This window comes from Desulfomicrobium macestii (assembly GCF_014873765.1).
GTDB classification, from domain to species: Bacteria; Desulfobacterota; Desulfovibrionia; order Desulfovibrionales; family Desulfomicrobiaceae; genus Desulfomicrobium; species Desulfomicrobium macestii.
Window position 1 is genome coordinate 1 of the sequence record NZ_JADBGG010000029.1, and the last position, 57,671, is coordinate 57,671.

Genomic DNA, 57,671 nt, shown 5'->3' on the forward strand with positions numbered 1-57,671 from the left:
CGAACAGATGCCCCAGGTAAAAATGGCGATGTAAGAATGGCGGAGATTCCACCTAAAAATCAGGCGAATCTGTTCAAACAAACTGAGCCACTTCTCCTTGCTAGGGTAAAACATGGACTTATTTTGCTTTCATGTAATGATCGCAGTGGAGCTTGTAAACGAAAAAAGGGAGATTTGCACTCCCTTTTAATAAAAACTATCGTCCTACTTACACGTAAGACAAATTACGATTCATACGATGTCTTGATCACGTGTTCAAGAACATCAACCGAAAACCCCACAACGTCCAAGCTCAAATCCAAGTCCACGCCAACATGGGCTCCAGCATCAAGCCCGGAAAGCTCCGACACGGAACCAAGCCCATCCACGGACAAGCCGACAACATCATCCAAAGCCAGGATATCATCCAGCGACCAGCCCTGAAAATCCGGCATGGTCTCTTCCGGGGTCTGTTCGCCCAGGGCAAAGGAGCCCAGGGTTGTCGTGCCATCCACGGCTTCGGCAATATAACTGTAATGCGTCGCGACCATGGATTGTCCGCCATCCCCGGAAACGGGGCAGACAAACGAATACTGCCCATCAGGCCAGACGGTAAGCTCTCCCCCGAAAGGCGGAGCCAGAACCAACCCGTCCTCGGGAACCTGGAAGCCCGCGAATTCCACGACACGCAGAAAATCCGAAGATTTCGGCTCAGGCCAGAAGTGGCCGGTTTGTGCGTTTTGGAGGGCGCTATCGCTATTTATAAAGCTTGTCACAAATATTCCCATAAAGCTGTTGTTGCACAATCACCGTCATCATGAAGAAAAGTGGGAAAGGGAGTTTACCCCCTTTCCCTTCACCTAATCATTAGATTTCCGTCGTGATATGTTGTGTGAGCATTGTGTTGACCGCATCGTCCAAGTCACCGGTGACGGTCACCGAGATATGAACGGAATTGTCGGTCGTTATCGGATCGCCATCAAGATCAAGGTGCACATCAAGAACGCCTGATGTGTTTTCAACCACAGACAAGAAACCGCCATCCTTCAGACTCTGAGCGCTCTGTCCTGCAAAAATGCCACTCAGATCTAGTTCATCACCCTCGGCGCCCAGCTTGAAGTCAATAATCTGGTCATGACCACCGTCTAGGTCTGCCGATCCGTACTTGAAGGCATTCTGTCCCGTACCGCCAGAAATGATGTCGTCGCCGGCACCGCCAGAAATGGTGTCGTTCCCTTCCTGGCCGTATATGGTGTCGTTTCCAGAGCCACCTTCGATAGAGTCATTACCACCTACTCGACCGCTTTCCGTCGACAACGCAGTGTGGTTGTTCTTGATGTATTCAAGCGTGTCATTTCGAGTCCAAGTTTCAAAACCGAGAACGTTTCCGGTTTCCAATTCCGCGAAAGCCAGCCAACCCGATCCGTCCGGCAACGTCACCCCGGGCACATTGTCCGTATTCATGGCGTCGCCGAATATCAGATCATTCCCGGCACCGCCTTGCAACACGTCATCTCCTGCTTCTTCGTTCACGACGACCGCGCCAGTAAGCTCGTCGATGACGGCGGTCATATCCGCTGCACTTGTGACGTTTTGCGCAGAACCTCCGCTGCCTTCAAGTTGTGAAAGCAGACTCAAGGTACCACCACCGACATTAATTCCAACGGCTTCAATCACAAACGCCTGTTCCGACCCTGAACCATCCCCGTCAAATTCAATGATCCCGACTTCACTCGTCGAATCCGAACTCGACCACCCCCCAAACCACCCACCATGCCATCCACCGCCATACGTCCCAAGCACATGGCCCATCGCTGCATCAGCAGATATTGTACCACTATAATTATCTTGCGCTTCGTTAGGCTGACCATCCGACACAAATATTACTTTATTGACATCGGCATTCTGCAATGGCCCACTGGATTCAATCCACTTATTAGCCTCAACCAATGCGATTTCATAGTTAGTATTGCCAAGATTAGCACTTAAACCATTAACGGCAGCAATTGCGCTGGCCAGTTGTCCGCCATCTCCATCCTGATCTACGCCACCTTGCGTAATATGATATGTTCCAACCACTTCTGCTGTGGATCCAAATCTGACAATATGCACCTTCACATCTTGAGCCTGTGAATTTTTCAAATCATTTAATGCACTTACAACCGCAAGCTTCAAGCCATCCAAACTGGCATCCATGCTCCCCGAATTATCCAGCACCAACACAATATTTGCAACTTTCCCATTAATTTCAGACGTGCTTCCAGGATCGCCAACCAGTATATCGTTGTCGGAATCACCGGCTATCACGCCAGACCCTGTCCCAACAGTATATGCTGCGGAGGAATTGGCATTCTCGTCCTCAGCAGAACCGACAATGAACATTGGATCCACAAGATCCGGCAAGGCGAAGGTCACTTGGGCTTCGTTGCTGATGTAGTCATTTCCATGAACGTCCTTCAGCGTATACGTAAAACTGTCGATTTCTCCATTAGGTCCTGCGTTGTGCTCATAGGTGAAGTTGCCCTCGGGATTAATGGTCAGTTTGCCATACTGCATGTCCACCGTCGTTTGACCATTTAGTACCAGCACATGGCTCTGACCATTCGCAATCCACTTGATCGAATGTACCGAAAGGTTGTCCACAGGTGTATCCGCATCCCAGTCACGGCCACTGGCCGCGCCTGCGTCATTGTCATCGTCAGTGATAATGTTGCCCGTGAAGGATGTGCCCACTACAGTATAAGAATTATCAACAGCAACGGGGTCTTCGTTAACAAAAACGCCCTGAGGATTGGGTTCATTGCCGGTTATTGTCAGAGTCGCCGAAGAATAGTCACCATCGGCATCCTTTATCCAATATTTGAAAACGTCTGAGTACGAAATTCCATCAGCGGGCAGGGCTTCGTAGGAAACGACCTTGGCGTAGAAGTCAGAATCGTCGTTCGCGGCGGATCCATTCTTGCTGTAGGGCAACCCCTCAATAACCACGGTGCTGAAAGAACCAATGTCCGATACCGTGAAGGTTCCAACATTATTGGAATTGCCGTTGGCCCACGCCACGTTCGTTGTATTAGCATAAACTTGCCCGTCAGAGTTGTTACTAATGATGCCTGTTGCAATGCGAACACCATCTGCGTCGAATGCGTGCCAGCGAGCAGCTTCTCCCCCCCGCTCATTCCTGAAGAGGTTTGAAACGGTAATGATTGCTGAACTGACTGGACCACCAAACTCAAAGGCGAGAGCTTCACTCAGGGACCCTGCATAATTGATCTGATCCGCAGCAGAAAGCGTGTCGTCAGCCGTACCACTGTCCACACCCTTTGCAGGAGAGTTGCCCCCATTCGTTATTATACCGCTAGCGCCGGTATCGGATGAAACATACTTTCCTTCTGCGTCGAAAAAGGATTCCCCCAACTTAAAGGCTTTGAGCCCGACATCCCCACCATCATGATGAGTAGTTGCTCCAGGCAGTTTGGTCGGATCAGTCGTATACTGATAGCGGCCATCAGCCTCAATGGTCAGTGTACCATACTTGCCGGAAATTGATGTACCTGTATCGCCTACGGACATTTTCTCCGAAGACCCAAAGTATCCGTTTTCATTCGCGTCAAAGCCGACCTGAACCACAGTAGCAGGCTGATCAGCGCCCGGGGTATCCGCGCCCGCGCCATCAAGACCCGATTCGGTAGACGCGCCGGTCAGGACGTTGCCAGTCGCCATGCGCGTCACGCCGGCCTCAGATTCCAGGACATCAACCTGATCCGTATCATTACGGGCAATAGGGGTGTCGTCGTTGATGATGATGCGGATGAAATCCTGAGCGGAAGTCAGATCCCCGTCGAAAGTCGTCAAAGTGAACTTGTCGATCTCCCATTTGGAATTGCCAAGAACATCCGTAGTGGCGCCTGTCAGTTCATACACATACGAAGCCACTCCAGTGTCAACTTCGTAGCTGGTTACGGTCAATTCTCCGCTGTCACCAGACACCTTAGATCCCACCAAATCTGCGAGTTCTATAGAAGTCCCATTAATGGTAACGCTCTTAATGTCCTCCAGCCCGTCGGGATCGGCGATCTTGAACGTGCCATAAGCGAACTCATCATCGGAGTCCGGATTCGAACCGATGGACGACAACGCAGCCTCGTCAACATCCGCCCAATCTCCGGTCTTCACAGTCAAGGTCGGGCGGTCGTTACGGCCCTCGATGACTATTGTCAGAGTCGCAGTGGAGATGTCGCCGTCCGTATCCTTAATACTATACTTAAAGGTTTCTGTAAGGGGCTCATCGTCGTCGTCCAAATACTGCACCTTAGCATTATCTAAATTGTACGAATACCTCCCGTCAGGCCAGCCAATGAACCAACCATGCTGCGCCTGCGTACTCTCCCATCCATCAAAAGACATAGATTCATCGGCACCGTTGATGTCGTTGTCGGTCACATTACCGTCTATCCAACCAAAAAATCCCTTAGTGTCTTCATTGATGACATGCTCGTCATCCACCGCGATCGGCTTGTCATCAACAATCTTGATATAGAAGGAATCTTCAAGGGCTATCGCATCCCCATCAGCGTCAACGGCCTCGATCATTGAACCAAAATCGATCTTGATATTGTTACTCTGCTTTCCAGTGTGAGCCAGCTCGTCATAAAGACGGAACTCATAATGGCCAGTATTGGAGTCAAGGCGCAATTCGAAAACAATATTTCCGGTGTCGTGATCCGGACCCGGACGTTTGTCGAGGTCTGGCTCGGTCGCGGTCAGCACGTAGTAACCATCCTCGCCCAGCGGATCGATGGTATAATCCAAGGGCACGGCTTGGAGACCCTTGTAGGATTGCATGGACGTCAATCCGAGTTCTAAAAGTTGTGCTTTCGCATCATCCGTAAATCTGAATTTTCCATCATCATCGGCGCCAAAGTTGACAATCCTTCCCAATTCACCCTCGATAAACGCTGGACCAGAGGCACCCGTGCCGGGGTCGCCGGTAAAGGAGCCATCAAGCCGATGACCATCGTTGGGGCTCGTGCCAACCGACCAGTCGGTGTCAATATCGTTTTCGCTAACCTTTCCAATTTCACGCCCAATCAATTCCGGCACGTCATCGGTTACCTTGATGACAAAGCCGCTCTCCAAAGTGATGGAGTCGCCGTCGCCATCGGTAGCCTTGATGACGGAAGAAAGGTCAAGACTCAGCTTATCTTCACCATTTTCGGCCGGCTCAAGATTCTCGCCTTCTCCATTGTGATCAAGCTGATCGATCAGGCTGAACTTGTAGGATCCGTCGCTGTGCAGTTCCAGAACAAATACAGGCCGCCCTTCGGGTCCGGCAGGCTGATCAGCGGAGTCTTCGACCATCGCAATGCGGGCCTGATTCTGATTATCATCAGGCACGAAAGCAATCAGCCTCGAACCATCGATTCGATAATCAAGGCTCTCGCCCTTCGAAGTAAGACCCTGATCCCGCAACGCGCCAAGGCCATCGAGATCAAGGCTGAAGCCGTTTTCGCCCCTACCGTCAGCACCAAAGGACACCAGCGACTTCACTGAACCCCAAATATTTGCCGGGCCACCATGGTCATATCTCGGATCGCCGGTATAGGAACCGTCGTAATGCTTGCCTTGCCACACACCATCATCGGGGCTCGTGCCTTCGGACCAACGTGTCGCGATATCATCCTCATCGACCGTCCGGGTAATGAATGCGTCACCCCGTGCCACAGGAGAATCATCATCAATGATCAGGTTCAATCCGCCGCTGGCCGGATCGCCGGAACCATCTCTCACCGTGAAGGTGAAATTGTAAACGATGTCGTCTTCGGTGTTGAACTCGGAGTGATCCAGCGGCCTGTAGAGCGTGAACAGATATTCCCCAGTCTGAAGATCGGTCAGTTCCAGGCTGAAAACCATCACTTTCTGTACGGCGATTTCAAATTGAGGCTCAGGCGGAGCAACCTTGGCCGCCATATCGAAACCAGCGGAGGGCCGGTCATCGACAGGCTTCTTGTATTCAAACTCCCAATAGCCATTCAATGTCTGGCCATCAGAAGACACTTCGTAGAGCACCTGGTGCCCCTGAGAGGTTACGGAAGGAAGACCGGCCAGATTCCATGTGAAAGGCAGAGTTTCAGCCGGGCCATCGCCGCCGAAGTTGTAATTCAGAAAACCTTTGGCGGAGGCTGCGGTTGCGGCATTATCCCCATCAGCATCACTGTCATCATTGCCATTAAACGGGGTGACAAACCGTTCACGTACGAGTCCGTCCTCGTCCGCCGCAGCGCTCACAAACCCTGCAGTGGGCAAGGGATTGTCGTCGTTCGCTTCAATATTCGCAAAGGTCAATGTCGTCAGTGGCTCATCTTCCAGCCCGTCAAGCTTTGTGATTCCATCAAGCCTCTCGCCCGGATCTTCCTCATACGCCCCCACGCCACCACTGCCCTCCGCGCCGCCGTCAGGCCCAGCCGCAGGCTCCACGTCCTTTTCACCCAAAGCTGCCAGAAATTCCTGCATGTCCAGAACCGTACCATCAGGCATGACCACATTGGGTGCCTGGGCTTCGCCCAGATCCGTGAAGTCGAGGACTACCTGGCCGCCGTTCGCGAATTCAAAAACCACATTTCCGCCGTCCATCTTCACTTCGGCCTGATCAAAAGCAGCCTCAAGCACAATATCCTGACCGGGGATCGCGTTGACGATGACGGTCTGTCCGGTTTCTGGGGCCTGTACGTTCTGTTTGGAATTCTGCGATTCAGCCATGGTGTCCTCCACCTTCGGGTTATGTAAAATTTGGGGTTAATGCCCGTTTACAACCATTTTAAATTCTTTGACGTTTTTTATGCGGGCAGGAAGGGCTAGGGTCAAGCATGAAAGATTTTATTCGAGGTATGAATCTCAAATAAGTATCCTTTTACTGGTTTATCTAATCATTTCTGCTTATTAAAAAAACAAAACGCATACACAGAAATACTGAGGCCACCCACGCTCTCGCCCACCATCTCATACTTACGTATGAACACAGACAGTTGAGTCATCCGTTCGCGGACAACGAGCGGACACGAGATGGACTCTCATGGATTGAATGGGCCGAACGGTATCGGCAGGTAAGGAGGGCTGCGTTTCAGGAAGTGATACCCGGCCGCAAAGCCCGGACCCGAAAAGACGGGTCAGGAGCTTTGCGAATCGAGAATAAGGCGGGTCAGATCGTCGATCCCCGGGTCGGGACCGGTCAACGTATCTACATGGTACCCATCCGGCACATCATGCGCAAAATAGTCCTGCGTATCAAAATACCCACCGTGCAAGAGGGCTTCGACGGCGCCGTCGACATCCATGAGCTCGGGCAGGGACCAGGCCTGGAAATCATGCATCAGACCGGTGCTGTCGTCCTCTCCCGGGAGCACAAAAGATCCGGCGACGATCTCGCCGTAAAGAGCTTCCGCCACATAGCCGTAAAAGGTCGATACCGGCTCCTGCATTTCCGCCGCTTCCCCCACCAACTGCGCCGCGAATTCGTACCTGCCGTCCTGCCAGACCGTCAGCATCCCTCCGAACGGCGGGCTGACCACCAGGCCGTTTTCGGGCACAGGCATCCCCGCGAATTCGAGAACCCGAAGCAAGGCATCTCCCTCGCCTTGAGTCCAGAGCTGCCCTTTTTCAGCAGGGCGGCTCGCATATTCGTTTTGAGGGGAGTTCATAATCACACCTTTTTCCATTTCATCATTCAGTTACGCCTCACGGTCCGGGCAAGGGTCGCCCCTGCCCGGAGCCGTCAGCTTCAGGCAATTTCAACGTTCGAGGTCAGCATGGTTTCCAGGGCGATCTCGATGGTCAGTATGGCCGAGCTTTGGTCTCCATCGCCGTCCCGAACCTGGTAGGAGAAGACATCCTCTGCGCCCTGCGGCGCGGAATCATTCAACGTGTAGCCGTATTCTCCGTTGGAATACAGGATCAAAGTGCCGTAAGCGCCTTCAATCGTGACCACTCCACCCTCGGAGATTTCCTGCCAGGTCTCGCCGCCGTCATTGCTGACGCCATTGACCCAGATGCCGTCAGCGCTTCCATCATCGTTGTCCAGCACATTCCCGGATCCGATGCCTCCGTTAAAACCGGAGTCCACCGCGTTGGGGTCATGATTTCCAATCGTTGGATGAAGGGGACCTACATTGGAGCCACCAAAGGTGTTGCCATTTCCAGCCAGATACTCACCCAGCCCCTCAAGTTCGGGGTCAATGACGTTCCCGTCGCTGTCATAGAACACCTGGCCGGCCTTGATGTAATAGGCTGTGACCGTTCCGCCGGTCTGCGCCTCGACCCAAGCCACAAAACCCTGCGGATTGTCCGGGTCCTTCATCTCATTGAAGAGGTTTTCATAATCATCGATCTTGAAGGCCTGCTCCTTGCCGTTCACATCCACCAGAAAGAGGACATTGGAGATGGCGTACCTGATTTCATGATCCTGGCTGAAGTCCACGTGGCCTCTATCGTGCACGGCAGTCACCACATCGTCGCCGAATTCTATGAGCCCGCCCAAAGAGAAGGACTCCGAGGCGCTGTCATCGTCACCGTCCGTGGCGCGAATGTTCACGACCAGCTCTTCAGCGGTCAGAATCTGCACTTCATCCAGGCCGCCCTCCACGCCATCGGGGGCTTCATGCATGATCGGGCGCAGCTGCTCAAGCGTCACCACCCCGTACTCGTTGATGGTCAACGTGAAGGTTGCGTCCTCATTGCCCAGGCTTTCCACCCGGCCGATCACGTTTCCGTTTTCGTCTGTGTAAAGCAGGATCGATTCACCGGTCAGCATGTCCTTCAGCCCGGAGTCGACACCATCCAATTCTCCGAATGAATACTCAAGGGAAGGATCGCCACCCTCGGAATACTCGCCGTTGTGCTGCACCAGCTTTGGGCCGTCAGCGCCGAATACAACCTGAAAAACCCCGCCCGCGCTTGCGGTGTCGGTATTTGTCGACTGCTCGTTGCTCCCACCCGGCAGATAGCTGTCCTCGGTGCGCAGGGAGAGGCTTGCCTCTGGCACGACTTCGATAACCGGACCGTCGTCGAGCACATTGACCGTCAGGGAACTCGTCGCAATGATGGCGCCATTGTTGACGACATGCATGACAAAAAGGTCCGGCAGGCTGTCGTCGTCAAACCTTCCGTCACCACCGCCGTTCTCTTCGGAGACAGGATGGTCGATGTTGCCGTCCAGGGTGTACTCATAGCTGTACGTTCCGTCGGGGTTCTGCGTAACCACAAGGGTCCCGTACTGGCCGTGAACAATGCCCCCTCCCGTTACATCCACATCCTCGTCCACGCCGCGAATGAAGAGCTGATCCTCCCCTCCGGGACCCGGCGTGAAGGGGATGGCGCCGCTGGTGCTGTCCGCGGTTCCGCCGTCGTTGCTTCCCGGCCACTGAACCTCGCCTTCATCAAGCGAACTCTCTTCGACCTGGGTCACAACCGGCCCGAGCACCGGCGGTGTCGGGATTGACGGGGTCGGGATTGACGGGTCTGCATCAGCCTCTTCGATCAAATCGTCGGCCTCCAGGCTCTCCACCGTGATCGATGTGAACTCGCGGGGATCAAGCCCGCCCAGCCTGTCCACTCCCGCAATGAGGTTTCCTGCGTCATCCCTGTACTCTCCGACGCCACCGCCGCCATCCGCGCCGCCCTCGGGACCGGCCGCAGGCTCGATCTCACTCTCGCCAAGCGCAGCCAGAAACTCCTGCATGTCCAGGATGGTTCCATCAGGCATGACCACATTGGGCGCCTGGGCATCGCCAAGATCGGCGAAATCTAGGACCACCTGGCCGCCATCCGCAAAATTGAAGACCACGTTGCCCCCATCCATCCTGACTTCCGCCTGATCAAAGGCGGCCTCAAGAATGAAATCCTGTCCCGGGACAGCGGTCAAAACCATAACCTGCCCGGCGGCAGGAGCCTGAACAACCAATCTGGTGTTTTGTGTTATTTCGAACACTATATCCTCCTTAACGACAATTCCTGTTTTTTTGATGTCGCCCATGTTGAAATCAACCTTCGTACGATCATCAAACTGCTTGTCTTACAAATGATCATCCGAAACCTGAAAGACAAGTATGAAAACAGGACCGAAAAGGTATGAATTTTCCCGCCCTGACAAACAAAAACTAATTATCCAATATAGATACGTACAAAATAAAGAACTGCGGAGCCACAACGCAACACAAGTCCGTCCATCCCGTTCGTTGGTACTTCTGGGTTAGCCAGTGCTCTTAGCCCCTCGCAAAAGTAGCTTCAACATACTAATTTCATTATTTTTATAACCAAAATATCAAAGACTGTCATACATTTGCGACACCGCAAGCAACCGCTGAACATCCCCTGCAAGGGCGGTGTAAACAAGCGCACCTGAGCGGATTCAAGAAACCAGGGTCACGCCATGAACCGCACGGACCAGTTTGCAGATCAAGGGTGGGGTGGAAAAAGGTACAGGCTGAAGCAGAGACCTTACATCAAAAAATCCCCCGTCCAGTGACGAGGGATTGCAGCGAATTGTGGTGTTTGGCAGAAGGGCGCGGGTTTGCGTTTTATCCCGCGAAGCGCTTCATGAATTGAAGGAATCAAGAATGAGACGGGCCAGGCCATCGTCGAAGCCGGTGTCCAGGGCCGCCGTATCCAGATGTTCGGAAGGATGGTCCAGACCGGACGCATCGTGCAGGTAGACTTCCACGGGCTCCATCCCGGAAGCGGCCAGGAGTTCTTCGGCAGCGCCGTCGACATCCATGAGTTCAGGCAGGGACCAGGCCTGGAAATCATGCATGCCCTCGGGCACGCCCGCTTCCTCACCCAGTAAAAAGGACCCTATGAAGGACAAACCGTCACCGGTCTCGACCACATAGCTGTAGTGGGTCGCGATTCCTCCCGCCTCGACGGGCAAGGAGGTGTACGCATAGCTCCCGTCGGGCCACACGGTCAGTTCGCCGCCTGCCGGCGGGCTGATGACCAAACCCTCATCGGGCACGAAAAGCCCCGCAAATTCCACGACTCGCAATGAATTCGAATCATTTCCATCTTCCAGGAGTCGACCTTCTCCGGAGAGAAGATCTTCCATGATGCTCTGGGTTGGCCGTGTCGGTTTCATGATCGCCTCCACCCTTTCTTATGATGACATTCCCGCCGTTGCCGACGGGGATGGGCGCATCGTCCTTCAAAAACAGGGGAAAGGGAAGGCCCTTTCCCCCGGTCCGGTTTAGATGTTGATATTGTTGGTGAGCATGGTGTTGATGACATCGTCGATGGAATCATCAGCGCCAACCGCCGTGACCGTGATGGTCGCCACATGGGTGTTGTAGTCTCCGCCCGCGCCATCCTGATCGATGCGCACATCGACCGTGGCCTTGCCATCCAGACCAAGTGCGCCCGTGATGTTCACGTAATCAAGAGGATCGGAACTCGTTCCCGAGAGCAGCGCGGAGAGGTCGAGAGTGTCGCCATCAGGGCCAAGCTCGAAGTCGAGGATGGTGTCACCCGTCACAGCTCCATCCGGCACGTCACCCGCCGCGTACGAGAAGGTGTCCTGGCCGGCGCCGCCGGACATGGTGTCGTTACCGGTGCCGCCGATAATAGTGTCGTTGCCGGTACCGCCATCGATGCTGTCGTTTCCGCCCTGGCCGTAGATGATATCGTTTCCGGCGCCGCCGGAGATGGTGTCGTTACCGCCCACTGAGCCTTCCTGGCCGTAGGCTTCATGATTGTAATAGAGCTCGCTGCGAAGCTGATCAGGAGTCAGCCCAGGGTTATCCGCTACGAACTTTTCCCAGCCGCCATCGTTGTCGTCGGCGTAGATGCTGTCTCCGAAGATCACGTCATTGCCGTCACCGCCAGAGATTTCGTCATTGCCCACGGGATTGGGTGAGAGCAACGGCTGGAGCGAATCCTGAAGAGCCTCAACCAATCCACCGGAAGGCACGATGGACGCATCGTCCGAATCGATAAGATCAAGCATCCCCAAGTTGGCACTGTTGTCGATGCTTATAGCCTGGATGTTGAACCCAAGGCCTTCAAGCCCGCCAACCTCATTGACTGTGTCACCATCACCGTTACCGAGGAAATGCTCGTCCGCGAAGCTATCAAGGGAACTGCCCGGTCCCGCCGTGTTGGTGCCGTCTCCTGAATAGTGATACGTTGGCACTCCGTCGGAGAGGAAGATGACTTGGTTCAGATCGGCATTGGGAAGCATATTGCCCGCAGTGCTTGCCCATTGATATGCCATCTCAAGACCAGCTTCGTAGTTGGTACCACCGTTCGCCACCAGCGAGGTCACGGCCGCTTGGGCAGCCAGAATTTCAGCGCCGACTCCCGCATCGCCGGGAATAAGGGTCCATGTCCCGACGCCTCTGGCATCAAGACTCCATCCATCTCTATTGCCGTTGTATTCGACAATATGCACTCTCACCGTGCCGGCGTCGCTGTTCCCAAGCTGATTGAGCAGTTCGTTCACCGCATTCCTCTGGGCGAGCAGCTTGCCGTTGTTTCCCATGCTACCGGACGTATCAAGAACCATTATGATGTTGGCAATCTTGCCGGCAGCCGTATAGCCGCCCATATCTCCAACCAGCACATCCTTCCCGTCTCCGCCGACGATGGGCCCGTCAGGAGCATAGGGTGATGTATCGACCCGGTGGTCGTCGTCGGTCACAAGGTCCGTACCCTCAGTGGCCGACGTGTCTGAGACATTCTCGCCAACGACCAAGTACTTGGGTGCCGGTGGGGTCACATCAATGGTCAGAGTGGAGGCCGCTACGTCACCGTCACCGTCGACGATCTGGTAGGGAAAAACCTCCTGGAGAGAACTCATTGTAGCGGGAGGCGTGTATTCCCAACTTCCGGGCGCGTTCAAACCCACGCTATCAAAGTGGAAGGTCAGGCTGCCGCCATGTTCCGTCGTGACCGTGAAGGCGTCGCCGACGAGGGTTTCGACTGCAGCGCCATTGACCGTGACCGTAATCGTGTTGTCGCCATCCCACGTGTAGACCTTTGGAGACCCTTCGACCTGTTCAATGGTCATGGAGAGGATACGACCTCCGTCAGCGCCGAAGTCGTCATTCCCGACTCCACTGATTATATTACCCGAAACCGTTACGCCGGGCGTGATCTGATCGAGAAGCGTGTCGAGAAGAGCATCAAAGTCCCCGACAAGAATCGGACTTCCCTCTCCATCAAGATCAACGTCACGAAGCGGTTGCTCTTGGATGCCGCCACCAACGCCGATAGTGACGACGTTGAGGTCATTGCTCCCTATAAACGCGCTCCATTCTGTCGCAGTGGAAGCCAGCAGTGCATTACCTGAAGCTATCTGCTGATTCGGATTCCCGTCACTGATGAAAAAGACCTGATTGCTTGCACCAGTCTGAGGAACAAAGGCAGTCATGGTCTCCTCGATAGCATCCGTGAAGTCCGTGGCACCTGTATTGACGGGCCTATCGGCCTGAATATCGTCAATCTTGGCATTGAAAGCAGCCAGATTAGTGAATGGCCCGAAGGACACGGCGTTGGCGCCAAATGCAACTATACTCATGCTGACATCGTCCGCATCTGGATTATTGAATATCTTTGCCGCCGCCGCCTTGACCGCCAGCAGCATGGTGTTCAGCTCGGTATTATTGATACTACCGCTGAAATCGAGAACCCAGGCCACATTGTAGTCCCCCCCTTCCGGGGCCTGAACCACGGCGGAATCCGCAACGGTTGCCGGGCCATCGTCCTTGAAGCTGATGAATGCGCCAATGCCCACCGCATCCATGGCCACGTCCTGGTCGCCGTCTTCCAGGGTCACCACTGCGGACAGCTTGTTCGCAAGGGTGATGGCTTCATCGTAACTTGATGTGTCGGCAGGATTGCCTTCGAGGGTCGCCGGATCAGGATGCACCATGGCCACATGTTGCGTGACGCTCAGCTTGCCGTCCTCGCCAATCTCGATGGTGAAGGCGTCATGCGTACCCGAGCCGTCCGTGTACTTGCCGTAAACCACATTGTTGTCGTCAGGATCGGCCACAAGGGTGATCAAGTGCCCGCCAACGGTGGTCTTGAACCCTGTCGCGGAATCGTCGATGCGCAGAGACACGTCCGGAGTGCCGCCGTCAGCACCCGCAGCGGGGGCTACCGTGTATGCAAAGATGGACTCCGCGCCCGTAACCTTCACGCCAAGCTGACTTGTTTCGTCGGTCACAACCGCGCCAAGAACCTGCTGCTCAAGGCCTATGTTCAGATCAATGTCCACGGCCGGGCCATCGTCCTTGAAGCTGATGAATGCGCCAATGCCTACCGCATCCATGGCCACGTCCTGGTCGCCGTCTTCCAGGGTCACCACTGCGGACAGCTTGTTCGCAAGGGTGATGGCTTCGTCGTAACTTGATGTGTCGGCAGGATTGCCTTCGAGGGTCGCCGGATCAGGATGCACCATGGCCACATGTTGCGTGACGCTCAGCTTGCCGTCCTCGCCAATCTCGATGGTGAAGGCGTTATGCGTGCCCGAGTCGTCCGTGTACTTGCCGTAAACCACATTGTTGTCGTCAGGATCGGCCACAAGGGTGATCAAATGCCCGCCAACGGTGGTCTTGAACCCTGTCGCGGAATCGTCGATGCGCAGAGACACGTCCGGAGTGCCGCCGTCAGCACCCGCAGCGGGGGCTACCGTGTATGCAAAGATGGACTCCGCACCCGTAACCTTCACGCCAAGCTGACTTGTTTCGTCGGTCACAACCGCGCCAAGAACCTGCTGCTCAAGGCCTATGTTCAGATCAATGTCCACGGCCGGGCCATCGTCCTTGAAGCTGATGAATGCGCCAATGCCCACCGCATCCATGGCCACGTCCTGGTCGCCGTCTTCCAGGGTCACCACTGCGGACAGCTTGTTCGCAAGGGTGATGGCTTCATCGTAACTTAAGGTGTCGGCAGGATCGCCTTCGAGGGTCGCCGGATCAGGATGCACCATGGCCACATGTTGCGTGACGCTCAGCTTGCCGTCCTCGCCAATCTCGATGGTGAAGGCGTCATGCGTACCCGAGCCGTCCGTGTACTTGCCGTAAACCACATTGTTGTCGTCAGGATCGGCCACAAGGGTGATCAAATGCCCGCCAACGGTGGTCTTGAACCCTGTCGCGGAATCGTCGATGCGCAAAGACACGTCCGGAGTGCCGCCGTCAGCCCCGGCAGCGGGGGCTACCGTGTATGCAAAGATGGACTCCGCACCCGTAACCTTCACGCCAAGCTGACTTGTTTCGTCGGTCACAACCGCGCCAAGAACCTGCTGCTCAAGGCCTATGTTCAGATCAATGTCCACCGTGGGCATATCGTCCACGATCTTGATGTAGAAGTCCTTATCCAGAGTGATGGAGTCGCCGTCAGCGTCTGTGGCCTTGACTATGGAGGACATGTCCAGGAGCAGGAGATTTTCCCCTCCGCCGGGAGCGTGATCCAGAGGACCTTGCAGGAGGAAACTGAAATGCCCGTCGCTCTGCAAGGTGAGTGTGAAGACCGGAACTTCGCCAGCCGTTGCGGTGAGCACGTTCCCTTCGACCAAATAGGTCACGGGGATCCCACCGGAAGTCAGCTCCGGAAGTCCCGAGGTGTCAGGCAGCATGCTGAAGGTCCCGTCTTCATCCGCGCCGAAGGAGACCTGGGATGCCAGGGATCCCGTTGCCAGCTTTGTGTCCGGCCACCCATCAACGGGCCGACCCCATATCGAAAAGTCGTTCTCCTCCTGGTTGCCATTAGGAAGCATCTCTTCCTCCACGATCTTGAGCACCGGGAAGATGCCGTCCTGCTCGGGCACGTCATCGGTCACGTTGATGGTGAAGCCTCCCGTCAGGGTGATGGCGTCGCCGTCGCCGTCCGTGGCCACGATCACCGACGCCAAATCGATGGGCAGGTTGTTCTGACCGTCACCGACGGGATGATCGAGCTGGTCGTAAAGATTAAACGTGTACTCGCCGTCACTGTCGAGCTCCAGGGTGAAGACGACCCGCTCCTGAGGCAGGGAGATCATCCTGGCGACTTGTACGTCCTCATCGCCGCCAGGCCCTTCGGGCTCACCGATTCCGACATAGGCGATGAGGGTCGACCCTTCCACTCGGTAGCTCAAAGGTTCGCCCTTGGAGTAGAGGTTTTGGGCCACAAGGCCGCTCACATCTTCGGACAGGCTGAATCCGCCTTCGCCCGGTCCGTCCGCGCCGAATACGACCAGGGATGCCAAGGACCCCTTGATGTTGGCGGGGCCACTGTCCCACCACTTGTAAGGATCACCCGTGAAGGAACCATCGTGGTTGCCGTCGTTGGGATGGTTGCCGTCGGAAAGCCAGGTCTTGATATCGTCTTCATCGACGGTCCTGTTTATGGCCGCATCTGTGGCCACCGGCGAATCATCGTCAACGATCATGTTCAGACCACCGACGACGGAATCTCCGGAGCCATCGGTCAGGGTGAAAGAAAAATTGTAGAGGATGTCGTCTTCCGTGCCGGACACGGAATGATCGAGGGGCTGATACAGTTCGAATCTGTATGTTCCGGCAGCCAGATCTGTAACTTGCAGGCTGAATACATCCACCCTGACGGGTTCCAGGGACTCTATTCTGTTGTCATACTCCCCGTTTGGATACTCAGTAATATAGAATGCGTTCAGGGTTGTTCCACCGTCCACGACTTCGTACTGAAGCTCATTCCCTCGGGATTCCACTCCCAGGGCCACAAGGCCCGCCAGACTCCATACGAACGGAGTCGTTGCGGAAGGCCCGTCTCCACCGAAGTCATAATTGAGCACCCCTTCGGCATACGCAAACTGGGCGGGATGGTCCCCGTCGGCCCCGTCGTCGTTGCCGTCAAAGGGAGTCATGGTCAGTTCGCTGATGCGGAGCCCGTCTTCATCGGCGGCTCCAAAAGCCAATCCTGCCGAAGGCAACGGATTTAAATCTTCGACATCGGCTTCCAGGGCCTCCACCGTAATGGCGGTGAAATCACGCGGGTCCAAACCGCCCAGCTTGTCCACGCCATCAATGAGATTGCCCGCGTCGTCCCTGTACTCGCCGACGCCGCCGCTTCCGGTGGCACCGCCTTCAGGGCCCGCTGCGGGCTCAACGTCTCCCTCGCTCAGGGAGGCTAGAAATTCCTGTAAATTGAGGACCGTGCCGTCCGCCAAGATGATGTTCGGGACCTGGCCATCCGGAATATCACTGAATTCGATGACCACCTGCCCGCCATCTGCGAACTCGAAAACAACGTTATTGTCTGACATTTTCGGCTCTGCCTGGTCAAAGGCGGAGTCGAGCACGATATCCTGTCCCGGGATCGCGCTGACAATTACGGACTGCCCGGCTTCGGGAGCCCTGACTGACAGCTTGGTGCCTTGTGTTGTTTCGGCCATGATAACCTCCATTGTGTTTCACACGATTTATATTCATATTTGCTTAATAGTTTATCACACTTTAAAAACATCACTCCCTCTCATTTTTTTAAATAGTTTCACAAATGATACACGCCAAAATATTCATCACTGTCAGCTCATAAAATAAAAGTACATTTTATATGCTCTTATACTTTCTGTTATATTCCTAATGGGAATCTATGTTTGCAGGGTCAAGCATGAAAGAAAATCAAGACGGGTATGATTTTTCCAGCGATTTCAGGGGAACGACAACGCCCTGAAATATGTAGGACAAAATGTCATACACGGAAAAAGTATGAGCGGTGGAAGGCGGCTGGAGCCGCGCCTCTCATACTTTCGGGTGAGAGAAGAAAAACCGAATTTCCCTTGCAAGATGGCGGGTCAGGACTTAGTTTCCGGCAACATATCAATATCATCGAGGCCAAGCACGCATGAATGATCCCAAGGTCGCCATACCCATACCGGCTCCACAGGCCGCCGCCAAACCGCGGCCGGCAATCACCGCCCAGATCAACCCTTCACAAGTTTATTTCACCCCACCGCTGGTGGGATGTTTGTCCGTGATATCCCGCCTGCAGGGCCGGCCAGTCAGCGCCACGGCCCTGGAAGCAGGCCTGCCGCGCACCCAGGAAGGCATGACTCCTTATGCGGTGATCCGCGCGGCGCGGCGTGAAGGCATAGACGCTCAGATCGCGCACAAACCGGTCATCGACAAAATCTCCCCCCTGAACCTGCCCTGCATCCTGCTCATGCAGGACGGCTCGGCCTGCGTGCTGGTAAGCGTGACGTCCGGCACGGCCCGCGTCATCATGCCCGAGACCCCCGACGCACCCTTCGACACCCCGGTCGAGAAGCTGAAAGAAACCTACTCCGGGCACGCCGTCTTCGCCCGGCCCAAGGCCAGCCTGGACGGCAGGACCGAAGGGCTCAAGATCTTCAACACCAAGAAGTGGTTCTGGGGCACCATTTTTCATTTTCTGCCCATTTACCGACACGTCATCCTGGCTACGATTTTCATCAACCTGCTGGCCATCGCCTCGCCTCTTTTCACCATGAACGTGTATGACCGGGTCGTGCCCAACAACGCCCTTGAGACCTTGTGGGTGCTGGCGGTGGGTGTCGGCATCGCCTTCTTTTTCGACTTCGCGCTCAGGAACCTGCGTGGCTATTTCGTGGACGTGGCAGGCCGCAACTCCGACATTCTGGTGGCCAGCAAGCTCATGAGCCACATTCTGTCCATCCGCCTCGATCACAAACCCGAATCCACGGGAGCGCTCGTCAACAACATGCGCGAGTTCGATTCCCTGCGTGAGTTCTTCAGTTCCACCACACTGCTTGCGCTGGTGGATCTGCCCTTTTTGATCCTGTTCATTACCATCATCTTCTACATCGGAGGCCCCGTCGCCTTTGTTCCGGCCGTAGTCGCGCCCATCGTGATTTTGGTCGGCATCATCATGCAAGGCCCGCTGAAACGCGCCATCGAAGGCGGCTACAAGGAATCGACCCAGAAAAACGCGTTGCTGGTCGAAACCGTGAGCGGCCTTGAGACCATCAAGACCAGCCGGGCCGAAGGCTCCATGCTCGGCCGCTGGGAAAACATCGTCGGCATGGGCGCAAAATCGGCCATCCGCTCCAAGTCGCTCTCCACCTTTTCTCTGAGCTTCACCCAGTTCGCCTCTCAGATCGTCTATTGCGGCGTCATCATCTGGGGCGTGTACCGCATCTCCGAAGGCGCGATGACCATGGGCGGACTCATCGCCTGTTCCATCCTGGTCGGCCGGGCCATGGCCCCCCTGGGCGCGGTGGCGGCCATGCTGACCCGCCTGCAACAGAGCCGCATGGCGCTCAAGAACCTGGACCTGCTCATGCAGATCCCAAGCGAACGCCCCGAAGAAGTCCAGCACCCCGAACATCAGGATCTGCGCGCCAGCATCACCTTCGAGGATGTGAGCTTCAAATATCCAAGCGCCCTGACCAACGCCCTGTCCCACATCGACCTGCATATCGCGCAGGGCGAGCGCGTAGCCATCATCGGCAAGATGGGCTCGGGCAAGACTACCCTTGGCAAGCTTGTCAACGGCCTCTACGAGCCGCAAAAAGGGGCGGTGAAGATCGGCGGGCTTGACATCCGGCAGATCGACCCGGCCGAATTGCGGGCCAAGATCGGCTACATGGCCCAGGACAATTTTCTTTTCCACGGCACGGTGCGCGAGAACATCACCCTCGGCGCGCCCCACGTCAGCGACCAGGCCCTGCTGCGCGCCGCGACCATCGCCGGGGTCACGGACTTCATCAAGAACAACCCCGCCGGCTTCAACCTGCAGGTCGGGGAGCGTGGCCTGTCCCTTTCCGGCGGCCAGCGCCAGGCCATCACCATCGCCCGCACCCTGCTGCTCGACCCGGACATCGTCATCCTGGATGAACCCAGCAGTTCCATGGACGTGGGTGTGGAGGCCGTGCTCAAACTTCGTCTCTCTTCGGCCCTGAAAGGCAAGACCCTCATCCTCATCACCCACAGACCGAGCCTGTTGTCCCTGGCCACGCGGGTCATCGCCCTTGAGGGCGGATCGATCATCGCCGACGGACCGCGCAACGAAGTCCTGACCGAGCTGCAAAAGCGCGGCAACGGAGCCAAAAATGTCTAATCGAGTATATTCCGAATCCGACCTTGAATACATGAGCGTAGTCGACGCGGCCATGTATCGCCGGGGGCACCGCTGGGCCTACGTGCTGTCCGCGACCATCTGCCTGCTCCTTGGCTCGCTGCTGGTCTGGACCCACTTCGCCATCCTCGACGAGGTCACGCGCGGCATGGGCCAGGTCATCCCGTCCCAGCGGGTGCAGATCATCCAGAACCTCGAAGGCGGCATCCTCGAAGAAACCCTGGTGCGGGAAAACCAGCTCGTAGAAAAGGGCGACATCCTGGTCCGCATCAGCAACGAACTGGCGCAGAGTTCCCTGAAGGATACGGCCAGCCAGGCATTGGAGCATCAGGCCGCCATCGCCCGTCTCAAGGCCGAATCGTCGGGCACGGAGCCGGTGTTTTCCGAAGAGCTCAAAACCAAGGCCCCAAAGGCGGTAAACGACCAGATGGCCATTTATCGGGCGCGCATGGACCAACTGACTCAGGAAATGAACATCCTGCGCAGCCAGTACACGCAGCGTTTGCAGGAAGCCCGCGAGATGACCATCCGGCGCAACCAGACTGCCCAGGACCTCAAGCTGGCCCAGGAACAGATGAACATCGCCAAGCCCCTCATGGAAAAGAACGTGTACCCGAGAGTCGACTACCTCTCCCTGGAGCGTGCCGTCAGTTCCCTGCGCGGAGATCTGCAGAGCCTAGGCGTGGCCATCCCGCGTACGCAGCAGGCGGCGCAGGAGATCAAGGAGCGTCAGGCCCAGCGCATGGCCGAGTTCAAGGCCACGGCCCTGCAGGAGATGAACCAGCATCAGGTTGAGCTCAATTCCAAGCTGCACGCCCTGTCCGCCGGACAGGACCGGGTCACGCGCACGGACGTGCGCAGCCCTGTGCGCGGCACCGTCAAGCAGGTCATCCTCAATACCGTCGGCGGCGTGGTCAAACCCGGAGAACCGATCCTTGAGATCATTCCCCTGGACGACACCCTGCTCATCGAAGCCAACATCAAGCCCGCCGACATCGCCTTTTTGCATCCGGGCCAAAAAGCCATGATCAAGATCACGGCCTACGACTTCTCCATCTACGGCGGGCTTGAAGGTTCCGTCGAGCAGATCAGCGGCGACACCATCGAGGACCAGAAGGGCGAAAGCTTCTACAAGGTCAAGCTGCGCACCCAGGCCTCGGCCATCGTCTATCGCGGCGAGAAACTCCCGATCATTCCCGGCATGACCGCCAGCGTGGACATCCTGACCGGCAAGAAGAGCGTGCTCGACTACCTCTTAAAACCCATTCTCAAGGCCAAGGAGAACGCCTTGAGGGAGCGTTGACCTATTGAGATGGCCCGTCACCACGTTTCTTGTGCTGCTGGCGGCGGCCCTGTGTTTTCCAAGCGATTTCGCGGCAATGGGAACCGGAGCCGCGCCGATGCAAAACCAGACGGGCCAGGTGGAGCTTGCAAGCAGGGACGCGAATGCCGCAACGGGGGGCACCAGCCAAGAGACGAGGCAGGACAACGAATCCTCTCGGATGCCCCCCCCTTTGAAGACGCAAGCGGATATCGGGCCGGACCAGGAACGGGCCAAGGATGCCACCCCGGCCGTTTCGCGGAAACAAGGAGAGGCCCTCGACTCGCAGACAAGCGTTGCTTCGGAGCAGGCTCCGGACACGCCGGCAAAGGTGCAGGGGCGGGATTCGAACGTGCCAACGGTTGCCAAGGCGGACCGGAATCAAGAATCGTCCACCCCAAAAGCGCCCCTGCCCGTATGGCGTCAAGGCGCCCAGGCTCAAGCCCCGACGCCTTCAGGGCAGGCTCCGCGCACAAAATCAGAGACCGGCGATCAGCCTATACGGCTTTTTCAGAGCGCGGCCTTTCGCGGCAATTTCAATGCCCTGCCCAAATGGAAGCGGGTCCTGTCCAAGGTCAAGGGACAGATCCAGACGCTTGGCAGCTGCACTTCGGCCAAGACCTGCCCGCCCGGCGCGACCAGCTGGCAGCGCATCATGAAGCAGGCCAGAGGCAAGGAACGCACGGAACAGCTCAAGATGATCAATTCCTTTTTCAACAAATGGCCCTACCGCCTGGACCAGGACGCCTACGGGGCCTCGGACTGGTGGGCCACTCCGCAGGAATTCCTGAAGATATCCGGAGATTGCGAGGACTACGCCATCATCAAGTACTTTGCCCTGCGGGAGCTGGGCTTCTCGAAGGACGAACTGCGCATCGTCGTGGTCAAGGATCGCATCAGAGGCATCGCGCACGCTGTTCTGGCAGTATTCACGGACGGGGATGCCTACATCCTGAACAACATCTCCGACGCAATTTTCACGCACGGCAAATACAGACACTACATTCCGCAATACTCCTTGAACGAGGAGCATCGGTGGTCACACATCCCTGTAGCGAACTAAACTTAACGGAGAGGGGAATATGACAGCATCAAGCAGCAAAGCAGCTCTGCCCGCCATGGGCAAGAACAGGTCGGAACTGGTCATGGGGGTGGCCATCATCTCCCTGATCATCGTGGCCCTTTTGACCTGGGTGGCCTGGAGCGTCCGGGCCAAGCAGGGAGAGCTGCAAGAGCAGATCCAGGGACGGCTCGAATTGCTGGCCACCAGCCGTGCCGAAGTCCTCACGGCATGGCTCTCGGGTCTGGTCGAGCAGACCGACAAACTCATCTCCTCGGACCTCTTTCGCCTTTACGCCACGGACATGGATCTCATCGACGCGGACCCGAGCTTTCTGATCACGGGCATCATCCCCGAAGGCGATTCCTATGACCAGATGGCCCAACTGACCGACCAGTTTCCCCTCATGCACCAGACCTTCTCCGATTTCACGGTCTTCGCGGGCTTTCTGTCCGGACGTATCGTGCACCGCAGCGGACAGTCCTACATCGGCTCCGACTCGAGGGTGAACCCGCTTTCTCCCAGCCAGTCGGCCTTGATTAAAAAGACCTTCGCCTATCCCATGGCCCACTTCTCCCCCTTGCGCCAGACAGACAACGGCCTGGTCATCGACATGTGCGTGCCGATCTTTTCCACTGCCGAGGAAAACGGGGAGAAGAAGGCGGTGGCCGTGGCCATGCTGACCAAGAGCGCGGGCATGACCATCACCTCCCTGCTCTCCAACACCCCGCTCTCGACCAGGGGGGAAAGGACACGGATCATGCAGATGACCGAGGCTGGATTTCAGGAGATCGTGCCCTGGAGCCCTGGCGGGGTCGCTCCCATCCAGGCACCGCCAGAACTGGATTCGGGGCAGCGGCTCGGCTTTGACAAGCGCAACAGCCTGGGTGGCCAGACTTCCGTTTTTTCACTTGGCGTGAAGCTTCCCGATCTTGACCTGTGGGTCATCCAGGAGGTGGATACCCAGAGCGCGACCGTGGGATTGCAGGAGTACACCCGGGTTTCCCTGCTCATCGCGGGCCTCATCGCCATGGTCACGAGCCTTCTCTTCGGAGCCATCTGGTGGCGCACCATGGGCCAGAGCCACAAGCGCATCGCCGGCAAGTTTCAGACCCTGGCCCAGGAGCTCGAACAACAGCGCAACTTCCTGGATTCCATCAACGACTCGATCCCGGATTTCATCGCCGTCAAAAACCTGAACGGCAACTACACCTACGCCAACCCGGCATTGGCCGAAGGGGTGGGACGGCCGGAAGACGAGGTGCTCGGTCTTGATGATATCGCCCTGTTCGGCTTCGACACCGGCAAGCGCCTGGAACAATCCGACGCCCAGACCCTGCAGACCGGGGAGCCCGTGACCGTCACCGAACGCGTCTTCCTCAAGTCGCGGGAACATCATTTCCAGATCACCAAGGTCACCTTGAAGGGCGATCAGAACACGCCGCAAGGCATCGTCTCCGTATTCCGGGACATCACCGCCATGGTTCAGGCCGAGGACCGCAAGCGCCAGGCCATTTCCCAGACCGTGGAGGCGCTGGTCAAAGCCATCGAGTTCACGGACCCATACCTGGCCGGACATTCCCTGCTGATGCGCGACGTATCCTCCCTGCTGGCGGATAGCCTCAACCTGTCCCCTGAAGACAAATCCACCGTGGAAATCGCCTCCAACCTGTCCCAGATCGGCAAGATTTTCATCGACAAGGCGATCCTGACCAAGGTCGATCAGCTTACCGAGGAAGAAAAAGAAATGGTCCAGAGGCATGTCGACCATGCGGCGGACATTCTGCGCCAGATCGACTTTGAACTGCCCGTTTACGAGGCGGTCTACCAGATGAACGAACGTCTCGACGGCAGCGGCTACCCCAAGGGCCTGTACGGCGAGGAGATCAGCATCCAGGCCAGGGTCCTGAGCGTGGCCAACAGCTTTTGCGCCATGATCCGCCCCCGGGCCTACAGACCGGCCATGAGCCCCGCGCAAGCCCTTGAGAACCTGCGCTCGGCGGCAAACAGCTACGACCTACACATCGTCGAAGCCCTGTCCGCCGCCCTTGAAACATCACGCGGCAACAGGCTGCTGGAGAAGGCGGGAGAATAGGACCGCGCCTAACACTGAAAAAAGGCCCATGCGCGTGAAGTGCATGGGCCTTTTTTGTGCATCGTGATGCGGGACAGACTGCTGAAAAATCAGGCCTGGAGCTGATTGATCGTGCGGGCCAGCTGGTTGCCAAGAGAGGTCTTGCGGGTAACTTCCTGCTCAACGGAGGCGATGCCCTTGATGACCGTGGAATGCTTGCGATTGAAACGGCGGCCGATGTCCATGAGGGACAGGTCAGTGTGCTTGCGCGCAAGGTAGAAGGCCGTGTTGCGAGCGATGACCCGGTCCCGCTTGCGGCTCTTGGAACGCAGGTCGTCAAAGCCGAACCCGTAGGCCTGGCAAACGAAGCTGATGATCTTGTCGAGATCTATGGAGGCGCTGTCGAGATTGTAGTTCTGGAGTATCTCCCAGGCCAGATCCATGGTGATGTCCATGTTCAGGAGCTTGGCCTTGAGGATGATGTTCTTCAGGCAGCTCTCAAGCTGGCGGACATCGGTCTTCATCCTGTTGGCCAGAAGCTCGGCCACGCTGCCCGGCATGCTAACCTGCGAAGCCTGCGACTTGGCCTGGATGATGCCCATGCGGGTCTGATAGTCGGGCTTGTCGATGACGGCCATGAACCCCTGTGCGAAACGGGAGAGCAGGTTGGCGTCGATGTCGGACAGTTCGCGGGGCAGAAACGTGCTGGTCATGACCACCCGGCGCCCCTGATTCTGGAGCGATTTCAAGGTGTTCAAAAGCTCATCCTGCATTTTCTCCTTGCCCTGGAAGAAATGCACGTCTTCAAGCAAAAGCAGATCCACGTTGGTTCTGAAACGGGCCTTGAACTGCTCCACGGCCTTGGCCTTGATGGCCATGACCAATTGCGAGGCAAACTCCTCGCCGCTCAGGTAGCAGACGCGCAGGTGCTGCCGGTTGGTCTGCCGGGCGATCTCGCTGCCGATGGCCTGGGCCAGATGGGTCTTGCCGAGGCCCGGCGCGGAGCACAGGAAAAGCTGATCCGACCCCTGCACGTCCTGACAGAAACTGCGCGATGCGACATAGGCGAGATTGTTGCAGGGTCCGACGATGAAGTCGTCAAAATCATGCCGCCAGTTCTGCACGGTCTGAGTAGGCAGGGCGTGAGCCATGGGCAGGCCCATTTGGCGGGTGATGATCTTTTTGGCGGGCGCGGGCTGAACATGCACGGCCGCGGGCGCATCAGCCTGGGCGGAACAGATCTCGATGGTCGGCGCAAAGCCAAGGGTCTCGGCGGCCGCATCCTTGATCTTGCCAAGCATGCGTTCCCGGACCCATGTGCACACAAAGGAATTGGGCGCACAAAGGACCAGGGTGTCGTTATCAAGACATCCCTGCAAGGGTTTGATCCAGAGCTGGTAATGGCCCGGAGTGAGGTTCTTCTCAAGAGAAAGTGAAATGTGATGCCATGCGTCAATCATGGGAACGGTTTCTAGCCAAGCGACAGCCCTGCGACAACTCCGGTATAACCAGCCAGTCGCGACTTGGCCCAACTCTTTCTATACAGGATAACGCTCTAAAATAATTAAACTTCCTTCTTATGCATTGCTTTTGTGGCTCTGACGCGAAGCTGTCATTGTCCCGCAAGACCGGGGTTCCCGAGTTGTCAACACTTAATTTTAAACATCAGAGGAAAACTTTTAAACAGCACCTAAAAAATTATCTCCTATTTTCGCCTATTTTCTTTAAATTTTGATTTTCCAATTTAAAGTCGTGAAAGTTCCGAGGCTTCCAGCATCTACTGACAAACATGAAATATATTATACTTAAATATTAGTATAAAATATTAATTACAAGGTAGGGTCGTTTTTTTCCCATCTCTGAAAGTATCCCGGTACGGGATGAAAAATAGACACAAAAACTCCGAATTTCCTGCATCAAACTGACAAAATGGGGATTAACTCTTCCTAGACCTTGTTTCCAAGCCATCCCACGATTCTGTCGGACATTTCCTCACATCCCCCCAAAAAAAAAGGGCACGTTTCTTGAACATGCCCTTAAGTACTCTCAAGCAGTATAAAAGATCAGAAAAGGCGGGCGGCGGCACCCTGGGATTCCAATTCGGCGAGGGGTTCGGCAAAACGCTCCCCTAAATCATCGAAGAGCAGGGGAATGCGCTGCTGAAAAGCGCTCATGAGCGGGAGCATGACCTGGCGCATCTGAGGATGGGCGGCCTTGTCGCAACGCAGTTTGAAAATGTGCCGCCATTCCCGGATGTTGGCCGTGGTCACGATCTCGGTCTTGAGGCTGTTGGGCAGGACGCTTCTGGCCTCCTGGGCCGTGGCCCCGGCATCCACCAGGCGCAGGTAGGCGTCCTCGCAAGCCTGCATGGCGGACAGCCACACCGCGTAGCGGGCGTCATCCTCGGCCCAGAAAAAAGGACGGATCACGGTGATTTCGCTGCCGAACTTGTCCTGGGCGTAGTTGGCGTAGCGGGTGCTTTCCTGGGAGAATGCGCACAGGCGGTGGCGGACCAGTTCGTGGGTTACCCCCCTGTCGCAGACGATGCGCACCGTGACGCTGATATGCTCCAGCACACTGTCATGACCCAGACGCACGATGCGGGAGAGAAGCTTGCGGGCCGAATCCGGACTGGCCTTGTCCTCGGACTTGTAACATGTCCGCGCGGCCAGTTCGAGGTGACTCAGGACAAACTCGCCGTCGGGCAGGTGCATGAAGGAAAAACTAGGATCAATGACTTTCATGGCTCCTCGCTGGGCTAAGGTGATGACAGGTCAAAAAAGAGATGCCGGACAGAACCCACGGCCGGGGCATTGTCCTTGCCGCCTCAAAAAAGCACCCCCCGGACTATTGGCCGCGCAGCTTGAGTCCGCCGTCGAGATGCTGGTAGGCCTTGGGCGTGACCACCCGTCCCCGGGGGGTGCGCTTCAGGAACCCGCACTGGATCAGGTAGGGCTCGTAGATATCCTCGATGGTCCTCACCTCTTCGGAGCAGGCCGCCGCAATGGTTTTAACGCCCACGGGACCGCCGCCGAAATGATCGATGATGCATTCGAGGATCTTGCGATCCATCATGTCCAGACCGCGCGAGTCAACATCCATAATATCAAGGCCCTTGGCCGCCACGTCCGCGTCGATGAGCACGTTTCCGGCCACCTGGGCGTAATCGGCCACGCGGCGCAGCAGGCGGTTGGCGATGCGCGGCGTGCCCCGGGAGCGCTTGCCGATCTCGAGAGCTCCGTCAGGGCTGATCTCAAGGCCGAGGATGCGCGCGGCGCGCGTCACGATCAGCGACAGCTCCCGAGGATTGTAGAATTCCAATCGGCAGATGACACCGAAACGGTCGCGCAGGGGCGAGGTCAAAAGTCCGATGCGGGTCGTCGCTCCGACCAGGGTGAAAGGCTCAAGCTCGATCTTGACCGTGCGCGCGCCAGGACCCTGTCCGACGATGAGGTCAAGCTTGAAATCCTCCATGCCGGGGTAAAGAATTTCCTCGACCACGGCCGGCATGCGATGGATTTCATCAATGAAGAGCAGATCGTGCCGATTCAGGCTGGTCAGGATGGCGGCCAGATCGCCGCTGCGCTCCAGGACCGGCCCGGACGTGGAGACCATGTTCACGCCCAGTTCGCTGGCCATGATCTGGGCCAGGGTGGTCTTGCCCAGCCCGGGATTGCCGTAGAGCAGGCAGTGATCCAGATGCTGACCACGCTCCTTGGCCGCCTGCAGATAAATCTTCAGGTTGCCGCGGACATCCTCCTGGCCGATAAAATCGTCCAGGGTGCGGGGCCGGATATGCTCTTCGCTGGGGTTTTGCATCATGCTACTTGGCGGCAAAAATCTTCAAGGCCTGCCGGATGGCGCTGCCCGCATCCAGATCAGGCTCGTTTTCGAACACGGTTCGTACCACCTCGTCCACTTCATGCCGCCCATAGCCAAGCGATACCAGAGCCGCCGCGCAGTCCGAAACGGCCGAGACCACTGGCGCGGTCCGTCCCGGACCGAGGGACGGCCGGGCCACAAGCTTGTCTTTCAGATCAAGGAGCAGGCGTTTGGCCGTCTTGGCGCCGATGCCGGGCACGCGGGTCAGGGCGGCCACATCCTCGCGGGCAATGCATGCCGCAAGCTCCGCGACATCGTAACAGCCAAGCATGGCCAGTGCCGTCTTGGGCCCGAGCTTGGGCGCGCCAAGCAGGGTCACGAAGGCCTGCCGCTCCTCCCAGGAGGTGAAACCATAAAGGATGAGCGCGTCCTCGCGGACCAGGGTATGGATGAAAAGCCGGGCCACTTCGGCCCCGGAGCCAAGGACGGACAGCCCTTGCGTGGTCAGGTGCACCTGATAGCCCACGCCCCCTGCCGTAAACAGGACGCAGGACTCTTCATCGCGGCGCAGGATTGTTCCTTCAAGGTAGGCTATCATGTGTGGGAGCTATAGACGAGTTGACCCGTCTTGACCAGTAGTCCGGCCCGGGGTCTGGCCGGCGCTGACGGCAGCCATGAACCGAAAATGGTTCAAATGGCAGATGGCCAGGGCCAGGGCGTCTCCCGCATCCTCGGCCCAGTCTGGCCGAACGCCCAAGAGCTGGCCGACCATGAACGAGACCTGGCTTTTCTCCGCCCGCCCCGCACCGACCAGGGACTTCTTGACCAGGGTGGGCTCGTACCCGAAGACCTCCACCCCATGCACGCCGCAGGCGGCCAGCACTGCTCCCCGCGCCTGGCCGAGCTTCAGGGCCGAGGCGGAATTGCGGGCGAAGAAGACATTCTCCACGGCCACGGCGCTGGGGGCGTGGACGCCGAGAAGCTCGGAGATGCGCGCGTACATGAGGCCAAGGCGCGTGCTCATGGCCTCTTCGGAGGGACGCACCACACCCGCTTCCACCAGGGACAAAACCCCGGACCGCTCCCGCACAAGGCCGTAGCCCATGCAGCGAGATCCGGGGTCGACGCCCAGGATGATGCGTTCGACTGCCATGCGGCCGGGCTACATCTCCGCCAGGAGTTCAGCCGGCAGCTCGAAATTGGCGTACACGTTCTGGACGTCATCGTTGTCGTCCAGCGCGTCATAGAGTTTCATGACCTTGCGGCCGGTCTCGACATCGACGGCCACCGTGGTCTGCGGGATGCGGTTCAGCCCCGCGCTCATGATCTCGATGCCCGCCGCCTCGAAAGCGCTTCTGGCGTTATGGAAATCCTCGGCCGCGCACAGAACCTGCCAGGAATCGTCGTCATCGAGCACGTCCTCGACGCCGCCCTCAAGCCCGGCTTCAAGAAGTTGGTCCTCGGTGTACTTTTCCTTGTCGAAGGCAAAGACGCCTTTCGTGTCGAACATCCAGGCCACGCAACCGGCCGCGCCCATGGAGCCGCCGTTCTTGCTCAGGATGTGGCGCACTTCGGCCACGGTACGGTTCCTGTTGTCCGTGACCGCCTCAATGAGAATGGCCACGCCGCCAGGAGCGTATCCTTCGTACATGATCTCTTCGAGGGCCTCGGAAGCCAGCTCGCCCGTACCCTTCTTGATGGCCGTCTCGATCTTGTCCTTGGGCAGGTTCACGGCCTTGGCGGCGTCAATGGCCGCACGCAGGCGGGCGTTCATGTCCGGATCGCCGCCGCCCTTGGCCGCCAGAATGATCTCCTTACTGACCTTGGTGAACATCTTGCCGCGCTTCAGATCCTGGCGTCCCTTGCGGTGCTGGATATTCTTCCATTTACTATGTCCTGCCATACAATCCTCCAAAAAAAAGTTATGCGGGCGGGGCCTCGCTGGCCGCGGGAACAAAACCCAAACCCAGGATGAATATTTCCTTGCTCTCCGCCCGGCTGCTTTTGGGCTTGAACATGCCGACCTTGGCGAAACGGACTTTAAGAGACTGCACAAAGGGCTGCACGTCCGGACCTTCGAAAACCTTGGCAATGAAGGTGCCGCCGGAAACCAGCCATTCCTCGGCCACGCCGAAGGCCGCCTCCACCAGCTGGATGGAGCGGGCCTGATCAGTGAACTTGGAACCCGTCGTCTTGGGGGCCATGTCGCTCATGACTACGTCGAAAGGGGCAAGCGCCTGCAAATGCCCGAGAAAAAGAGGAGTGCGGGCAAAGATGTCTTCCTGCAGGAAAGTCACCTGTTCCGGGAAGCGGGTATCCGGCATGTTCAGGTCGATGCCCAGCACCCGACCGCCCGCGCCGACGCGTTCGGCGGCGTAAAGGGTCCAGGAACCGGGGCAGGCTCCAAGATCAAGCACTTTCTGGCCCTGGCGCAAGAGCTTGTGCGCCTTGTCCATTTCCTGAAGCTTGTATACGGAGCGGGCAGGATAATTGTCCTGCTTGGCCTTTTTGAAATAGTAATCGCGGTATTGTTTCATGCTTTTATGACCGGGGCAGCATCCCGACCACCCAAGCGAGCGCCTTCATGCCAGCCAGACCCATACGTGTAAAGTTGAAAAACGAACTGGGGATTTCTACATCGCTCCCCGCAGGAGAGCAATATCTTCATCTCCATGGCGAAGGCGAGGACCTGCTCATCACCTGTCCCGGACCGGAACCCGGCCTCTGCGCCCGTCATACGGGCGGCAGGGGCCGCGTCATGCTGCTGCGCGTGCCGCAGATCGAAGGCCAGATGCCCGAGGCCTGGCATGCGGCCCTGCCTTCCGACTGGGAAGAAGTCACCCTCGCGCAGGCGCACAGCCTGCTGCCTGGCATGCGCGTGCTCCATTACGCCCCGGCAAGCCGCCTCTTTCCTTCCATTTTCGCGCCCCTGATGGCCAGGATCGACCCTGCCCCGCCGATCCCGCCCGCCAGCAATCTCTGGCTGCCCGGACCAAAAAACGCCCTTATCATCCCGGAACTGGCCCATGCGGCCAAGGACCTGGGTCTTGATTCCAGGCGCCTGCCGGCAAGCCTCTCGCCTCAAGACCTGCGCCGTCTGCTGGATCAGGAGCGCCCAAGCCTGTTTCTGAGCGTCAACTTCCACGGCCTGGACCCGTACGGGGAAAATCAGGCCCTGCTGCAGGCCGCGGGCGTTCCCATGGCCGTATGGTGCGTGGACAACCCGCTGCACCTGCTTACCGGCCAGAAGAATCAGCTCTGGAAAGACGTGACATTATACGTCACCGACGACTGGTTCGTCGAGCCCCTGCGCGGCATGGGCGCAGACGTGCGGCATCTGCCTCTGGGCGCGAGCCCGCGCTTCTTTGCCCCCGGGCGGCCCTGCCCTTCAGGAAACGACCTGACCTTTGTCGGCCGCTCGGCTTTCCCGGACAAGGACCGCTTCTTCGCGGCCTGCCGCATCCCGCAGGAGCTGGAAAAAAGGGCCCTGGCCATGGCCGGGCGGGAGGCCCATTTCGGATGGTGGAGCCGGCATCTGCCTGAACTTGCGTTGTGGCCCGGAAACGACGTGCGGATCATCGGCCTTGGCGCGGAAACGGCTTCGGCCGCCTGGCGGCGGGAATGTCTCGCCGCCCTTGCGAAAGAAATCGACCTGACGATTGTCGGCGACGAGCAGTGGCAAGCCCTGCTGCCCGGAACCAGCATCCAGCCCCCCGTGGACTACTACTCGGGGCTGGCCGATACATACCGCAACGCGTCCTTTTCCCTGAACCTGACCAGCCTGCTCCTGCCCCAAGGCCTGACCCAGCGCCATTTCGACGTCTGGGCCTGCGGCGGCTTCCTGCTCACGGACAACACGCCCGGCATGAATATTTTTCCACGGGAACTGGCCCAGGCCGTGACCTTCAGCTCACCGAAAGAAGCGGCGGAACTCCTGCGCGCCCTGGCCGCCGACCCGAAACGCAAGGAAGATCTGCGCCGCGCCTGGCAAATGCATGTCCTGGAAGAGCATGGCTATTGCCGCAGGCTGGCAAGCATCACGCGCGATATCATCCCCTCATCCTCGACCACGGAGAATCCATGCAGCCCCTGGACGTAAGCCTGATCACATATACCTATAATGACGGCCATTTTGTCGACGGCCTTCTGGATGAGATTCCCAGTTGGACGCATCGCCCCTCGGAAATAGTCATCTTCGACGACGGATCTTCCACTCCGTATTCTCCACCGTCCACCACCATCCCCACCCGGGTGTTTCGGCACGACACCAACCGCGGCATAACCGTGACAAAACATGAAGCCATCTCGGCAGGATCTTCCCCCTTCCTCCTGGCCATGGACTGCGACACCAGGATTTCGCCAAACTGGCTTGAAACCAATCTGGCGCACGTTCAGCAGTCGGATATCGGCATGGTTTCGGGCCCGGTCATCTACTTGTCTGGCAACGATCTCGTGTCCAGATTCCAGCGGTATTTCGGCGACAATCACAATCTGGAAATAACGGGACCAGTCGATTTCATCCCGGGAAACGCGTTTCTGATGCGCCGGGAAATCTGGGAACAGTGCGAAGGCATGGCGGGCCACCATCGCAACGTTTGCGAAGATCATTTCTTGTGTCAAAAGATCAGGCAACGGGGCATGAAATTGTGGATCGATGCCAAGGCCAGGGCACGACAAATCAGGCGCATCAATAGAATTGCGATGCTCAAGCGCTATTGGAAATGGTGCCATGCCCCCATCAAAAAAGAAGCGGAACAACAGCAGGACATCCCGAGGTATCTCCAGCACGCACTGATAACACCCCATGCCGACAGACTGAAATTTTCCATTGAACGTGAAGAGCTTTTGTTCATCTACATCGAGATGCTCTATGCCAGCTTCATTGTCCTGGACGTATTGGACCACTTGATTCTCAATAATCGCCAGGCATCCGTCCAGAAAGCCGCCTGGTGGTCCGAGCTTTCCAGTATCGTCAGGCAATACCCGCTCATGTACGCGCTTCTTCGTTCAGACCTGGCCCAACTGGGACAGACGCCGGTTCCGGGATGGGAGCCGAGTCAACGAAATCCATGGTCGCAAGCATTCGAAGCGTTGCGGGCGATAGAACCCAGCGGGGTATATGACTGGCTTAACAGGTCGGGAGTACCGTCCATGCTCGCCGAGGAAGAATCCTTGAACTATGATTTTTCATTTTACGAGGACGAACTCTTTTGCCCATCTACGCGCCGAAGCTGAGCAGCAAAACGCATCATCGGCGCGGCGCAAATAAAAACTTCCGCCGGGAAATTTCGCGGAATTCTGGCGGGAAGATCCCCAAAAAGGCAATCAGCGCTCGTTCATGGTGCAGACCCGGTTTCTCCCTCGCCCCTTGGCCCGGTACATGGCCTTGTCGGCCTCGTCGATGAGCCTGGCTCCCGCCTCGTCGGCCCACTTCCGTTTCAGCTCGGCCACGCCGATGGACACGGTGATCTTGATTCCCTTCTGCAACACCTGCCCGTTGTGATCGCGGATGATGAAGTTGTAGTCCTCGATGATGGTGCGTAGGTTTTCCGCGTCTTCCGCCGCCTCGGCAAGCCCGACACCGGGCAAGGCGACCACGAACTCCTCACCCCCGAAACGGGCGGGAAAAAAGCTGCGATTGGGCATGGTGCCGTACTTTTGCGCGTAGCCGGTCAGCTTGCTGGCCACGGTGACCAGGGCCTGATCCCCTATACGATGGCCGTAGGAATCGTTGAAATCCTTGAAATGATCGATGTCGAGAAAAAGGAGGCTCATGGGGTTGCCCGTGACCATGTATTCGAGCAGCGTCGTCTGATAGTAGCGGTCGAAGGCCCGGCGGTTGCTGAGCTTGGTCAGGGAGTCGGTATAGCTCATCTCGACCAGGTCCCGGGTGTCCTGCTCCATGTGCGTGAGCACCTTCTCGAAGGCCGCCTTGATGCCAAGCACGATATCTTCCAGGGCGTTCTGTTCGGTCACGGTATGGATGGTCGTCTCCCGCAGATCCCGGACCTCCTTGGTCCGCATGAGATTCTGGGAGCGCACATGCTCGATGAGGGCCACGGTCTCGCGGAAGGTCTCCTCCAGCTTCTTGTTCCAGGGCTGATAGAGGATCTGTTCCTTGCGGCGCACTACATCCTTGAACTTGGCGTCGGAAAAATCCCCGTCGCGCACGATGTTCATGACCAGGGTCTGCATCTGGCGCTTCTGGTCGGCTGAAAGAAAATCGTATTCCGAAATGGAGCGCATATAGAGAATGAGCGCGCCCCACTTGGAATTGGACGGCACTCCCGCCTTTATGAGTGAATTTACAACCTCGTGCGAACAAAAGAAGTTTTCCTGCTGCATGCTCATTGTTCGATCCATTTTGGTTGACTGCTCGCTCTATTCTCCGAAGGAGCGTCCGATCTCGAACGCCTGCCCCACATATTCGCCCACGGTGTGATAGGCCCTGGTCACTGGGGTGAATATGATCGGCATGACCTTGGCCGCGTCGGGATAGCCTTTCTCGTCGAGGACCTCCGCATCCGCCTTGACATCGACGATTTCTCCAATGAACTGGATATGCATGCCAAGCTCCACGGTGCGCAGCAAGGTGCACTCGAGCACCAGCGGAAATTCTCCCACATAGGGGGCGTCGACCAGTTCCGAACGCACCGGGGTCAAACCCGTGGCCGCGAACTTGTCCACATCTTTTCCCGATGCAATGCCAAAATAATCGGCTTGCGCCGCGAACGCGACCGAAGGCACGCTGATGGTGAACGCACGGCGCGCCAAGATGGATGCATAACTGTGACGGTCTTCACGCAGGGAGACGGTGATACATGGCGGCTTGGAACAGCATATTCCGCCCCAGGCAGCAGCCATGGCGTTGGCATTGCCTTTTTCATCATAGGAACCGACAATCCATAACGGCGCAGGCTGGGCCAGCGTTTTCGCACCAAGAGAAATTTTCATCACCATCTCCGTAATACAATAATATTCATCTTGCATTTTTCCTGCCACTTGTCAGACATTCTCATATGGTTATAAGAAGCATCCCGCAAGTCAAATGTCATCCTTCAACCGTTCACAACAGAGACTTCATGGACACCAAAGTCATACATATCGCCGGCGCGCGTCAGCATAACCTGAAGAACCTGACCCTGGACATCCCCCGCGACAAACTGGTCGTGGTCTGCGGCCCTTCCGGTTCGGGCAAGTCCACCCTGGCCTTCGACATCGTCTACGCCGAAGGGCAGAGACGCTATGTCGAATCCCTGTCCGCCTACGCCCGCCAGTTCCTGCCGCAAATGGACAAGCCGGCCATCGACCTCATCGAGGGACTGACCCCTGCCATATCCCTGGAACAGCAGACCCTGTCCAAGAACCCGCGTTCCACCGTGGCCACGGTCACGGAAATCTACGATTTTCTGCGCGTATTCTATGCCCGCCTCGGCACGCCCTGCTGCCCGGATTGCGGCGTGCCCATCGCGGCCCAGAGCAGCGACGAGATCATGGAGCGCATCCTCGGCCTGCCGGAAGGGACGAAATTCATGCTTCTGGCGCCCCTGATCGATCACAAGAAGGGCACCCACGCCGATCTCTTCAAGAAGCTCAAGACCCAGGGCTTTGTCCGCGCCAGAATCAACGGCGAGGTGACAAACCTCGATCCGGTCCCGGAACTGGCCAAAAACCTGAAACACAACATCGACCTGGTCGTGGATCGTCTGGTCTTGAAACCCGACATGCGCAAACGCCTGGCCGACTCCGTGGAACTGGGCCTCAAGTCCGGCGAGGGGCGCATCATCGTCTCCATCATCGGCGGCGAAGACATCTTCTTCTCCACTGACGCCGTTTGCCCCAAATGCAACATCAGCCTGCCCAAGCCGAGCCCCCAGCTCTTCTCTTTCAACAGCCCGCAGGGAGCCTGCCCGCACTGCTCGGGACTGGGAGCCGTCGAATACTACGAACCGCTGCTGCTCGCTCCCAACGGAGGGCTGTCCCTGCGCCAGGGCGCCATCCTGCCCTGGAAGGGGCGGGCTTTCGAGCGTCACGTCCAGGACCTGAAGGAACTGGGGCTCAAACACGGCTTTGCCCTGGACACACCGCTGCATGACTTCACGCCCGAGGCCCGGCACGCCCTGTTCCACGGGGACGCTGCGTGGCCGGGGGTGATCCATTTTCTCGAACAGGGCGGAGGTCTCGGACATATCTGGCGCGACGAACTGTCCCGCTACCGTCAGACCATGGCCTGCCCGTCCTGCCACGGAGCACGCCTGCGGCCCGAATCCCTGGCCGTGCGCATCGACGGCCTGAACATTTTCGACTTCTGCTCGCTGCCCATCACCCGGGCCCTGAGCTGGCTGCAAGGCCTGCACTTCTCCGGCGTGAATGTGGAGATCAGCACCCCGCTCCTGAAGGAACTTCGGCACCGGCTTGAATTTCTGGTCAACGTCGGGCTCGACTACATCAACCTGGCCCGGAACATGACCACCCTGTCCGGCGGCGAGGCCCAGCGCATCCGCCTGGCCGGACAGCTCGGCTCGGGGCTGGTCGGGGTGACCTACGTTCTGGACGAGCCGAGCATCGGCCTGCACCCCCGCGACAACCAACGCCTCATCAACACCCTGCGCCAGCTTCAGGGGCGCGGCAACACGGTGCTCGTGGTCGAACACGACGAGCCGACCATCCGCGCCGCCGATCACGTGCTGGAACTGGGCCCCGGTTCGGGCTTTCTGGGCGGGGAGCTGGTCTTTTCCGGATCTCCCGAGGATTTGGTGGGAAAATCAAAAAGCCTGACCGGCAAATACCTGCGCGGCGAACTGCGCATCGCAAGGCCCGCCAAACGCAGGACCTCGGACCGGGCCATCACCCTGCGCGGCGTGACCACGAACAACCTGCGCGGCATCGACGCCCGCTTTCCGCTGGGCACCCTGGTCTGCATCACCGGAGTCTCCGGCTCGGGCAAAAGCTCGCTGGTCATGGACTCGCTCTACAAGCATCTGGCCCTGGCCCAGGGGCTCAAGGTGGACAACCCCGGCACCATCGGCGGCATCGAAGGCGCCGGAGCCGTGGAAAAAATCATTTCCATCGACCAGAGCCCCATCGGCCGCACCCCACGCTCCAACCCGGCCACCTACACCAAGATCTTCGACGAAATCCGGGCCATCTTCGCCGGAAGCAAGGACGCCAAGAAGCGCGGCTACAACGTCGGCAGGTTCAGCTTCAACGTGCGCGGCGGCCGCTGCGAAGCCTGTCAGGGCGACGGACAAATCCGGGTCGAGATGCATTTTCTGCCCGACGTCTTCGTGACCTGCGAGGTCTGCGGAGGCAGGCGCTACAACCGCGAGACCCTGGACATCCTGTACCGCGACAAGTCCATTGCCGACGTGCTTGAAATGACCGTGAGACAGGCGCGGCAATTCTTCGCCAACCATTCGGCCCTGGAACGCAAACTCGGCGTGCTGGAGGAGGTGGGCCTTGAGTACATCCGTCTGGGCCAGCCCGCGACGACCCTGTCCGGCGGCGAGGCCCAACGCATCAAGATCTCGCGCGAGCTCGGCAAACGCAGCCTGCCGGGGACGCTGTACATCCTTGATGAACCGACCACCGGCCTGCACATGCACGAGGTCGGCAAGCTCATCTCCGTACTGCACACCCTGGTCGACAAGGGAGCCTCGGTCATTGTCATCGAACACAATCTCGACGTGGTCGCCGCCTCGGACCATGTCATCGATCTTGGGCCCGGCGGGGGAGAAAACGGAGGCCTCATCGTGGCCGAGGGCACGCCGGAGGACCTCACAAACAACCCCGGCTCGGTCACGGGGCCTTTCCTGGAGCTGTAAAGCCTGACCGGGAAGGCCATGCCAGGCGCAGGTCATGGAGCAGCCTGCACGGGCCTCAATCGACACGCCGCAAAATCAGAGCGCATCGCCACGAAAACAGAACGGGCGGCCGGGGAAATCCCAGGCCGCCCGTTCTGTTTCAATTCGAAAGAAATCAGTATCTTGACGTCAGATGTGCATAGGCCTGCATCAGATAGTTCTGCACATAGTCGGTCACCCCTTCCTCCAGCGGCCTGAAGTTCACATCGCAGCCGCGACCGGCGAGCTTGGTCAGGTCGGCGCAGGTGTAGTACTGATATTTGCCGCGCAGGTTGTCCGGCATGTCCACGTATTCGATCTGCGGTTCCCGTCCCATGGCCGCGAACACGCCTCGCGCCAGATCGTTCCAGGTCCGGGCCTGTCCGGTGCCTACGTTGAAAATGCCTCCCACGTCCGGATTCTTGATCAGCCAGTCGATGACCTGCACGCAATCCTTGATGTAGACGAAGTCCCGGCGCTGCTCGCCATCGGCGTATTCCTCGCGGTAGGACTTGAAGAGCTTCAGCTTCCCGGTCTGGCGGATCTGGGTGAAGGCCTTGCAGACCACGGAGCGCATGTCGTCCTTGTGGTATTCGTTGGGGCCGAAGACATTGAAGAATTTGAGCCCGGCCATCTGGTCCAGCAGCCCGTCGCCCTTGAGCCAGAGGTCGAAAAGATGCTTGGAATAGCCGTACATGTTGAGCGGATGCAGGCCTTCCATAGCGGTATCCGAGTCGTCGAAGCCACGGCTGCCGTCGCCATAGGTGGCGGCGGAGCTGGCATAGATGAAGCGCGCATTGCGCTCCTGGGCGAAGCGGCACATGGCCTTGGAATATTCCAGATTGTTGCGGATGAGATAGTCGCAGTCGGCTTCCGTGGTCGCGGAGCAGGCGCCCATGTGGATCACGGCCTCGATCCGGCCTTCCATATACCTGGTGTTGAGCAAATCCAGGAATTTGTCTTTCTGGATATAACGGTGATAGGCCAGCCCGACCAGATTGCGCCATTTGTTCGTGGATGCCAGGTTGTCGACCACGACGATGTCCCTGTATCCCTGTCGGTTCAATTCCCAAACCATGGCGCTGCCGATGAAGCCCGCGCCGCCGGTGATTATGATCATAAATCCCCCTTCAAATCTTCTTCACCCGCCCCTAGCCCGAAACCCCTGCCGGGGCAAGACGCCCTGCATCCAGACGGCGAGGATTCCCGCTGCCAAAAGCCGGGGCCGCTGCAAAAATGCCGGGCAACCGGGCCTTGGTTTTTGCCGGGTCTTTGGCTAGAGTGTCTTCTTTTCACCCCATGCTACAGGAGCTCCCCATGCTAGCCATCCTTGACTACAAGGCCGGCAATCTGACCAGTGTCAAGCGCGCACTCGATTATCTCTCCATCCCGTGCACCATCACCGCCGACGCTCACGCCATCGCGGACTGCCAGGGCCTCATCTTCCCCGGCGTCGGCGCCGCCGGTTCGGCCATGGCCAATCTGCACCAATCCGGCCTGCGCGACGTCATGGCCCGGGAAATCGCGGCCGGCAAACCGCTTCTGGGCATTTGCCTGGGCTGCCAGATCCTGCTCGAATACAGCCCGGAGAACGACACCAAGACCCTCGGCCTCATTCCCGGTCGCTGCGACATCTTCACCCCGGACCTGACCGAAGAAGACGGTACGCCCATCAGCATCCCGCACATGGGCTGGAACACCGTGAACACCAAAAAGCCGTGCCCGCTCTTCAACGGCATCTCCCCCGAGAGCGAATTCTATTTCGTGCACAGCTACTACCCGAATCCGGCTCCGGAGTTCGTCATCGCCACCACGTATTACGGCCGGGAATTCTGTTCCGTACATGGCCGCGACGGCCTGTGGTCGGCCCAGTTCCACCCGGAGAAGAGCGGACGGCCGGGCCTGAAGATGCTTTCAAACTTTTACGATTACTGCAGGGAGGCGGCCAATGCTCAGTAAACGCATCATTCCCTGCCTCGATGTCCGGAACGGCAAGCTGACCAAGGGCATCAAATTCGAGGGCAACATCGACATCGGCGACCCCGTTGAGACCGCTCGGCGCTACTACGAGGAAGGCGCGGACGAGATCGTCTTCTACGACATCACGGCCTCGCACGAGGGCCGGGGCATCATGCTCAAGGTCGTGGAGAACGTAGCCTCCCAGATCTTCATTCCCTTCTCCGTGGGCGGAGGCATCTCCACCGTGGCCGACATGCGCGACGTGCTCCTGGCCGGAGCCGAAAAGATCTCCGTCAACTCGGCGGCGGTCAAAACCCCCCACATCATCTCCGAAGGCGCGGCGGCCTTCGGCTCCCAGTGCATCGTCGTGGGCATGGACGTGCTGCGCGTAGCGAAAAGCGAAGCCATCCCCTCGGGCTACGAGATCGTCATCCACGGCGGCCGCAAGCACATGGGCATCGACGCCCTGTGGTGGGCCAAAGAGGTGGAACGCCTGGGCGCGGGCGAACTGTGCATCAACTCCATCGACGCCGACGGCACCAAGGACGGCTATGAGCTGACCCTGACCCGCCTCATCGCGGACAACGTGCGCATCCCGATCATCGCCTCGGGCGGGGCGGGCAATCCCCAGCACATGGTCGACGCCGTGACAAAGGGACGCGCCTCGGCCGCGCTCATCGCCTCCATCGTGCATTACGGCGAATATACCGTCACGGACCTCAAGAACCACATGGCCGAAAAAGGGGTCAAGGTCCGCCGGATCTGGTGACCTTGGAGTGTCCTCAAAACACGAAAGCCTCCGCGTTCAAAGCGGGGGCTTTCGTGTTTTGAGGGGAAAAAGGCAGGCCTGACATCCGCAGGAAGCAACGTTATCCGTTTTCCGTGGTGGAAGCACGCCTCAGCTTGGCGATGGCGTTAACCAGATCGGTCATGCCAACCGGCTTGGGCAGGTAATCGTCCATTCCCGCCTCCAGAAACGACTCGCGATCCCCGCTCATGGCGTGAGCGGTCAGGGCGATTATAGGGATGTTTTTCTTTGGACCGGACAAGGCGCGAATTTTCCTGGTCGCTTCGACACCGCTCATGACCGGCATCTGCACATCCATGAGAATGCAGTCAAAATCTCCTGTCAGCAGCAAATCAAGTACCTCCTGGCCATTGCAAGCAAGCGCGACCTCATGCCCGGACCTTTCGAGCAGAGTTCGCATGGCCAGTTGGTTGATGGCCTCGTCCTCGGCCAACAGAATGCGCAGAGGCCGTCCCGCGCCAGTCTCCACAACTTCCGCATAAGTTTCCGCGAGCGGGCAATATTCACTGGCGGCGCGCAGGGGCAGTGTGACGCGCACGGACGTTCCCGTTCCGGCGGCGCTCTTGACCTCGATGCTTCCATGCATGAGTTCCACCAGTCGGCGAACAATGGTCAGGCCAAGCCCGGCGCCTTCGTATCTGCGGGTGTGGGAACCCTCCACCTGCCTGAACGGCTCGAACACACCAGAGAGCATCTGCTCAGGGATGCCCACACCCGTGTCGGCAACATGCATGCTGACGCCCCCCGACAGGCAAGGGTCTGCGTGCAGAGGGGACAATTCGACTGTCACGCCCCCCTGATCCGTATATTTCAAGGCATTGCCGACCAGATTGAACAGAATTTGACGCACCCGCGCCTCATCGCCGACGAGTTGCGCTGACAGGCCTGGATGAATGACGCAATCGAGCGAAAGCCCTTTCTCACGCGCAGGGATCGCAAACAGCTCCACGACCGAATCGACAAGCTCGGGCACACTGAACGGGGCCTCAAGGATGCTCATCTTCCCGGCCTCGATCCTGGAGATGTCCAGGATGTCGGTCAGCAGCCGCGTCAGGCGAATGGCTGAAGTGATGGATAGGTCCACGAACCGCCTCTGCTCCGGGTCCAGGCTGGTCTGCCGCAAAAGCTGCATCATGCCTTGAATGCCGTTGAGCGGAGTGCGGATTTCATGGCTCATGTTGGCCAGAAATTCCGTCTTGACCGTGTTGGCGGCTTCGGCGGCTTCCTTGGCGTCCAGCAAGGCCGCCTCGGCCATTTTGCGCTCCGTGATATCGATCTCGACCCCGTCCCAGACCACGCGATCAGCGGACAGCATGCGTGGAGCCGAGGCCAGATGGCTCCAGCGCACAGTTCCCGACGGCAGGCGGAATCGAACTTCGGCCTGAAAAAGCGACCGGGCCGATTCGGCCTGAGCCTGACGTTTGGACAAGAACGCCCGGTCCTCGGGCTCGACCTGCGCGTAGATGACCGAAGCATCATCCATCACCTCCTGCACGCTCACCTCATGCAGAAGTTCGACGCCCGCGCTAACGTACGAAAATCGCCGATGTCCGCCACCAAGGTCGGTCTCCAGCTGATAGACGAGCCCGCCGGGCAGATTGTCGCTGAGCGTCCGCAGTCGTTCCTCGCTTTCCCGCAAGGCCTCCTCGGCCCGCTTGCGCGCGGTGACGTCGCGGTAGATTGATTGATAGGTCCCGTCCGGCATCATCTTGCTGCGCATCTCGACATGAAGTTCGGACCCGTCCGCTCGCAGCAGTGTGCGCTCTCTTTGCACAATCTCGCCCTTCTCCAGCAAATTGAAGCTCAGAGGCGCTTTCGCCAGGCTCTCAGGCTTGAACGGAAGACCGCTGACATGCTTGCCGAGCAGGTCCGAGCGTTTCAGGCCGAGAAGATCGCACATGCATTCGTTGGCGCCGATGATCACGCCCTCATGAGAGCCAAGGAGAATTCCGTCCACGGCCAGTTCGACCAGGGTCCGATACCGGGCTTCGCTTTCGCCGAGAGCCGCCTCGGCTCGTTGCCGCTCGCCCAGCTCCTGCTGCATTGCCTGCATGGTATCGGACAGCTGCAGGGCCATCCGATTGAAGGAGCGGGTCAGGCTTTGGACCTCTGAAAACCGGGAGGACTCATTTATCCTTTCCAGGCCCCCACCTTCGGCCAATCGTCCGGCCGCGGCGTCAAGCCTTGAGATGGGACTGACGATACGGCGAGCCAGCAGGGCCCCGACGAACAACGCCAAAATGAGAACCCCCGGAATCAAGATCATGCTGACGCGGGCATTTTCCCCGATTTTGGCCATGAAATCCGCTTCCGGAACCACGACGACGATGAGCCAGTCAATGCCCAGAGGATCGCGAAGCGGAGAGGCCGTCATCAGAATTTTCCGGCCCCGGTCGGTAAAATCAAGGTGGTGCTCCGCGTCGATCCGATCAAGCGCGCCGAATTTGGAGGTCAGGGTTTGCACCGCGCCGCGCACCAGCGGGTCCCGGCTATGCACACCCCAAAGACGTCGGCTTGGATTGCCGTCTCTGCCCGGTATGAAGAGCGGTTCCGTGCCCGAACCGGCCACCATCAGGCCCGAGCGCTCCACGATGAAAGCCTTTCCGGCGCTGCCAATGCGCAGCCGTTGCAAAAAGGCGGTGAGCTGGGACAAGAAAACATCCACGGACACCACGCCAATCGTCCGACCCCGATCGTCAAACACCGGGCGGCTGGCGGCAAGGGCCAGATCCTGGCCGGTAAAAAGCACATAGACATCGCTCCAGACCGGCCCTTCCGCGAGCAGGGCCTTGGCATACCACGGGCGCGTCCGCGCATCGAAGCTGGTCACACTGGCCATTTCCTCGCCCTGGTTGCCAAGTGAATCCATGGCAAACTTACGAAAAACACCGGCCTTGAAATCGTCTGTGCGGATGGAATACTTGAAGCCATGCTCCGGATCCCGGCCACTGTTGGCAAGGCCACCCTGAACATTTCCGAAATAGATGCTCGACACGGAAGGAAAAAGATCCACCTGCTCGGCAAACCTCGCAACCAGCTGCTCGGGATCGGCGGCGGACACGAGCCCGCCTTGCAGGGCCCGCGCGTTGCCACGATTTATTTCATGGGGCAGTCGAAGAAAGTCCAGCAGATGCTCGAAAATACGATGGGAAACTTCCTTGCGCAGCTGCAGGCCGACATCCCCGACCGCCTCACGGCTCCCGGTGAATGAAACCCAGCTGATCAGGATGGTGGAAAAAAGAATGACGCAGACCAGAAGCAACGGGATCGAGGTGCGAAGAGAAATGCCGCCGCCAAAAAATCTCATGCGAAATGCTCGCTTCGGTCACGCCGCCAGGCATGTCCGACCGGCGCTACAGGCCCAAGGTTCGAACCCACGCCGGCTGCATGGCCAGTGTCGCGCAACGTGCAAGGAGAGTCGTGATTCATGGACAGCTTGTATGACAGGAGTTCAGACTCTGGCAAGACAGCCTTCAAGCGTCCAACCCATAACGGCCGGAGGCCAACACACCATGCAAACGTGACTCGTCCGGAACATGGGCGGAAAAAAGGCTGAACACCATGTGAACAGCCTTTTTTCATTGACGCAGCAGATCGCCGCTTTTCAACGCCCTGCTAAGAACGCGCGACAGGCCCCAGCGGAAGTACCGTGCGACCGTAAACCTCGTTCAAAACCTGCGCGATGGCCGTGTAAAAAGCGGAGAAGCCGCACAGAATGCCTACGTATCCGCCAATGACCTTGTACGCCGCGATGTGGGTCAAGTCGCCTATGGCCAAAAGCCAAAACAGGGCGACCAGGGTGCCGAAGACGACCTGTAGGGCCCGGCTCAGACGGAAGGTTCCGATGAACATGCCGAAAGTGAAAAGCCCCCAGATGGCCAGATAAAAGCCCATGGCGGTTTCATCGGCCTTTTCGGCCAGCCCCAGGGCGGGCAGGGTCCAGATGGCCACGAGCGAGAGCCAGAAGGAACCGTAGGCGGTAAAGGCGGTCAGGCCGAATGTGTTGTTTTTCTTGGATTCGAGGATACCGGCGATGATCTGGGCAATGCCGCCCACGAAAATGCCCATGCCCAAAATCATGGAGTTGTTGGGATACAGACCCGCATTGTGGATGTTGAGCAAAATTGTGGTCAGCCCGAAACCCACCAGTCCCAGCGGAGCAGGATTGGCGGAAGTGTCCTTGATGCGCATTTCAGAGTTCACGAATAATCCTTGTTTGTTATAAAAAAATTACGTCCCGTTGTCGGAGTGAGACAGGCCTTGGTTGCAAAAAAACGCGCTCTGGAAATCCAAAACGCGCAATAATAATCTTTCGGGAGTGGAGATGCTACTCGGCGTTGAACTCGCCGCTTTTTCCACCGCTCTTGTGCGTAAGCCTGCAATCCGTGATCAGAATGTCGCGCTGCACGGCCTTGCACATGTCGTAGATGGTCATGGCCGCGACCTGGGCGGCCATGAGCGCTTCCATTTCCACGCCCGTGGGTCCGGTGGTCCGCGCCTCGGCCTCGATCTCTATGGCCAGATCGGCAGGCACGGGCGTGAGCTTCACGTCGACCTTGGAAAGCAAAATTGGGTGACACATGGGAATGAGCTCCCAGGTACGCTTGGCGGCCATGATTCCGGCCACCTTGGCCGTGGTCAGCACGTCACCCTTGGGCAGGGCGTTTCTGGTCAAAAGGTCGAAGGTGCGTGCGTTGAGCAGAACACGTGTCCGCACCACCGCCCGGCGTCTGGTATCCGCCTTGTCGCCCACGTCCACCATGACCACGTTTCCGGCCTCGTCGATATGCGTCAACCTCTCGTCCATGCTCCCCTCCGCAAAAGAAAAGGCCGGAAACATGCGCTTCCGGCCTGCTCGGTTCATGTGTAAAGATCAGTCGCCCATGGCTTTCTTGAAGAAATCCTTGACCTTGTTCAGGGGGCGGCTCTCTTCGAGTTTGTCGAACTCGCGCAGCAATTCTTCCTGCTTCTTGGTCACCTTGGTCGGGATGCGCACGGAAACCTCAACCAGCAGGTCTCCTTTCTGGGTGCTGCCCAGATGCGGCAAACCCATGCCCTTGATGCGCAGAATCTTGCCGGACTGCGTACCCTTGGGAATTTCCAGGGTCACGGGCTCGTCAAGGGTAGGCACCTCGATCTTGGCGCCAAGGATGGCCTGCACGATGGAGATGTCGGCCACGATGACCAGATCCTGGCCCCGGCGAGTGAATATTTTGTCTTCCTCGACATAGATGACCACATACAGATCGCCGTGCGGGCCACCGAAATCACCCGGCTCGCCCTCGCCGCGCAGACGCAGGCGGCTGCCGTTGTCCACGCCTCCAGGAATGCGCACCTTGAGGCTCTTGTTGACCTGCACAATGCCCTGACCGCGACATTTGGCGCAGGGATGGGTGACGACCTTGCCTTCGCCCCGGCAGACCGGACAGGGTACGGAAATCCTGAAAAAGCCCTGGCTCTGGGTCACCTGGCCCTGGCCACGACAATGCTGGCAGGTCTCGGCCGTGTGTCCGGGAGCGGAGCCCGAACCGGAACAGTCGGAACAGACTTCCTTCTTGGGGATGTTGAGGTCGACCTCCGTACCCTTGGCCGCGTCGCGAAATGAAACGGTCAGGTTGTAGCGCAGATCAGCCCCGGCACGGGGACGTCTGCGGCCGCCGGCGGCAGCGCCGAAGCCGAAGAAATCCCCGAAAATATCCCCGAAAGCACTGAACACGTCTTCAGAGGAATGGAAATGGTCTCCAAACCCCTGGCCATTCATGCCGGCGTGCCCGAAACGGTCGTACTGGGCGCGCTTGCTCGCGTCCCCAAGCACCTCGTAGGCTTCCGCGGCTTCCTTGAACTTGTCTTCCGCCTCCGGATTGTCGGGGTTGCGATCCGGGTGGAATTGCAACGCCATCTTGCGGTAGGCACTCTTGATTTCATCCGCCGAGGCGTCGCGGCCTACACCGAGCACATCGTAATAATCACGCTTGTCAGCCATTATTCATCCTGATCGTCAGCTTCAAAACTCAAATCCTCGACGCGCTCCACGTCGGGCAGAACCTTTCCTTCGGCAATTTCCCTGAGGGCGGTCACGATCTCCTTGTTTTTGCTTGCTACAAGGGGCTCGTATCCTTCATGATATTGCTTGACCCGCTTAATGGCCATCTGCACGATCAGAAATCTGTTGTTGACCTTCTCCAAGCAATCTTCAACGGTAATTCTGGCCATTGCACCTCCGAAAAAATGTATATGAATGTGTGAATAAACGACAAAAAGTCCCGGCCCCTAAAAAGTCGAGTCGGGAATAACATTTCACGCTACGCATAACCCCAGGACACTGTCAACTCACAATTCACAGGAGAGCAGCCTGGGCCCTTTACACGGCCCGAAGCGCTTTGTACTGACCTGCGCTTCTGATGGGTCATAATACCCGCGCAGGATCTGTCAAATCCTCACGCGCGGGCCGACCCCGCGACACTTCAGCCCAAGGACGAGCAACATGGCCCAGTGGGGAAGACTCAAATACGCACAGCAGTTCTGTCTTGGACAGACCGGAAAGATCATGCAGCAGGCAGGCATGGCCTGGCCCGGAGCGCGCATCGGGCTGGCCGTTTCCGGAGGCATGGACAGCTGGGTCATGCTTCAGGTCATGATCATGCGCCAGCGCATCATCCCCTTCCCCGTCGAACTGTTTGTCATCCATCTGAATCCCGGCTTTGACGAAACGAGCCATGCACCCCTGGCGGAGTGGATGCGCACGAACGGCGTGGCGGGACATCTTGAGACCACCGATTTCGGGCCCAGGGCGCACTCTCCGGAAAACCGCAAGAAATCACCCTGCTTTTTCTGCGCGTGGCATCGGCGCAAACGCCTCTTCGACCTCTGCAGGGAGTACAACCTGACCCACCTCGCCCTCGGGCACAACACCGACGATCTGGTCTCGACCTTCTTCATGAACATGCTGAAAACAGGCAAGATCTACGGTCTGGTCCCCAAGGAGAGCTATTTCGGCGGCAGACTGACCCTCATCCGCCCCTTGCTCCTGCTGGACAAGGCCACCATAACCCAGGCGTGCAGGCAGTGGAAGCTCCCGGTCTGGGAGAACGACTGCCCCTCCAAGGACAAGACTGCCCGCAGCCAGACCCTGAATCAGGCCCTGGCGCTATGCGAAGGCGACAAGCGCATCCGCACCAACATGTTCAACGCCCTGCGCCGCTGGCAGCTCGAGTCTTGGCCCGGCATGATCTGAAATGGCCCGGCCTTGTGCCGGAAGCCAACACCCGACGTTGAAGCCGAACGCGGATTTTTTTCTGGTCCGCGTTTTGCTTTAGCCCCTCCATGGATCTCTTCTCCCTCGACCCCGCAGTCATCTTGACCTTCATCTTTGCGCTGATGCGCATAAGCCTCATTCTTTTCATGATGCCTTTTTTTGGCGGCGCAGTCCTGCCCGCCACGGTCAAAGCCGCGCTCTGCCTGACCCTGACCCTGGCCCTGTGGCCAAGACTTCCCCTGGCAGGAGTCCAGATGCCGGGCCATCCCTTCGCCCTTGCGGTCATGCTGGGCGCGGAGTTGCTGCTGGGCCTCATCCTGGGCATGGTCATCCGCTTCGTCTTTGCCGCCATCCAGACCGGCGGACAGCTCATCGGCTTCCAGATGGGCTTTGCCATGGTCAACGTCGTGGACCCCGATTCCGGCGCTTCCGAGGCGGTCACGGCCCACTTCATGTACATGGTCAGTTTGCTGACGTTCCTGGCCATCAACGGGCATCTGTATTTGCTGAGCGGCTTGATGAAAAGTTTTGACCTGCTCCCGCCCGGCTCCATTCTCATTTCCTCCCGGCTGACGGACCAGATATTCGTCCTGTCGGGTCAGATTTTTGTCCTGGCCATACAGATCGGCGCGCCGGTCATTGCCGCCATCCTCCTTGTGGATCTGGCCCTGGCCCTTATTTCCCGTGCGTCTCCGCAGATGAACGTGCTCATTATCGGCTTCCCGATCAAGATCGCCGTCGGCTTCCTGTTTATGGGCATCATCTTCGAAATCATCAGCCTGCACATGGAGGGATTCGTGTCCCGCATGCCGCTGCTCTTCACCCAACTCATCGGCGCGATGCGCTAGGCAACCATGGCACAGAACGATCCGAGTCGCACCGAAAACGCCACCCCCAAACGACGCAACAAGGCGCGTGGCGAGGGGAATGTCCCCAAAAGCCAGGAGCTGCCCAAGCCCCTGACCCTGCTCTTCGGCCTGCTCATGCTGCAACTCTACATCGGCACCATCCGCACCGAAATCGAAAATCTGATGCAATGGTTCTTCACGGAAGGGTTCGTTTTCGAGCTGACTCCGGGATCGATTCTCACCCTGTTTCAGACCTGCCTTTACAGCATTTCAGTAATGGTCCTGCCGATCATGCTCGTCATCGCTGTCGCCGCCTTCATCACCGTCCGGCTACAGGTCGGACAGCTCTGGGCGCCAAAGGTCTTCAAGCCGAAATTCCAGATGTTCAATGTCTGGTCCGGCCTCAAAAAACTCTTCAGCAAGGATGCCCTGGTCCGCCTGGTCAAAAGCATCTTCATGGCGGCGGCCGTGGCCCTTGGCCCGTACATCGTCATCAAGCAGGCCTTCGGGGAAGTCATTCCGCTCTTTTACCAGCCCGCCGAAAGCATCGCCGCATATGTGCTCAACGCCGGGCAGACCATGTTCTATTACGCGCTCACCCCCATGATCCTGATCGGCATCGCGGACCTTCTCTATACCCGCTGGGACTACGAGGAGAACCTGAAAATGACCAAGGGCGAAGTCAAGGACGAACGCAAGCAGGCTGAGGGCGATCCGGCCATCAAGAACAAGCAGAAGCAAAAAATGATGGCGGTCATGATGCGGCGCATGATGCAGGATGTGCCCAAGGCCGACGTGGTCATCACCAACCCCACCCATCTGGCCATCGCCATCCGCTACAACGCCATGGAAGCTCCGGCCCCCATGGTCCTGGCCAAGGGCGCCGGAGCCGTTGCCCAGCGCATCAAGGACATCGCCCGGGAGAACAATGTGCCCATTCGTGAAAACAAGCCCCTGGCACGCGCCTTGTATAAGGTGATCGAAGTCGGAGACACGATTCCCGAAGAATTCTACCAGGCAGTGGCCGCCATCCTGGCCCAGATTTACAAAACCAAACATAATCCGCGCTGAGCATCAGCGGCAAGGACGTCAAAATAATGGCTACACGCACCGAGGCCATGACCATCAACTACAAACGCTTTACCCGCCAGGGAGACATCCTGCTGGCCGGTGGCGTTGTCATGACCCTCTTTGTCATGCTGGTGCCATTGCCGACCATCATCCTTGACATACTCCTGGCTTTTTCCATTTCCTTCTCCCTGGTCATCCTCATCACCTCGATGTTCATGACCTCGCCCCTGGAATTCTCGATCTTCCCGTCGGTCCTGCTCGTGACCACGCTGCTGCGCCTTGCGCTCAATGTGGCCTCGACCAGGCTCATCCTGCTCCATGGAGACCAGGGCACCTCGGCGGCGGGCAAGGTCATCGAAGCTTTCGGGCAGTTCGTGGTCGGAGGCAATTTTGCCATCGGCGCGGTCATTTTCCTGATCCTCTTCATCCTGAACAAGACCGTCATCGTGGCCGGCACGACCCGCATCGCAGAGGTCGCGGCCCGCTTCACCCTTGACGCCATGCCCGGCAAGCAGATGGCCATCGAGGCCGACCTGAACGCCGGACTCATCGACGAACAGCAGGCCATCAAGCAGCGCGAAAACCTGCGCCGGGAAGCGGATTTCTACGGAGCCATGGACGGCGCGGGCAAGTTCGTCTCCGGAGACGTCAACGCGGGCATGTTCATCACCTTCATCAATATCGTGGGCGGCATCTTCATCGGCGTGCTGCAAAAAGACATGAGCTGGATGGAAGCGGCCCAGACCTTCTCCCTGCTGACCATTGGCGACGGCCTGGTCTCGACCATCCCGTCGCTCATCACCTCCACTTCGGCCGGCCTCATTGTCAGCCGGGCAGCGGCCGAAGCGCGCATGGGCGAGGAATTCATCGGCCAGTTGACCAACCATCCCAAGGCTCTCAGACTGGTCTCCGGCGTACTCCTGCTCTTCGCCATAGTCCCGGGCATGCCGACCGTGGCCTTCATGACCCTCTCCCTGGTCCTCTTCATGGTGGCGCTGTTCGCCGACCGCATCAAGGCCGAAAACAAGTTGCCGGAAACCGGAAAAAAGAAGAAAGGCTCCGCACCCGACAGTCCGGAAGAAGTGCAGGCCCTGCTCCCGCTCGACATCATGGAACTGGAGGTGGGCTATGGCCTCATCCCGCTGGTGGACGAAGACCAGAACGGCAATCTTTTGGCCCGCATCCGCTCCATTCGCCGCCAGTTCGCCCTGGACATGGGCGTCATCGTGCCGTCCCTGCATCTGCGCGACAACCTGCAGCTCAAGCCCGGCGAATACGTGGTCCAAATCAAGGGCAACCGGGTGGCTTCGGCGGAAATCATGATCGACCATTTCCTGGCCATGGACCCCGGCGACGCGCGCCACGCCATCAAGGGTATCGAGACCCTGGAGCCGGCCTTCAATCTCCCGGCGCTGTGGATTCCCGACGCCAAGAAGGACGAGGCCGTCATGGCCGGCTACACCGTGGTAGATCCGTCCACGGTCATCGCCACGCACCTGACCGAGGTCTTCAAGCAGAACCTGCATGAATTCCTGGGCCGTCAGGAAGTCCAGGCCCTGCTGGACAACCTGTCCCAGCGCGCGCCCAAGGTCGTTGAAGAGCTGGTGCCGGGCGTCCTGTCCCTCGGCGTCCTGCAGAAGGTCCTGCAGAACCTGGTGCGCGAAAACGTGTCCATCCGCGACCTTCTGTCCATCGTGGAATGCCTGGCCGATTACGGTCATTCCTCGAAGGATGCGGATCAGTTGACGGAGTTCGTGCGCCAGCGCCTGTCCCGCACCATCATCAAGCCGTACCTGGGGACGGGCAACCTGCTGCCCATCATCTCCCTGTCACCGACGATAGAGAACACGTTCCAGGAGAGCATCAAGCGCACGGACAACGGATCCTATCTGGCCATGGAACCGGGGCTTGCGCACAAGATCATCCAGGCCATCAACAAGGCCGCGGAAAAAGGCATCGTGGCCGAGGGACAGCCCGTGCTGCTGACCTCCCCGCTCATACGCCAGCACCTGTCCCAGCTTCTGGCCCGTTTTTTGCCAACCATGCCTGTCATCTCGCAGGCGGAAATACCGGCGGACATCAGACTTGAATCCGTAGCCATGGTGGAAATCTAAGATGCAGGTCAAAACATTCAGCGGAAGAAGCACCTCGGAAATCATGGCCCGGATCAAGAGCGAACTTGGTCCCGACGCCATCATCCTGAGCAACCAGAAACAGACCCGCAAAGGCGTCACCTGCTACGAGATCATGGCCGCCCTTGACATGCCGCAGGAACAGGCCTCGCCAGCGGAGTCCGTCATGCCTCTGGCCCAGAACGATGCCAGTTGCCTGCGCGAGGAATGGTCCAGGCTGCGCAAGCAGCTCATGGCCGTCCTGAAGCCGCAGATGGACATGCAGCTTTTGACACCGCGCCAGCAGCTGGTTTTCGAATATCTGGAACGGGAGGGCGTGAAGGAGGATGTACTGATCGATCTGTGGGAAAAATTCCGCCACGCGCCCGATGCGCCCACCCTGTCAGTCATGAACGGCATGGTCAGCCTCAGCCCCTGGTTCGATACGGACTGGACGCACAAGTTTCACCTGCTGACCGGCCCCTTCGGCAGCGGCAAGACCAGCACCACCCTGAGGCTGGCCCTGTCCCTGAAAAAAATGCGCCCAAAGGCGCGCATCCTGGTGGTCAACGCCGATCGCTCCCAGGGCAAGGGGCGGCTCTACCTCCGCCATTACACGGAGCTCTCGGGCCTGTCCTATCGGGAGCTCGACAACTCCGCCCAATGGGAGAGCCTTGAGCGCGACGCCAGATCTCATGACCTCGTCCTGCTTGACCTGCCGGGCCTGCCCGCCCATCAGCAGCTTGACTCCTGGCTGCAGGAGGTTTCCGGAGGGAAGCTTCCGGCCTGCCATGTGCATCTGGTGCTGAGCCCGCTTTTCGCTCCCCCGCAGATGGATGCGTTCGTGTCCAGATTCCGCTCCGCCTCCGCGTCCAGCATTATCTGGACGAAGCTTGATGAAGCCTGTAATTATGGGGAAATAATCAATCAGGCCAACAACACCGGTCTGCCGATCTCTCTTTTTTCCATGGGGCCGGATCTGAAGAACTCGCTGGCCCAACCCAAGGATCAGGATGTCTGGAAACTCTTGCTGCGACACGAACTGCCGCAAGCAACCAACTAAACTTTTTTTATCCCGGACACAGCATGAGCTCCTCTCTCCCCATTGTACTCTCGGTCACCTCCGGCAAGGGAGGCGTCGGCAAAACGAACGTTTCCGTCAATCTCGCCCTGTGCCTGAGCAAGCTCGGCAAGCGATGCGTCATACTTGACGCGGACCTCGGGCTGGCCAACGTGGATGTCGTGCTGGGCCTGACTCCGGAGCGAAACCTTTTCCATGTGTTCCACGAAGGGGTCTCCCTGGGCGACATCCTCTGTCCCACCGAATATGGATTCTCGATCCTGCCGGCGGCCAGCGGAGTCAGCGAGATGCTGTCCCTGTCCACGGGGCAGAAACTCGAACTCCTGGAAGCCATGGACGTGCTGGAAGACAGCATCGACTTTCTGATCGTGGACACTGGAGCGGGCATCAACGACAATGTGCTCTATTTCAACCTGGCGGCCCAGGAACGCCTGGTGGTCGTCACGCCGGAGCCGACCTCCCTCACCGACGCATACGCCCTGATCAAGGTACTGAAGCTCAGGCATGGCGTGGACAAATTTCATATCGTGATCAACATGGCCAAGAACGAAAAATCGGCCAAGGACATCTTCGTCAAGCTGTACAATGCGTGCGACCACTTCCTAACCGGGGTCTCCCTGAATTTCGTCGGCGCCATCCCCCAGGACAAGGCCGTACGCCAGGCCGTCATCGAACAGCAACCTTTCTGCAGCCTGACCCCCGACACCGAAGCCTCCCTGGCGATGCAGCGCATCGCCCGCAACTTGGCGCAATGGACACCGCAGGATCATCTCGATGGGAACATCAAGTTCTTCTGGAAGAAGCTCCTCTTTGCGGAATAAATCCGCAGAGCCCGTCTGGGCCGTTCTGGAGCAGACGGGCATCACTTTTGCGTCCTTGAGTCCCTCGGACAAGGATTGCATCGCGCGCGGCTTCGCCTCGCGTATCAAGATCATCGCCCTGCACCTCAAGGCCAAGCTTCCGGCCCATATCGAACTTTCCGACCTGATCAGCGCAGGCACGCTTGGGCTCATGGAGGCGCTGGGAAAATTCCAGCCGGAACTGAATATCCGCTTCGAGACATTCGCCGACAGCCGCATACGCGGGGCCATGCTGGACGAACTTCGTCGCATGGACTGGTATTCCAGGGGGCTTCGCCAGCGCATCAAAAAGCTTGAACAGGTCATCAGAGATTTCGAGCAGGAAAATGGGCACGCCCCTTCACGCAACGAGCTTCTGGAACTCACCGGACAGGACCGCCAGGAGCTGGAAGCGACGCTTGAGGCCGTGAACTCCCAGATCATTCTGAGCCTTGATGCGATCCAGGACCAATGGAATCAGCCCGGAGAGGGGGGCAATCACCGCGAACCCTTTGCCTCCGTGGCCTTCCACGACATCATTGACAAGCTCGGTCATCTCATCGATAGACTTAATGAACGGGAAAAGCTGGTCTTAAGTTTGTATTACACTGAAGAACTCAATATGAAAGAAGTGGCGCTGGCCCTCGACATAACCGAAGGGCGGGTCTCTCAGCTGCACTCCCAGGCGCTTGGAAAGCTCAAGAAAATGTTTGTGCGCGAATACGGCGATATCAACTGATCACACATTTTTGATTAATTTCTCGAAAAGCTCATGTGGAGGGATACATGGCGGTCAATACGAACATGCGGGTGCTCATCGTTGATGATTTTTCGACCATGCGGCGGATCATCAAGAATATTCTTCGTCAGCTCGGTTTCAACAACATCATCGAAGCTGACGACGGAACCGCGGCCTGGGAAGTCCTGACCAAGGACCAGGTGGATTTCATAATCTCCGATTGGAACATGCCGCAGATGACCGGCATCGAGCTCCTGCGCAAGGTGCGGGCCAGCGAAGAATTCGGCGACCTGCCCTTTCTCATGGTCACGGCGGAGGCACAGCAGGAAAACATCATCGAAGCCGTGCAGGCCAAGGTGTCCAATTACATAGTCAAGCCCTTCACAGCCGAGACACTGGGGCAAAAAATCAATAAAATCTTCGAATAACAACCACTCTGGCCGGCATTCGCGTATTGCCGGCCAGCTCAGGCCCCATGATCCTGCTCATCCTTCTCGCCCAGATTTCCCCTGAAGGCGACAAAAACGTCGCCCTGGATGATGAACGCCTGCAGGACAGCGTCCCCAAAGGACTGCAGAAAGTTGAACTTGATCTGGATGACGCCCTCTTTCTTGAGTTCGAGGAAACCGAGGAAGAAACCGAAGCCACTCCCCTCGAATCCCTGCCGGAACCCGAGGAAGCGGCTCCTCCTTCGGAACAGACCGAAGCACCCGCCAAAAAAAACCGAAAGAAATTATGGATTCTCGGTATTGCCGCAAGCCTGTGCTTGCTGTTTGGCGCCGGAGGGTCCTACTACTTCATGAAATCCGATCCGCCAGCCCCGGAAGAACAGAATGCCAAAGAATCGGAAAGTTCCCCGGAACAGCACGCGCCCGAAGGTTCTGCTTCAGACGCTGTCGAGTCTCACGAAAATGCCACGGTCCAGCCGCCAGAACAAATCGAAGCCTACTCCCTCGAACAGTTTCAAATCGAATACAATATTGACGGTAAAATCCGCTTTCTGACCTGCCGTTTTTCCATACCGGACACGACCGAGATAATGCGTGCTGAAATCCAGGCCAAAAAGCTGTTCATCCGCGACGGAGTGTATCGATACCTCAAGAACTCGCCCCTTTTCCTGCTGGATACCGACCAAGAATCCGAAAAATTGAAGACTGACCTGGCAGCTGTCATCAATCAGACCTTAAAGAGCGGCCAGGTATCTGAAATTCTACTGGAAGAATACGTGGTGAAATAAATGGTGGACAATCTCAACCTTTCAACGCTCATCAGCCAGATCCCCGAGGCGCAAAAAATCCATCATACGCAAATCGCGCACCCGGAGATTCAGCAGGCGTTGGCAAAGGACTTGGTTCAGCGTCGCCAGCGGCGGGAAAAGGACTTGGTCGCCAAAGGCGAAGCCAGCGCAGCCGAAACCGCGGTTGATCCCGAAGGCCACAATGAGTCGGCTCCGGAACAATACGCTGGCGAACGGCAGGCGCATCCCCATGAACCTGACTTCGAATCAGATCAGGGCCACCTGATAGACACGCAGGTATAGATGAATCCTCAAATTTCGTACTGGATACTTACTGCATCGACCCTGATGGAGATTCTGCTCATCGTTCTCGCCTTTTTTTTCTATGGCAAGCTGAAGAAATCCGAACTTCTTGTGCGCTCCCTACAGGACAGACAAGAGGAATTCCTGCAAAAATTGGACATGAACGCCCGTCTGGAAAAAGAAATCATAGGCACTTTCACCAAACGCCAAGAAGAACTGACCGCCCTGGAAGAAAAGCTGCATTACCGCGCCCTTGAAATGCGCCGGCTGCTTGAACAGGCTGAAAATTTCACCAAATCGCCGCAGTTTCTGCGACAGACGATCTTGAGCGGTTTCAAGCGAGGTCAGTCAGCCGAAGCCCTGGCACAGGCCACGGGTCTCAGCGTGGATGAAGTGGAACTCATCCTTGACCAACCCAAAAATTGAAGCCAGAGATCCTTGCCCGCCAAATGAACCGCCCCCGCGCCAATCATTGACAATCCAACCATTTCAATGCGGCGTTTGAGCGGGCCTTTTTTCCGTTCAAATTACGAAGGCCGCCAATCCAGCCGCTGAATTCCAACATATTTTTATGAAAAAAACACTATTCCCCATAACCCCCGACAAACCTTGGCTTGCGCCTCTGGCCGGATATTCCGATCTCCCCTTTCGGCTCCTGTGTCACGAATATGGATGCAGCGCTGCCGTGACGGAAATGGTCAGCGCCAAGGGTCTGATCTACAACAGTCCGGGCACCAATGAGCTTCTGCAGACCTGCGATGAAGACAGCCCCCTGATCGTACAGCTTTTTGGATCGGAAGAGCCTTTTCTTGTGCAGTCCATCGAACGCCTGCGGGAAGCGGGCTTCCGCTATTTCGATCTCAACTGCGGTTGCCCGGTGCGCAAGGTAGTGAAAACAGGCAGCGGCGCAGCCCTGCTCAAGGAACCGGAAAAGCTCCTTGGCATTGCGAAATCCATGATCAACGCGGCAGAGCCCGGTTGCATGGGCTTTAAGATCCGTCTGGGCTGGTATGTCGGGCAACCAGTCTATCTGCAGGTGGCCGCCAAGCTTGAGGAACTGGGCGCTGGCTGGGTGACCATGCATCCGCGCTTCGGCGCCCAGGGTTTCACCGGACATGCCGATTGGGCCCAACTGAAGTCGCTGAAGGAAAACGTGAGCCTGCCTGTCATCGCCAGCGGAGATCTCTTTCACGCGGAAGACGCCATGCAATGCGTCGAGCAAACAGGTGTGGATAGCATC

Annotated in this window: 42 protein-coding genes (1 of these 42 running past the window's edge); 21 read left to right on the top strand and 21 right to left on the bottom strand. The window is 57.9% G+C overall.

From position 1 onward, the window contains the following. Positions 1-224: 224 nt before the first annotated feature. The 6 genes from H4684_RS15885 to H4684_RS15910 all read right to left on the bottom strand — a co-directional run bounded on the left by H4684_RS15885 (position 225) and on the right by H4684_RS15910 (position 17,377). Positions 225-755, bottom strand: a complete 531-nt coding sequence (locus H4684_RS15885; RefSeq protein ID WP_192624515.1) for a hypothetical protein — start codon at positions 753-755, stop codon at positions 225-227. Between the two features lie 91 nt (positions 756-846). Continuing rightward, entirely contained in the window at positions 847-6,735 is a 5,889-nt protein-coding gene (locus tag H4684_RS15890) for a VCBS domain-containing protein (RefSeq protein ID WP_192624516.1), read from the bottom strand. A 407-nt stretch (positions 6,736-7,142) separates the two neighbouring features. Then, positions 7,143-7,673 carry a hypothetical protein gene (locus H4684_RS15895; RefSeq protein WP_192624517.1) on the bottom strand — a complete coding sequence of 177 codons (531 nt, stop codon included), beginning with the start codon at positions 7,671-7,673 and terminating at the stop codon, positions 7,143-7,145. 80 nt (positions 7,674-7,753) lie between these two features. Beyond that, positions 7,754-9,958: a DUF5801 repeats-in-toxin domain-containing protein gene (locus H4684_RS21170; protein ID WP_192624518.1), complete on the bottom strand. Its 2,205-nt coding sequence runs from the start codon at positions 9,956-9,958 to the stop codon at positions 7,754-7,756. Positions 9,959-10,564: 606 nt separating this feature from the next. Continuing rightward, positions 10,565-11,101: a hypothetical protein gene (locus H4684_RS15905; protein ID WP_192624519.1), complete on the bottom strand. Its 537-nt coding sequence runs from the start codon at positions 11,099-11,101 to the stop codon at positions 10,565-10,567. Between the two features lie 108 nt (positions 11,102-11,209). After that, complete coding sequence (locus tag H4684_RS15910; protein ID WP_192624520.1) at positions 11,210-17,377, bottom strand: DUF5801 repeats-in-toxin domain-containing protein; 6,168 nt, start codon at positions 17,375-17,377, stop codon at positions 11,210-11,212. Positions 17,378-17,829: 452 nt separating this feature from the next. Here H4684_RS15910 and H4684_RS15915 point away from each other — a divergent pair, with 452 nt between their 5' ends. The 4 genes from H4684_RS15915 (at position 17,830) to H4684_RS15930 (ending at position 24,537) form a co-directional block, all read left to right on the top strand. Further along, positions 17,830-20,043, top strand: a complete 2,214-nt coding sequence (locus H4684_RS15915; protein WP_092189412.1) for a type I secretion system permease/ATPase — start codon at positions 17,830-17,832, stop codon at positions 20,041-20,043. Then, positions 20,036-21,364 carry an HlyD family type I secretion periplasmic adaptor subunit gene (locus H4684_RS15920; protein WP_092189414.1) on the top strand — a complete coding sequence of 443 codons (1,329 nt, stop codon included), beginning with the start codon at positions 20,036-20,038 and terminating at the stop codon, positions 21,362-21,364. The genes H4684_RS15915 and H4684_RS15920 overlap by 8 nt, the downstream gene beginning before the upstream one ends. Positions 21,365-21,461: 97 nt before the next feature. Next, the gene (locus tag H4684_RS15925) at positions 21,462-22,445 is read left to right on the top strand and encodes a transglutaminase-like cysteine peptidase (RefSeq protein ID WP_192624521.1); all 984 of its coding nucleotides are present in this window, start codon (positions 21,462-21,464) and stop codon (positions 22,443-22,445) included. Between the two features lie 19 nt (positions 22,446-22,464). Continuing rightward, entirely contained in the window at positions 22,465-24,537 is a 2,073-nt protein-coding gene (locus H4684_RS15930) for an HD domain-containing phosphohydrolase (protein WP_092189418.1), read from the top strand. A gap of 89 nt (positions 24,538-24,626) precedes the next feature. Here H4684_RS15930 and dnaA read toward each other — a convergent pair whose 3' ends face one another. The 7 genes from dnaA to H4684_RS15965 all read right to left on the bottom strand — a co-directional run bounded on the left by dnaA (position 24,627) and on the right by H4684_RS15965 (position 30,875). Then, a complete protein-coding gene (gene dnaA, locus H4684_RS15935) occupies positions 24,627-25,976 on the bottom strand; it encodes a chromosomal replication initiator protein DnaA (RefSeq protein WP_092189420.1) in 1,350 nt (449 codons plus the stop codon). A gap of 603 nt (positions 25,977-26,579) precedes the next feature. Continuing rightward, positions 26,580-27,260: an FAD-dependent thymidylate synthase gene (gene thyX, locus H4684_RS15940; RefSeq protein WP_092189422.1), complete on the bottom strand. Its 681-nt coding sequence runs from the start codon at positions 27,258-27,260 to the stop codon at positions 26,580-26,582. A 103-nt stretch (positions 27,261-27,363) separates the two neighbouring features. Next, a complete protein-coding gene (gene ruvB / locus H4684_RS15945; protein ID WP_092189424.1) occupies positions 27,364-28,338 on the bottom strand; it encodes a Holliday junction branch migration DNA helicase RuvB in 975 nt (324 codons plus the stop codon). A 1-nt stretch (position 28,339) separates the two neighbouring features. After that, positions 28,340-28,936 (bottom strand): Holliday junction branch migration protein RuvA, encoded by a 597-nt coding sequence (ruvA, locus tag H4684_RS15950; protein ID WP_092189426.1) that lies wholly within the window; start codon positions 28,934-28,936, stop codon positions 28,340-28,342. Positions 28,937-28,945: 9 nt separating this feature from the next. Then, the gene (gene ruvC, locus H4684_RS15955; protein ID WP_092189428.1) at positions 28,946-29,491 is read right to left on the bottom strand and encodes a crossover junction endodeoxyribonuclease RuvC; all 546 of its coding nucleotides are present in this window, start codon (positions 29,489-29,491) and stop codon (positions 28,946-28,948) included. Between the two features lie 9 nt (positions 29,492-29,500). Next, positions 29,501-30,241, bottom strand: coding sequence for a YebC/PmpR family DNA-binding transcriptional regulator (locus tag H4684_RS15960; RefSeq protein WP_092189430.1), 741 nt, complete (start codon positions 30,239-30,241; stop codon positions 29,501-29,503). 19 nt (positions 30,242-30,260) lie between these two features. Next, positions 30,261-30,875: an RlmE family RNA methyltransferase gene (locus H4684_RS15965; RefSeq protein ID WP_092189432.1), complete on the bottom strand. Its 615-nt coding sequence runs from the start codon at positions 30,873-30,875 to the stop codon at positions 30,261-30,263. A 74-nt stretch (positions 30,876-30,949) separates the two neighbouring features. Between H4684_RS15965 and H4684_RS15970 the strand changes: the two genes are divergently transcribed. Continuing rightward, positions 30,950-32,437 (top strand): glycosyltransferase family protein, encoded by a 1,488-nt coding sequence (locus H4684_RS15970; protein ID WP_192624522.1) that lies wholly within the window; start codon positions 30,950-30,952, stop codon positions 32,435-32,437. Then, positions 32,419-33,573 (top strand): glycosyltransferase family 2 protein, encoded by a 1,155-nt coding sequence (locus tag H4684_RS15975; RefSeq protein WP_192624523.1) that lies wholly within the window; start codon positions 32,419-32,421, stop codon positions 33,571-33,573. Before H4684_RS15970 ends, H4684_RS15975 begins: the two co-directional genes overlap by 19 nt. A gap of 90 nt (positions 33,574-33,663) precedes the next feature. On the opposite strand, the gene H4684_RS15980 is transcribed toward H4684_RS15975, so the two are convergent. Then, positions 33,664-34,689: a GGDEF domain-containing protein gene (locus H4684_RS15980; RefSeq protein WP_161949027.1), complete on the bottom strand. Its 1,026-nt coding sequence runs from the start codon at positions 34,687-34,689 to the stop codon at positions 33,664-33,666. Positions 34,690-34,719: 30 nt separating this feature from the next. Further along, entirely contained in the window at positions 34,720-35,292 is a 573-nt protein-coding gene (locus H4684_RS15985) for a flavin reductase family protein (RefSeq protein WP_092189440.1), read from the bottom strand. 128 nt (positions 35,293-35,420) lie between these two features. On the opposite strand from H4684_RS15985, the gene uvrA reads away from it, so the two are divergent. Next, entirely contained in the window at positions 35,421-38,162 is a 2,742-nt protein-coding gene (uvrA, locus tag H4684_RS15990; protein WP_192624524.1) for an excinuclease ABC subunit UvrA, read from the top strand. A 154-nt stretch (positions 38,163-38,316) separates the two neighbouring features. Here uvrA and rfaD read toward each other — a convergent pair whose 3' ends face one another. Further along, a complete protein-coding gene (rfaD, locus tag H4684_RS15995; protein ID WP_092189444.1) occupies positions 38,317-39,300 on the bottom strand; it encodes an ADP-glyceromanno-heptose 6-epimerase in 984 nt (327 codons plus the stop codon). A 197-nt stretch (positions 39,301-39,497) separates the two neighbouring features. Between rfaD and hisH the strand changes: the two genes are divergently transcribed. Together hisH and hisF are read left to right on the top strand one after the other, a co-directional pair. Beyond that, the gene (gene hisH, locus H4684_RS16000; protein WP_092189446.1) at positions 39,498-40,139 is read left to right on the top strand and encodes an imidazole glycerol phosphate synthase subunit HisH; all 642 of its coding nucleotides are present in this window, start codon (positions 39,498-39,500) and stop codon (positions 40,137-40,139) included. Beyond that, complete coding sequence (hisF, locus tag H4684_RS16005; protein WP_092189448.1) at positions 40,129-40,908, top strand: imidazole glycerol phosphate synthase subunit HisF; 780 nt, start codon at positions 40,129-40,131, stop codon at positions 40,906-40,908. Before hisH ends, hisF begins: the two co-directional genes overlap by 11 nt. A 100-nt stretch (positions 40,909-41,008) precedes the next feature. Here the strand turns inward: hisF and H4684_RS16010 are convergent, their stop codons facing one another. The 5 genes from H4684_RS16010 to rpoZ all read right to left on the bottom strand — a co-directional run bounded on the left by H4684_RS16010 (position 41,009) and on the right by rpoZ (position 47,160). Continuing rightward, the gene (locus H4684_RS16010; RefSeq protein ID WP_192624525.1) at positions 41,009-44,254 is read right to left on the bottom strand and encodes an ATP-binding protein; all 3,246 of its coding nucleotides are present in this window, start codon (positions 44,252-44,254) and stop codon (positions 41,009-41,011) included. Positions 44,255-44,562: 308 nt separating this feature from the next. Next, a complete protein-coding gene (locus tag H4684_RS16015; protein ID WP_208599801.1) occupies positions 44,563-45,132 on the bottom strand; it encodes an acetate uptake transporter in 570 nt (189 codons plus the stop codon). 142 nt (positions 45,133-45,274) lie between these two features. Further along, on the bottom strand, positions 45,275-45,754 hold the full coding sequence (moaC, locus tag H4684_RS16020) for a cyclic pyranopterin monophosphate synthase MoaC (RefSeq protein WP_092379321.1): 480 nt from the start codon (positions 45,752-45,754) through the stop codon (positions 45,275-45,277). A 66-nt stretch (positions 45,755-45,820) separates the two neighbouring features. Beyond that, on the bottom strand, positions 45,821-46,930 hold the full coding sequence (gene dnaJ / locus H4684_RS16025; protein ID WP_092189454.1) for a molecular chaperone DnaJ: 1,110 nt from the start codon (positions 46,928-46,930) through the stop codon (positions 45,821-45,823). Further along, complete coding sequence (gene rpoZ / locus H4684_RS16030) at positions 46,930-47,160, bottom strand: DNA-directed RNA polymerase subunit omega (protein ID WP_092189456.1); 231 nt, start codon at positions 47,158-47,160, stop codon at positions 46,930-46,932. The genes dnaJ and rpoZ overlap by 1 nt, the downstream gene beginning before the upstream one ends. 271 nt (positions 47,161-47,431) lie before the next feature. Between rpoZ and H4684_RS16035 the strand changes: the two genes are divergently transcribed. The 12 genes from H4684_RS16035 to H4684_RS16090 all read left to right on the top strand — a co-directional run. Continuing rightward, complete coding sequence (locus H4684_RS16035; RefSeq protein WP_092189458.1) at positions 47,432-48,181, top strand: tRNA lysidine(34) synthetase; 750 nt, start codon at positions 47,432-47,434, stop codon at positions 48,179-48,181. An 89-nt stretch (positions 48,182-48,270) separates the two neighbouring features. Further along, the gene (fliR, locus tag H4684_RS16040) at positions 48,271-49,050 is read left to right on the top strand and encodes a flagellar biosynthetic protein FliR (protein WP_092189460.1); all 780 of its coding nucleotides are present in this window, start codon (positions 48,271-48,273) and stop codon (positions 49,048-49,050) included. Positions 49,051-49,056: 6 nt separating this feature from the next. After that, positions 49,057-50,121: a flagellar biosynthesis protein FlhB gene (gene flhB / locus H4684_RS16045; RefSeq protein WP_092189462.1), complete on the top strand. Its 1,065-nt coding sequence runs from the start codon at positions 49,057-49,059 to the stop codon at positions 50,119-50,121. A gap of 26 nt (positions 50,122-50,147) precedes the next feature. After that, entirely contained in the window at positions 50,148-52,235 is a 2,088-nt protein-coding gene (gene flhA, locus H4684_RS16050) for a flagellar biosynthesis protein FlhA (protein WP_092189464.1), read from the top strand. A 1-nt stretch (position 52,236) separates the two neighbouring features. Beyond that, complete coding sequence (locus H4684_RS16055) at positions 52,237-53,295, top strand: flagellar biosynthesis protein FlhF (protein ID WP_092189466.1); 1,059 nt, start codon at positions 52,237-52,239, stop codon at positions 53,293-53,295. A 23-nt stretch (positions 53,296-53,318) separates the two neighbouring features. Then, positions 53,319-54,134 carry a MinD/ParA family protein gene (locus H4684_RS16060; RefSeq protein WP_092189468.1) on the top strand — a complete coding sequence of 272 codons (816 nt, stop codon included), beginning with the start codon at positions 53,319-53,321 and terminating at the stop codon, positions 54,132-54,134. After that, positions 54,088-54,891, top strand: a complete 804-nt coding sequence (locus H4684_RS16065) for a FliA/WhiG family RNA polymerase sigma factor (protein ID WP_092189470.1) — start codon at positions 54,088-54,090, stop codon at positions 54,889-54,891. Before H4684_RS16060 ends, H4684_RS16065 begins: the two co-directional genes overlap by 47 nt. A 47-nt stretch (positions 54,892-54,938) precedes the next feature. Then, positions 54,939-55,319 carry a chemotaxis response regulator CheY gene (locus tag H4684_RS16070; protein ID WP_092189472.1) on the top strand — a complete coding sequence of 127 codons (381 nt, stop codon included), beginning with the start codon at positions 54,939-54,941 and terminating at the stop codon, positions 55,317-55,319. Between the two features lie 47 nt (positions 55,320-55,366). Beyond that, positions 55,367-56,128 carry a flagellar basal body-associated FliL family protein gene (locus H4684_RS16075; protein ID WP_192624526.1) on the top strand — a complete coding sequence of 254 codons (762 nt, stop codon included), beginning with the start codon at positions 55,367-55,369 and terminating at the stop codon, positions 56,126-56,128. Beyond that, entirely contained in the window at positions 56,129-56,431 is a 303-nt protein-coding gene (locus H4684_RS16080; RefSeq protein ID WP_192624527.1) for a hypothetical protein, read from the top strand. Then, on the top strand, positions 56,432-56,857 hold the full coding sequence (locus tag H4684_RS16085; RefSeq protein ID WP_092189478.1) for a hypothetical protein: 426 nt from the start codon (positions 56,432-56,434) through the stop codon (positions 56,855-56,857). It abuts the gene before it with no gap. Positions 56,858-57,002: 145 nt separating this feature from the next. After that, positions 57,003-57,671, top strand: the 5' portion of a protein-coding gene (locus H4684_RS16090) for a tRNA dihydrouridine synthase (RefSeq protein ID WP_192624528.1). It continues 306 nt past the right edge of the window; 669 of the gene's 975 nt are visible here — the first part of the coding sequence; the start codon lies at positions 57,003-57,005; the stop codon falls past the right edge of the window.

Coding starts and splice junctions, on each gene's coding strand:
- rfaD (WP_092189444.1), bottom strand. CDS start 39,300: ATGATCATAATCACCGGCGGCGCGGGCTTCATCGGCAGCGCCATGGTT.
- hisF (WP_092189448.1), top strand. CDS start 40,129: ATGCTCAGTAAACGCATCATTCCCTGCCTCGATGTCCGGAACGGCAAG.
- H4684_RS15980 (WP_161949027.1), bottom strand. CDS start 34,689: ATGAGCATGCAGCAGGAAAACTTCTTTTGTTCGCACGAGGTTGTAAAT.
- flhA (WP_092189464.1), top strand. CDS start 50,148: ATGGCTACACGCACCGAGGCCATGACCATCAACTACAAACGCTTTACC.
- thyX (WP_092189422.1), bottom strand. CDS start 27,260: ATGAAAGTCATTGATCCTAGTTTTTCCTTCATGCACCTGCCCGACGGC.
- H4684_RS16075 (WP_192624526.1), top strand. CDS start 55,367: ATGATCCTGCTCATCCTTCTCGCCCAGATTTCCCCTGAAGGCGACAAA.
- ruvA (WP_092189426.1), bottom strand. CDS start 28,936: ATGATAGCCTACCTTGAAGGAACAATCCTGCGCCGCGATGAAGAGTCC.
- H4684_RS16010 (WP_192624525.1), bottom strand. CDS start 44,254: ATGAGATTTTTTGGCGGCGGCATTTCTCTTCGCACCTCGATCCCGTTG.
- dnaJ (WP_092189454.1), bottom strand. CDS start 46,930: ATGGCTGACAAGCGTGATTATTACGATGTGCTCGGTGTAGGCCGCGAC.
- H4684_RS15930 (WP_092189418.1), top strand. CDS start 22,465: ATGACAGCATCAAGCAGCAAAGCAGCTCTGCCCGCCATGGGCAAGAAC.
- H4684_RS15920 (WP_092189414.1), top strand. CDS start 20,036: ATGTCTAATCGAGTATATTCCGAATCCGACCTTGAATACATGAGCGTA.
- ruvB (WP_092189424.1), bottom strand. CDS start 28,338: ATGATGCAAAACCCCAGCGAAGAGCATATCCGGCCCCGCACCCTGGAC.
- ruvC (WP_092189428.1), bottom strand. CDS start 29,491: ATGGCAGTCGAACGCATCATCCTGGGCGTCGACCCCGGATCTCGCTGC.
- H4684_RS15910 (WP_192624520.1), bottom strand. CDS start 17,377: ATGGCCGAAACAACACAAGGCACCAAGCTGTCAGTCAGGGCTCCCGAA.
- H4684_RS15925 (WP_192624521.1), top strand. CDS start 21,462: ATGCAAAACCAGACGGGCCAGGTGGAGCTTGCAAGCAGGGACGCGAAT.
- rpoZ (WP_092189456.1), bottom strand. CDS start 47,160: ATGGCCAGAATTACCGTTGAAGATTGCTTGGAGAAGGTCAACAACAGA.
- fliR (WP_092189460.1), top strand. CDS start 48,271: ATGGATCTCTTCTCCCTCGACCCCGCAGTCATCTTGACCTTCATCTTT.
- H4684_RS16080 (WP_192624527.1), top strand. CDS start 56,129: ATGGTGGACAATCTCAACCTTTCAACGCTCATCAGCCAGATCCCCGAG.
- H4684_RS15890 (WP_192624516.1), bottom strand. CDS start 6,735: ATGGCTGAATCGCAGAATTCCAAACAGAACGTACAGGCCCCAGAAACC.
- moaC (WP_092379321.1), bottom strand. CDS start 45,754: ATGGACGAGAGGTTGACGCATATCGACGAGGCCGGAAACGTGGTCATG.
- uvrA (WP_192624524.1), top strand. CDS start 35,421: ATGGACACCAAAGTCATACATATCGCCGGCGCGCGTCAGCATAACCTG.
- H4684_RS16085 (WP_092189478.1), top strand. CDS start 56,432: ATGAATCCTCAAATTTCGTACTGGATACTTACTGCATCGACCCTGATG.
- H4684_RS15965 (WP_092189432.1), bottom strand. CDS start 30,875: ATGAAACAATACCGCGATTACTATTTCAAAAAGGCCAAGCAGGACAAT.
- H4684_RS15960 (WP_092189430.1), bottom strand. CDS start 30,241: ATGGCAGGACATAGTAAATGGAAGAATATCCAGCACCGCAAGGGACGC.
- H4684_RS16035 (WP_092189458.1), top strand. CDS start 47,432: ATGGCCCAGTGGGGAAGACTCAAATACGCACAGCAGTTCTGTCTTGGA.
- H4684_RS16070 (WP_092189472.1), top strand. CDS start 54,939: ATGGCGGTCAATACGAACATGCGGGTGCTCATCGTTGATGATTTTTCG.
- hisH (WP_092189446.1), top strand. CDS start 39,498: ATGCTAGCCATCCTTGACTACAAGGCCGGCAATCTGACCAGTGTCAAG.
- H4684_RS15905 (WP_192624519.1), bottom strand. CDS start 11,101: ATGAAACCGACACGGCCAACCCAGAGCATCATGGAAGATCTTCTCTCC.
- flhB (WP_092189462.1), top strand. CDS start 49,057: ATGGCACAGAACGATCCGAGTCGCACCGAAAACGCCACCCCCAAACGA.
- H4684_RS15895 (WP_192624517.1), bottom strand. CDS start 7,673: ATGAACTCCCCTCAAAACGAATATGCGAGCCGCCCTGCTGAAAAAGGG.
- H4684_RS15915 (WP_092189412.1), top strand. CDS start 17,830: ATGAATGATCCCAAGGTCGCCATACCCATACCGGCTCCACAGGCCGCC.
- H4684_RS16060 (WP_092189468.1), top strand. CDS start 53,319: ATGAGCTCCTCTCTCCCCATTGTACTCTCGGTCACCTCCGGCAAGGGA.
- dnaA (WP_092189420.1), bottom strand. CDS start 25,976: ATGATTGACGCATGGCATCACATTTCACTTTCTCTTGAGAAGAACCTC.
- H4684_RS16055 (WP_092189466.1), top strand. CDS start 52,237: ATGCAGGTCAAAACATTCAGCGGAAGAAGCACCTCGGAAATCATGGCC.
- H4684_RS16065 (WP_092189470.1), top strand. CDS start 54,088: ATGGGAACATCAAGTTCTTCTGGAAGAAGCTCCTCTTTGCGGAATAAA.
- H4684_RS15985 (WP_092189440.1), bottom strand. CDS start 35,292: ATGAAAATTTCTCTTGGTGCGAAAACGCTGGCCCAGCCTGCGCCGTTA.
- H4684_RS15975 (WP_192624523.1), top strand. CDS start 32,419: ATGCAGCCCCTGGACGTAAGCCTGATCACATATACCTATAATGACGGC.